This is a genomic window from Amycolatopsis keratiniphila subsp. keratiniphila (assembly GCF_001620365.2).
Taxonomy (GTDB): domain Bacteria; phylum Actinomycetota; class Actinomycetes; order Mycobacteriales; family Pseudonocardiaceae; genus Amycolatopsis; species Amycolatopsis keratiniphila.
Genome location: NZ_LQMT02000030.1, coordinates 1 through 46,258 on the forward strand (window position 1 = coordinate 1; position 46,258 = coordinate 46,258).

Genomic DNA, 46,258 nt, shown 5'->3' on the forward strand with positions numbered 1-46,258 from the left:
AGACACCCGCCCCGAACTACGGTTCATCAAACACCGCGACGGCACCCTCGGCCTCAAAGCACGACTCGACCTGGAAACCTACGCCCGGTTGAAGTCCGACCTGGACCCGATGGCCAAACCCCACAAAGCCATCGACGGAGTCCGGGATGCCCGCACCCAGGACGAACGCTACGGGGACGCCTTCACCGACTACGTGCGGTTGAAGACCACCAGCCGCAACCTCCCCGGCCAAGCCGGCGAAGCCACCCACATCCTCATCACCATGTCCTACGACGACCTGATCCGCGACATCGGCGAAGCCCACCTCGACCTAGTCGGCCCCATCAGCGCCACCGACGCCCGCATCCTCGCCTGCGACGCCCGCGTCCGCCCCGGCGTCCTCGGCACCGCAGGCGAACCGTTGGACATCGGCCGATCGAAACGCACTGTGTCGCTGGCCCAGAAATACGCGCTCACCCTCCGCGACGGCGGCTGCGCCTTCCCCGGCTGCGACATGCCCGTACCGCGCTGTACGGCCCACCACATTGTTTTCTGGCGGCATCACGGCGAAACGAAGATCGACAACCTTGTTCTGCTCTGCACGAAGCACCACCGGTTGATCCACCGCAGCGAATGGAAAGTCCAGATCGCCCAAGACGGCCTGCCGGAATTCACGCCGCCCGCCTACCTCGACTCCACCGAGACCCCGAGGCGCAACACCATGCACCTACGGACATAAGCCGACCCCGAGCAGCCTCCAGAACCGGACCGGCCGCGAGAACCCCCGGCCGCGATCGCCCCTGCCCACCGATGGATCCCGGCATCCCCAAACCAACGCGGCCGGCTCCCACCCAACCAGCCAGACGCGCCGAGCAGCCGGATACCCATTGAGCCGCGCAGAAAAGTTACCGGCTCCGGATCTCGGCCCCACGCCGCAAGTTCGTCACCAGCGCCGTCGACTTGCCGGTGACGGCGGCCGCGAGCGGTCGTTCGAGTCCCGGAAGCCGGGCCACGTGAAGGAAAGCGCGGCGCGCCAGGAGCAGGAATCGGTTGGCGGGCAGGAACCATCGCGCGCCCCGGCGGGCGACCTGCTGCTTCTCGGTCACCACCGGACGGACCAGGCTCTCGTAGTCCGCGAGCGCGGTCTCGATCGAAGGCGCCCGGGTGAGTTGCTCGGCCAGCACGAACGCGCCCGCGATACCCAGTGAAGCGCCCTGACCGGCGAGAAGGGAGACGGCATAACAAGAATCGCCGACGAGCACGACCCGCCCTCGGCTCCAGGAAGGCATCTCGATCTGCGCGACCTGGTCGTAGTACACCTCACCGGGAGGCGGGCACAGCTCGAGTGCTTTCGGCACCGCCCAGCCGAGCGAACCGTAGGTCGAGCGCAGCGCCGCTCGCGTATCGGCCGGCAAGTCCGGGTTCGTCGTGCGGTGCACGGCGAACGCCGCGAGTTTGCCGTCGCGGAGCCCGTAGAAGCCCATCTGCATCCCGATGGTGTCGGTCAGGCAGAACCGCTCCCCCACCCGCGCACGAATGTCCTCGTCCTCGAAAACGAAGGCCGCCGTATGAAACCCGAGATGACGCAAGAACCGGCTCTCTTCACCGTAGACCAGCCGCCGCACGGTCGAATGGATCCCGTCGGCCCCGACCAGCAGATCGGCTTCGACGGTCTCGCCGTCCACCAAGGTGACCCGCACGCGGTCGCCGAGGTCCTCGACGCCGGTGACCCCGGCACCGAACTTGACGTCCACTGTGGACGGAAGTCCGGTACGCAGGACACGCTCCAGATCCGGCCGCATGATGCTGCAGAGCCGTCCCCGCACCGACTTGGCGAACTGGACGTAGTCGATCGCCGCGCGGCGGCGGCCGTGCTCGTCCAGCAAGGTCGCCTCGTCCACCCGATACGCCGATTCTTCGACCTGGGGCAGCAGCCCCATCTCCTCGACGGCGTCGAAGCCGGGGCCGAAGAAGTCGATCATGTAGCCCTGTTCCCGCGGCCCCGCGGCCCGTTCCAGCACCACGACCTCGACGTCCAGCGTCGCGAGCCGGTGCGCCAGCGCCAGACCGGTGATGCCGGCACCGCAGATCGCCACCTTCATGGGGTCCCTCCCTTTCGTTCAGCCGACCAGCCTGCGCAGGACGGCCGGAGAGACGATCCGGCCGGACCCCGGTCCGAGCGCCCGATGCAACAGAAGCCCGTCCACCGCGGCGAGGAGCGCCGCCGCCGTGTCCTCGGCGTCGGCCACTCCCCGCTGCGCCAGCCACCCGCCGAACCTGGTGCGCAGGCCGGCGAGCAGCTCACGGATGCCTTGGCGCAAGGTGTCGTCGCGGGTCGCGGCGAGGTAGGCCTCGGCGAACAGCAACGACATCGGGTCGGTGCCGGAGTATTCGCCGACCGACGCCAGCAGCGCGTCCACCGCGTCCGCGGGCGTCTCGAGGGCCTCCAGCGCCGGCTCGAAGGCGACCGCGACTTCGCGCATCGCGCCGAGCACGGCCTCGATCATCAAGGCCTGCAGCGACGGGAAGTGGTAGTGCACGACGCTCGGCGTGACACCCGCGCGCTCGGCCAGGATCCGGGTGCTGACCGCGGACCACCCGAGTTCGGGCACGAGCGCGACAGCCGCTTCGAGCAATCGTTGCCGAACGAGCCTGCCACGCGCCGCGGCCGGGGATCCTGCCACCGTCATCTCCTAGGGCGTTCGTCCTGTACGACTGCCCTGATCGTATGCCCGGATCCGGCCGCGGCGCAAACTCACGCCGTCTTCAGCCGCGCCACGACGTGCTCCGCGGTGGCGACACTGGACTGCGGGTTCTGGCCGGTGACAAGGTTTCCGTCGACGACGACGTCGCTCGACCAGGCGGGCGCCGGAGTGACGATCGCGCCCTGTTCCCGAAGCCGTGCCTCGACGAAGAAGGGGGTCTTCTCGCCCAGCCCGCCCTGCAGTTCCTCCTCGTCGCTGAACGACGTCATCGAGCGGCCGGCGAAGGTGAACGAGCCGTCCTCCCTGCGCGCGCTGAGCAAGGCGGCGAGCCCGTGGCAGAGGGCGGCGATGGTCTTGCCCCGTGCGTCGGCGTCGTTCAGCAGCGCGCCGAGGTCGGCGTCGGCCACCAGGTCGGTCATCGGGCCGTGTCCGCCGGGCAGGTAGAAGGCGTCGTAGCCGTCGGCCGAGACGTCGGAGAGCTTGAGCGGCGCCGAAAGATCGAGCCCTTTGAGGTACTCGGCGAACTTCGCGCCCGCGGCCGGGTCGACGCCGCCGCGTTCGTCGAGGCTGATCGGGTCGACGGTCGGCCGGAGCCCCGACGGCGTCGCGATCTCCACCCGGTGGCCCGCCGCGGCGAGCACCCGGTGCGACTCGGCGACCTCTTCGGCCCAGAACCCGGTCGGGTGGTCGACGCCGTCCGTCAGCCGCACGTGGTCCGCGGCCGAGACGATCATGAGGATGCGCGCCATGACTGGTCCTTTCGTTGTCCGGGGGCGTTGTGCCCCACTGCCCCCTTCAACCAGGTCTGTGCCGCGGGCACTCCGCGCCGACGGCTACGATCCATAAGATTTCTTATGGAAGGTGGCTTGCATGACCAATCTGGACCGGCTAGCGACCTTCCTGTCGATCTACCGCCTCGGCTCGCTTTCCGCGGCCGCCGCGGAGCTCGGCCTGACCCAGCCCGCTGTCACCGGGCAGCTGCTCAAGCTCGAGGAGGAACTCGGCGAGCAGCTCTTCGTCCGGTCACGGCTGGGTGCGGCGCCGACCGCTCGCGCGGCCGAACTCGCCGCCAGGATCGGTACCCGGATCGACGAACTACGGGGTGCTTTGGCGCCGGGCGACGACGAGGTCCACTACCGCGAACAGGTGGCACTGGGCGGCGCGAGCGACGGCATGGCGACGCGGTTCCTGCCCGCGCTCGCCCCGCTGACCGAACGCGGGCTACGGCTCACCGTCACCCTCGGCCTCGCCGACGAACTCTTGGCCGCCCTCGAAGCGGCGCGCCTGGACCTCGTCATCTCGTCGGTCCGGCCGCGACAGCGCGGCATCGCCGCGATTCCGTTGATCGACGAGGAATTCGTGCTCGTCGCCGCCCCGGCGCTCGCCCGGAGCGTCGATCCCGCGCTGCTCGCCGCCGACCCGGTGCCGGCGATGGCCCACTTGCCGCTGATCGCCTACGCCGGTGATCTGCCGATCATCCGCCGCTACTGGCGCAGCGAATTCGGGAAGCGGCCGCCGAACCGCGTCGCGATGGTCGTGCCCGATCTCCGTGCGATCCTCGCCGTGGTCGTCGCGGGCGCCGGGGCGAGCGTGCTGCCGCGCTACATCGCCGCGGCCGCGCTCGAAGCGGGTTCGGTCTCGATCGTGCACACCCCGGAAGTGCCGCCGCTGAACACCATCTACCTCGCGCACCGGCCGGGAACGATGCGGCCGGTCGTGACCCTCATTCGCGACCGGCTGCTGGAACGCGCCCGCGCCTGGGGCTCACTCTGAAACCCCGGGCGGGGCAAAAATGACCTCTTTCTCCTTCGGAACCGTCGCGAAGCTTGCTCTTCCGAACCCGTTTCCTGGAGGACACATGGTCTCGAAACCCCGCCTCGCACTGGGAATGCTCGTCTTGGCCGCCTTGGCGGCAGGGCTGCTCGCGTTGCTCATCTCGCTCGACGTCGGCGCTTTCTGGGCCAAGACGCTGCCACTCGTCTTCCTGGCGGGCGGCGCTGCGTTCGCGCAATCCCTCGGCCTGTTCAACAAGGCGCCGAAGGACTGAGGGCGAGCGTCAAACGCGCTGCGGCGCGAAGGTTCGCCGGTAGTCCTGCGGGGAAACGCCGACGACCTTGTGGAAATGGTGACGCAGCAAGGCTCCTGAGCCGAAGCCGCAGCGGCGCGCGACCTCGTCGATGTTCATCGTCGTCTCTTCGAGCAGTGACCTCGCGTGCAGAACTCGTTGTGTCGAAAGCCATCGGTGCGGTGTCGTACCCGTCTCCGCGACAAACTTGCGGGCGAAGGTGCGCTCGGACATCCGGGCCCGGCGGGCCAGATCGGCGACGGGATGTTCGCGGTCGATGGTGTCGAGCATCCAGGCGAGCACCGGCTGAAGGCCGTCCCCGGTGCACTCCGGGATCGGCACCTCGACGAACTGGCGTTGCCCGCCTTCCCGTTGCGGGGGCACCACCATCCGCCGGGCGATGACGGTGGCGGCGGCGGAGCCGAGTTCGCGCCGGACCAGGTGCAGGCACGCGTCGATGCCGGCGGCCGTCCCGGCGCTGGTGATGATGTCGCCGTCGTCGACGAAGAGGACGTCCGGATCCAGCCGCGCCTCGGGAAAACGCTCCTGGAACCGCGTGCTGTGCCGCCAGTGGTTCGTGCAGCGCCGCCCGTCGAGCAGCCCCGCGGCGCCCAGCACGAACGCGCCGGTGCAGACCGAAAGCAGCGTGGCGCCCCGCGCCGAAGCCGCACGGAGCGCCTCGATCACCGCGGGTGGGTACTCGTCGCGCACGTCACAGGCGGGGACGACGACGAGGTCCGCGTCTTCGGTCGCCTCGAGACCGTGTTCCGGGGTGACCGTCACGCCGTGCCCGAGGGTGAGCGGCTCTCCGGCGCGCTCCCCGCACACGCGGAAGTCGAGCAGGGGCACTCCGTCATCGGTGCGGTCGCACCCGAAAACCTCGCACACGACACCGAACTCGAAGGCGGCGAAGTCGTCCAGCAGCACCACGGCGACGCTTTTCAGCATGCCCTGAGCATAGCTGGCAGGATTTTGACGCACAACGACAGAACTGCCACTTTTGGCAGGATGTCGAGCAGCGCAAACTTACTGCCATGACCGCAATCATCGTCACTCTCGCCCTGATCGCCCTCGTCACCTACCTGCTGGAGCGCAATCACGCGCGGCAGGGCCGCCCGGACGCCGCCGGCGGCGATCCGCTCGGCCGGCCCTTCTGGCGAGGGGGCGCCACGGCCTGAAAACCCTTACGAGGACACCGCGCCGGTGTCACGAGCGACACGTTCCCCGCCGTGATCGTCGCCGAAGCTCGCATCCGCCGAGGTCAAACCCGCAATCACCGGTTTAAACCTCTTCGCCCGCATTTTCTGCCGGTTACCAGTTTTCTGGTTAGGGTGCAGTGGTGCAAACGGGTTAACTCGGGCGGAAGGAGATCGCGCCGTCATCGGCGCGTGTCTGAACATGAGTTCGCAGGACGGTAAACAAGCGGAAGAAGAGGTCGTCGCGGAGACCGCGGCGGACCTCGCCCACGCGCCGGACACGACAGGTCCGGGGCACCCGCCCGATGAGCACGTCCCGCTCGACCTCGCCGCCGAACGCCCCGCCGAGACCGACCGGACCGTTTTCGGTGTGGCGGCGGTGCTCGCGCTCGCGATCATCGTCTGGGGTGTCCTGTCCCCGGAGAGTCTCGCGAGTGTCGCGTCGACCCTCCTCAACGACGCCGTGATCCCGTACGGCGGCTGGGCCTTCGTGTTGACCGCGAGCGGTTTCGTGCTCTTCGCGGTCTGTCTGGCCATAAGCCGCTACGGCCGGATCCCGCTGGGCGGGGACAAGGAGCTCCCCGAATTCCGGACGTCGTCGTGGATCGCGATGATGTTCAGCGCAGGTATGGGCATCGGCCTGATGTTCTTCGGTGTGTACGAACCGGTCTCCCATCTCGCGAGCCCGCCCCCGGGCACCGCGGCCCCGAACTCCGACGAAGCCGTCCACACCGCGATGGCGACGACGCTGTTCCACTGGACCGTGCACCCGTGGGCGATCTACGCCGTCGTCGGCCTCGCGATCGCGTACAGCACCTTCCGGAAGGGCCGCAGCCAGCTGATCAGTTCGGTGTTCGCGCCGCTGATCGGCAAGCGGCGCACCGAAGGCCCGCTGGGCAAGGCGATCGACATCATGGCGATCTTCGCGACCCTGTTCGGCTCGGCCGCTTCGCTCGGTCTCGGCGCGCTCCAGGTGGGTGGCGGTATGGGCGCCGTCGGCTGGATCGACGACCCCGGCAAGGGCCTCCTGGTCGCGATCATCGCGATCCTCACCATCGCGTTCATCGCTTCGGCGGTGTCCGGCGTGGCCAAGGGAATCCAGTGGCTGTCCAACATCAACATGGTGCTCGCCGCGGTACTCGCGGTGTTCGTGCTGGTGGTCGGGCCGACCGTGCTGATCCTCAACATCGTGCCCGGCGCGATCGGCGACTACTTCCGCGAACTGGCGGAGATGTCCGGCCGTACCGGGATGACCGGTGGCGAGGAGATGCAGACGTGGCTCGGCGGCTGGACGGTCTTCTACTGGGCGTGGTGGATCTCGTGGACGCCCTTCGTCGGCATGTTCATCGCGCGGATCTCGCGCGGCCGCACCATCCGGCAGTTCATCTTCGGTGTCATCGCGATCCCGAGCGTCGTGAGCCTGATCTGGTTCGCGATCTTCGGCGGCGCGGCGATCAGCAGGCAGCGGGCGGGCACGGACATCGCGGGCGCGGGCAGTGCCCAGTCGGCCACGTTCGAACTGCTCGAAACGCTGCCGTGGTTCGTCCCGATCGCGATCCTGGTGATGATCCTGGTGTCCATCTTCTTCGTCTCCGGCGCGGACGCGGCATCGGTGGTGATGGGCACCTTGTCCCAGCGCGGGAGCGTGCACCCGAAGAAGGGTGTCGTCATCTTCTGGGGCGTGCTGATGGGTGCCGTCGCGGCGGTGATGCTGCTGGTCGGCGGGGACAAGGCGCTGACCGGGTTGCAGAACCTCACCATCCTGATCGCGGTGCCGTTCGTGTTCGTGATGGTCGGGTTGTGCGTGTCGGTCTGGAAGGACCTGCGCAACGACCCGCTGATGAAGCAGGAAGACGCGATGATGTTGTCGCTGAAGGAACTGCACGAGGAACGCACCAACGGCCACGGCCGCCGTCGCATCCTCGGCCGGTCGAAACAGCGCACCTGAGCTGATCCCGCGTGAAGGCCCCCTTTCCTCGGCTCAGCCGAGGGAAGGGGGCCTTCACGTACTTCAGGCGCGTCCGATGGCGACGAAAGCGCACAGCGCGAGGTAACCCAGGTCCAGCAACGCGATCAGGGGCTCGCGGCGACGCAGCCGCACGACCACCGCGCCCGCCATGACCAGCGCCAGGCCGAGGGCCGCCAGCGGCACCAGCACCGGGGCGATGTCGAGCAGCGCGGGAACGACCAGGCCGGCCGCGCCCAGGATTTCGGCCACCCCGATGAACTTCACCGTGCCGGGGCCGACATCCAGCACCCAGCCCGCGGCCGAGCCCACCCCGGCGATCGTTTCCCTTCGCAGGAACAGTTTCCCGACGCCGGAGACGAGATACATCACGGCCAGCAGACCGGCGACGATCCACAGCGCGGCCTCCATCAGTGCGCCGCGAACTGGCCGGGCGTGTAGTCACCGGCGGGCTGCCGGGTGATGACGTTCAGCCGGTTGAAGGCGTTGATGAGCGCGATCTGGGTCACCAGCGCCACGAGCTGTTCGTCGTCGTAGTGCTTGGCGGCGGCCTGCCACGCTTCGTCGGTGACACCGCTGCCGTCGGCGAGACGGCTGCCCTGCTCGGTCAGTTCCAGCGCGGCGCGTTCGGCCTCGGTGAAGAGCGTCGCCTCGCGCCAGCACGCGACCAGGTTCAGCCGGGTCGTGGTCTCCCCCGCGTGCGCCGCGTCCTTGGTGTGCATGTCGAGGCAGCCCGAGCAGCCGTTGATCTGGCTGGCCCGGATGTTCACCAGTTCCCTTGTCGCTAAAGGAAGTTCACCATCGTCGAGGACTTTCGCGGCCGAGACGAGGTGCTTCACCAGCTTCGGCGCGAGAGCGGTCTTGAGGTAATCGATCCTTGCCTGCATGGGATTTCTCCTTCTCGTCGGTCTTCACTTACTTCGACGAGGAGGGCTTCCGAGAGGTAACACCCATGGAGGCGAGGCGACGTGGATCACTGACGGAGTCGATTTCGACGATGCGGCCGTCGACGATGGTGCAAGCCATGACACCCAGCAGCTTGCCGGTCCGGCTCCACGAAACGATGCCCGGTTTGCCGTTGACCAGTGCGGGCCTGGTGGTGCCGGCGGCGCGCGCTCCGCGCTGGACCCGCGTGGCCACCTCCGCCGCACCGAGCCGCACGACCTCGCCGTGACGGCTCCGCGAGCGCCAGGTGACGTCGGGGTCGAGCATCTCCAGCAGCCCCTCGAAGTCCCCTTCGCGCGCGGCCGCGAGAAACGCTTCGACGACGGCGCGTTGCCGTGGCTCGTCGGCCGGACGCTGTCCCCGCACCTTCCGGCGGGCCCGGCTGGCGAGCATCTTGGCCGCGTCCGCCGACTTTCCGAGGATCTCGCCGATTTCGGCGAACGAGACCGCGAACAGGTCGTGCAGCACGAACGCCAGCCGCTCGGCCGGGCCGAGGGTGTCGAGCACCACGACCAGCGCCACCCCGACCGATTCGGCGAGCAGCGCGTCTTCTTCCGGTGAGTCGTCGAGCACCAGCAGCTCGGGCGGCTCGTCGTAGGAATCCTCGGGACGGGTCTTGCGGGAGCGCAGGACGTCGATGCAGACGCGGCCGACGACGGTGGTCAGCCAGCCGGACAGGTTGTCGATCGTGTCGGCGTCCTGGCGGGCGAGCCGCAGCCAGGCCTCCTGGACCGCGTCCTCGGCGTCCGTGCGGGAGCCGAGCATCCGCTGGGCCACGGCCACCAGACGCCCGCGCTGTTCCTCGAACGCGCTGGCCAGGGCTTCGCCGGTCATGTCGATACCTTTCTCGCGCCGAACCCGTCATGGACATGACGAGCGCGACGCGAGAAAGGTAACCGACTTCGCTCAGACGTCCCGGATCGGCGTCTTCACGGTCTTCTTCATGCCGGGGTTCTTCGTCTCCGGCTTCTTCTTGCCGGGCTCCGGCTCCGGCTCGGTGGTCGTGCCGCCGATGCCGGAGTCGATCGCCGCCGTGACGATCAGGTTCCGCTCGTCGGACGAGATGATCCCGCCGTCGAGGAGTTCCTGGGTCACGGCCCGCACGTAGGTCACGAACTGCTCGTTCGACGAGTAGTCCGACTCGTCGTCGATCACGTCGTTGATCGTGCAGCCGTCACCGGTGTCGCGGTTCTCGACCTGGCTGTCCGCCGTGCCGAGGATCACGGTGTCCCGGAGGTCGGAGTCCGGGCAGGCGTCCGGGCCCGGCGGCGCGGCGACGATGGTGAACGAGCCGCCCTGTTCCGCCGACACGTTGCCGGCCTTGTCCGACGCGCGGTAGGTCAGCGTGTGCGTGCCGAGCGCGGTCACCTTCACCGGCGCGGTGTAGACCGTCCAGGCCCCACCGTCCAATTGGTACTCGATCTTGTCCACCCCGGACCCGGTGTCCGTCGCGGTCAGGTTGATGGTCGCGTCCTCGATGTACGACCAGCTTCCGTCCAGATCACCGCTCACCACCACCGAAACCACCGGTGCGGTGCTGTCGTCGCCCTCGACGATGGTGAACGTCGCCGTGCCTTCGGCCGAGACGTTGCCCGCCTTGTCGGTGGCGCGGTACTTCACCGTGTGCGCGCCGACGACGGTCAGCGCGAGCGGCGCCGAGTACGTCAGCCACGGGCCGCCGTTCAGGTTGTACTCGACCTTGCCGACACCGGAGCCGGCATCGGTGGCCGTGAGGGTCACGGTCGCCTTGCCGACGTAGTTCCCGGCGGTGTCCTTGGTCCCGGTCACCTCGGACGTCACCGTCGGCGCGGTGGTGTCACTGCTGACGATCGTGAAGTGCGCCATGCCTTCCGGCGAGACGTTGCCCGCCTTGTCCGAAGCGCGGTAGTGGACCATGTGCATCCCGGGCGCGGTGACCGCGACAGGAGCGGTGTACGCGGTCCACGCGCCTTCGTCCACTTTGTACTCGACCTTGTCGACACCGGAGCCGGCATCGGTGGCGGTGAGCTTCACCGTGGCGGTGTCGAGGTAGTTGCCCGCGCCGTCCTTGGTCCCCGTGACCTCGGACGTCACTGTCGGCGGTGTCGTGTCGCCGGGCTGCCCGGTGACGACGGTGAACGACGACATCCCTTCCGGCGAAACGTTGCCCGCCTTGTCGGTGGCGCGGTAGTGGACCATGTGCGCACCGGCCGCGGTGACCGCCACAGGCGCGGTGTACGCGGTCCACGCGCCGCCGTCGAGCTGGTACTCGACCTTGTCCACACCGGACTGGCTGTCCGAAGCGGACAGGTTCACCGTCGCGGAACCGACGTAGTTCCCGGCGGTGTCCTTGGTGCCGGTCACGTTCGCGGTCACGGTCGGCGGGGTGGTGTCGGCGCCGCCGCCGTCGGTGACGACGAACTCGCCCATCATCTTGGTGTGGCCCTGGATCGTGCAGTAGTACCGGTACTTGCCCGGGGTCAGCGTCACCGTGGCCTGGTGGACGCCGTTCTTGTCGTCGTAAGGATTGGCGAGGATGTTGAGGTTGACGTCGTGGTTGTAGCCCGGCGTCGAGGTGTCGAACGTCAGCGTGTGCGACATCGTCGACCCGAGCTCTTCGGTGTTCTTGAAGACGATCGTGGTCTCACCGGCCACCGCGGTCGACGGCGCGCTGAGGTAGTGGTCGGTGCTGTCGCCCGCGGTCCATTCCAGGGTCTGGACGGGTGCGGCGGAGGCGGGAGCGGACGAGCCCGGTAACACCAGGCCCGCCAGTGCGAGTGTCGCGGCCACCAGGGCCACGACGAGGGTTCTTGGGGACATCGCAGGGAAACCTTCCGTACAAGGGACACCGGCCGGGCACGCGGAACCCGCGCGCCCGGCCGGTTTTCGCGCTACAGCTGCCGCACCCGGATGTTGCGGAACTCCATCAGGTCGTTGTCACCGTGGTTCTGCAGACCGATGAACCCGCTGACGAACTGCCGGAAGTCGGTGGACGGATCGCCCGCCCGCGACGACTGGATCCCCGGCGCGTTCTCGAACTCGTTGATCACCACGCCGTTGCGGATGATCGTGTACTTCTGCCCGACGACCTTGACCTCGTACTCGTTCCAGGTCCCCTTCGGCTTCACGCCCGCCTGGTCCAGCGGCCGCGGGTCGAAGTTGTAGATCGACCCGGTCTTCTGCGGCTCACCGGTGGCCCCGTCGTACAGCTGCACCTCGTGACCGCAGTAGATCGCGACCCAGGCCTGCGACGTCCTCGCCGAGCCGACCGTGCCGCAGCTGCCCGGCGGACGCTGCTCCAGCGGGGTGCGCGGATCCGGGAACCGGACGAACACACCGCTGTTGGCGCTGCCGTTCGGCGCGATGTCCTTGAACTGCAGCTTCACCGAGAAGTTGCCGAACTGCCGTGCCGAGTACCACAGCATGCCCAGCCCGCCCGACGGACGCAGCGATCCGTCCGGCTGGATGGCGAACTGCCCGGACGGGGCTTGCGACCAGTTGCGGAACGAGTCGGCCGTGCCGTCGTAGATCGCGTCGTAGCCGGTGACGCCCTTGTTGCCGATGGGCGACGCGGCGGCCGCGGCGTTGATCTTGTCCGACTCGGCCGCGTTCAGCACCCCGAGGTCACCGAGCCGGTCCACGGCCTGCGTGACGTGGTTGACGAAACCGGCGTGGGAGGTCCACGTGCTCTCGTCGTCGATCATGTCGTCGACCGTGCAGCCGCCTCCGGCGTTGCGGTTGGTCACCCCGGTGTCGGTGTCTCCGATGGTCACCGTGGCGGACGGATCCGCCACGAGACAACCGACGTTCACCGAGTTCCGCGTGGTCACCGTCTCGCCGTTCGCGTAGGTCACGGTCAGCTTGGCGGTGTACAGCCCGGTGCGGGGGTAGGTGTGCCGCGGGTCGGGCTGGGTCGAGATCGTGCCGTCGCCGAACTCCCACTTGTAGGAGACGCCGCCGGACTTCGATCCGGTGAAGGCCGCGGTGAGCGGCTTGTTCTGCACCATCGTCGAGGACGCCGCCGCGGCCGGGGTGGCCTCGCCGCCGATGTAGCTGATCTTCAGCAGCTTCTGGTTGTTGGTCAGGGTGAAGAAGCCGCCGCCGTAGTCGAGCGCGTACAGCGCGCCGTCCGGCCCGAACTTGGCGTCCATCCACTGGTTCAGCTTGGTGTCGCCACCACCGGTCGGGATGATCTGCCGCACGGTCTCGGCGAACACCGGCGGATCCTGCTTCGCGACACCGTTCGGGTCGAGGGTGACCGCGATCCGGTTCTGCCCGTTGCTCTGGTCACCGATGAACCACTTGTCGTTCCAGTAGGCCGGCCACGCGACGCCGCTGTTGGTGTTGACGAGGTCGCGGTGGTACGTCGGCCCGGTCATGACCGCCTGGCCGCCGCCCTTGAGGTAGGGCTGCGTGTAGGTGGCCTCGGCCGCGTTGTACGTCGGCACGGAGCTGTTAGGACGGTTGGGGAACACCGGCCCGCCGCCGTCCGGCGCGTACCAGATCATGTTCTTCTTGATCGGCGGCAGGTTCACCAGGCCGGTGTTACGCGGCGAGGTGTTGACCGGGTTGTCGCAGTCGTACCAGCCGGTGAGCACCGCGGCGTCGGTGCTGCTGCGGTCGCGGTACGGCTGCTTGTTGCCCATGCAGTACGGCCAGCCGTGGTTGCCCGCCTCGGTGATCACCGTGGCGGTCTCGTACTTGGCCGGGCCGAGTTCCGGGCTGGGCGAGGACGCGTCCGGCCCGACCCAAGCGGCGGTCAGCCAGTTGGTCTTCTTGTCGACTTGCAGACGCGAGATGTTCCGCACGCCCATCACGTAGATCTCGGGCCTGGTCTTGTTCCCGGGGTCGTTGGCCTCGGGGAACAGGTTGCCCGCCGGGTTGGTGTAGGTACCGTCGGCCTCGGGGTGGATCCGCAGGATCTTGCCGTTGAGGTCGTTGGTGTTACCGGCGGTGCGGCGCGCGTCCTGGAACGAGACGCCCTTGTAGTCCTGGGTCCAGTTGTTGCCGGAGTACCCGTTGGAACCCTGCGACGAGTTGCTGTCACCGGAACCGATGTAGAGGTTCCCGTCCTTGTCGAAGTCCATGCCGCCGCCGGCGTGGCAGCAGCTGTGGACCTGGACGTCCCACGACAGCAGGTCCTTGCGGGTCGCCTGGTCCAGCGTCTGGTTCTTCAGGTCGTAGGTGAACCGAGAGACCGTGCGCTTGCCGATCCGCTTGTCGATGTCGACCGACTCGTGCGGCATCCAGTAGGCGTACATCCAGCCGTTCTCGCTGAACTTCGGGTCCAGCACGAGACCGAGGAGGCCTTCCTCGTTCTTGACCAGTTCGTCGCCGCTACCGCGGTTGCCCATCACCTTCAGCGTGGTGAGCAGCTTCGGCTTCTTGGTGACCGGGTCCCACTGGTGGATCGTGCCGCAGCCGGCGCCGATCTGGGGGTTGGTCCAGTCGTTCGGCGCGGGCACCGTGTTGCCGGCGCAGGCGGCGCGGCCGATGTAGAAGACCCGGCCGTTCGGCGCGATGGTGAGCCCGTGCGGCTCGCCCATCTGGTCCAGCTGGCCGGGCTGGTTGATCCCGGTCAGGCGTTCGACCTTGTAGTTGGCCGCGATACCCGCCTTGCAGTCACCGCGCACCATGCCGGTGGTCCACTTGAGCGCACCGAGGATGTGGCTGCGGAACTGGGCTTCGCCGTAGCTGGCCTCGGTCCGGCCCATGCCGCTGTAGAAGGAGCGGCCGCCGTCGTAGTCGCGGCACCACGAGATCGGGTGGAAGGCGCCGTTCGCGCCGACACCCGGCTTGTAGGTCGACTCCTCGACCTGCGCGACCGTGTGCACGGTGCCGACCGGGTTGACCTCCCAGTTGAGCCACCGGTCGGTGCGCACCCACTTCTGCGGCAGGCCCGCGGTAGCCGGGTTCGCCTTGTCGAGGACGTCGACCGTGGCCTGCGCCGGGTCGGGCTCCGGCGGCGGCGGAGTGGTCGAGTTGTCCTTGTACAGCTTCCAATCCGCCAGCTGGATGAGCGGGTCACCGGCGTTGGCGGTGATGTTCAGCCGGTAGTTCGCGTACGCCGTGGTGTTGGCGAAGGTGAACTTGCGGCTCACGAAGCGGTCGGCGAACGTCTCGTTGGTGCGAGTGTCCAGATCGGTCCACGTGGTCCCGTCGTTGGAGCCCTGCAGGGTCCAGCTCTTGGGGTCACGGCCGGGGAAGTCGTTCGCCGAAACGAGGTCGTAGCTGCTGACGGCGACCGGGGCGGCCATCTTGTAGGCGACCCAGCCGGTCGGCTGGAAGGCCAGCCATTTGGTGTTCTCGTTGTTGTCGGCGAGCTTTTCCTTGCTCTCGTTGGGCGCGTTCTCCGCGCTCGCGGTGACCGAGGCGACCGCCTCCGGCGTGGGACGCGCCCCCACCGGACGGGCGCCGATCAGCCCGGAGAACCACTGCGAGCCGTCCTGCGCCCGCGCGGCGTCGGACAGGCCGAGGAAGCCGCCGCCCGCCTTCATGTAGTTCTGCAGCGAGGTTTCCTGGTCGCGGTTCAGCGTGATGCCTTGCGCGGACAGGAAGACGACGCCGCGGTATTTTGCGAGGTTCGCCTGCGTGAACACCGCGGGGTCCGAAGAGGACGAAACGGAGATGCCGTTCGCCTGCCCCAGGCTCGCGATCGCGTCCGTGGCACGCAGGACGGGGTCCTTCTGGTCCGCGGCGGCACCGTGGAAGACCAGGACGTTCACCGGGACGTTCGTCGCGGCTTCGGCCGTCACCGGTGCGATGGCCAGCGGCAGCCCGGAGGTGACGACGGCGCCGACCGCGAGCGCGGCCAGTGACCGTCTGCGGAGCCGACGTTGCGAAAATACTCGTCTCAAGTTCTCGCTCCTTTCAAGACTAGTGGTGGTGGGCCGAGGCGCCGGTGGCGTTCGGCGTGGACGTGGTGGTGTGCTGGTGCCCCTTGAAGCGGTCGATCGCCTCTTGGGCGCCCGCGGGCATCCCGCCGTCGGCGTTGCGGACCAGGAACACCCCGGACATGCCGTCGTCCGAGTGCTGCTGGACGTGGCAGTGGTACATCCACGCGCCCGGCCCGACGCCGTCACCGGCGATCACCTGGAATCCGAAGGAGTTGCCGGGGTCCAGGGTCTTGTTGTCGAGGATCGGGGCGTTGTCGGTCGCGCTGGTGAGCATGCCGGTGCGGGTGTCCGCCCAGCGGTGCGCGTGCAGGTGGAAGGTGTGCATCAGGTTGCCGTGCCCGATGCAGATGAACTCGACGCGTTCACCGAGGTTCGCCTCGAAGATCGGCGTGTTCGGGGCGACCTGGTGGTTGATCCACATCTCGGTGAACACCACGGTGAACTGCTTGCTGGGCAACAGATCCCCACGTTTGCGCACGATCAGGCCGCCGTAGAGACCCTTCATCAGGCCCGCCGTGCCGTGGTCGCCGCCGAACGCGTGGTCGTGGTAGTGCCAGTAACCCGCGCTGCCGGGCATCCAGAAACCGTTGGCCGCCTGATACGCCGTCCGGGTCTTCCAGGTGTAGGTCTTGGTCTCGTACGGCTTGTTGAAGGAATCGTTGAACGGCGAACCGTCGGATTTGGTGTCGTAGTTGACGCCGTGCGGATGGATCGAGAGCCGCTGGTCGGTGTTGTTGACCAGCTCGATCACCAGCGTGTCACCCTCGTAGCACTCCAGGAGCGGCCCGGGGATCGTCGGCTTGCCGGGCTCGAGCCCGTAACCGACCCGGGTCGAGCCGGGAACGTAGTCGGCGTAGACGGTGATGTTGCGGGTCATCCCGGCCGCGGCGGCCGGTGCCGAACCGGCGCTGGCCGACACCACGACCGGGGCGATCACCCCGGCCGCGGTGCCCGCGAGCATCGATCTGCGGGACAGCCCGCGTTTCTTGTTGTCCATTGTGGATTCCCCAGTTAGAAGCGGACGTTACGGAGATAGGTGAATCCGGTCTGGGCGGTGCTCAGGGGATCCGTGGGGTTGTCGTGCTCGACGATGTATTCGGCGAGGTGGGGACGGGTGTGGCGGAAGATGCGCGGGAAGTCGATGACGCCCTTGCCGGGGTCGACCATCTCGCCCGCCGCGGTCCGGTCCTTGACGTGGTACTGCACCACGCGCGGGCAGTGCCGCCGGTACAGCGAGACCGGGTCCATCCCGCCTTCCACCGCCCAGAACAGGTCGATCTCCAGGTGCACGTACCGCGGGTTCGTGTTCCTGGTGAGCACGTCGTACGGGCGCACGCCGTCGATGGGCGCGAACTCGTGCGCGTGGTTGTGGTAGCCGAGCGGGATACCGGCCTGGCGGAACTTCCGCGCCGCCGTGTCCATCCGGCCGGCGAACTGCTTCCAGCCGTCGATGGTGTCGAAATTCGCCCACGGCACGTTGGCGCGGGTGTTGCCGAGGATCTTCGCGTCCGCGATGGTCTTGTCGAGGTCGCCGTCGATGCCGACGTGGGTGGACGTCGCCTTGATGTGGTTCTTGTCCAGCAGACCGCGGAACTCCTCGGCCGAACGGCCGTAGGTGCCCGCCAGTTCGACCTTCCGGTAGCCGATGTCCGCCAGCGCGGACAGGGTTCCCGGCAGATCGGCCTGCAGCGCGGTGCGCAGGGAGTAGAGCTGGATGCTGATCTTCTCCACCGGGACCCGGCCCCGTCCGTGGTGGCCGGATCCCTGGGTCTCCGCCTCGGTGGCCGCACCGGCCACACCCGGCAGGGCTACCGCCGCGCCGACCGCGACCGCCGCCGTCGCCGCGCCGCGCAGGAGCGCCCGTCGAGAGTGGAACTGCTCAGCTTCTTCACCGCACATGAAACCGCCCTCACTTCTGGTTGCTGAAAGCCGCGTCGAAGGCCGCCGACGGCTTGTCGAACAGGAGCCCCCGCAGAAAGGTCACGGCCTCCGCCGCGCCCCGGAGCCGGTCCATACCGGCGTCCTCCCACTCCACCGAGATCGGACCGGCGTAGCCGATCGAATTCAGTGCGCGGAAACAGTCCTCCCAGGGCACGTCGCCGTGCCCGGTCGAAACGAAGTCCCAGCCGCGTCGGGGATCTCCCCAGGGGAGATGCGAGCCGAGCCGTCCGTTCCGCCCGTCGAACCGCTTCCTGGTGTCCTTGCAGTCCACGTGGTAGATCCGGTCGGCGAAGTCGAGGATGAAGCCGACCGGGTCGAGGTCCTGCCAGATGAAATGCGAAGGATCCCAATTCAGCCCGAATGCCGGACGGTCGCCGACAGCTTCGAGCGCACGTTTCGTGGTCCAGTAGTCGTAAGCGATCTCCGACGGGTGGACCTCGTGGGCGAACCGCACGCCCACCTCGTCGAAGACGTCGAGGATCGGGTTCCACCGGTCGGCGAAGTCGGAGTAGCCGTCGTCGATGACCGCCTGCGAGACGGGCGGGAACATCGCGACGTACTTCCAGGTCTTCGAGCCGGTGAAGCCGATCACCGTGTCCACACCGAGTTTCGCCGCCGCGCGGGCGGTGTCGGCCATCTCCTTCGCCGCCCGCTGCCGGACGCCTTCGGGCTCACCATCGCCCCACACCCGGGCGGGGATGATGGCCTGGTGGCGTTCGTCGATCGGGTCGTCACAGATGGCCTGCCCGACGAGGTGGTTGGAGATCGCCCACACCTTGAGGCCGTGCTCGGCGAGCAGCTTGAGACGGCCGGGCACATAGTCCTCTTCGGACAGTGCGCGGTCGACCTCGAAGTGGTCGCCGGAACACGCGATCTCGAGGCCGTCGTAGCCCCATTCACTGGCCAGCCTGCACACCTCGGTGAACGGGAGATCCGCCCACTGGCCGGTGAACAGGGTGATCGGACGGCTCATGCTTGCTCCTCGAAAGTGATCGCGTCGACGTCGAACAAGCCGCCGGAACCGCCCTTGAACACGAGGAACAACGGGCCGGTGCCGCCGGGGTCGGTGATGGCGGAAGCCGGGATGTCGGCATAGGTGTCCCAGCCGCCGGTGTTGGCGACGGTGACCGTCTGGACCAGCGGTCCGTCCACCGCGCCCGAGCGCACCTCGATCGTGCCGCCCGCGCCACCGGACGAGACCCGGTAGCCGATGCCGCTGACGCCGACGAGGTTCACCGGGTCGAATTTGATCCAGTCACCGGATTCGATGTGGCCGACGCGTTTGCCGCCACTGGCGCCGGCGTGCGCGACGACCTCGATGCCGCTGGACTGGGTGTAGAACTCGGCCTGCTTCAGCTTCGGCTGCAGGATGGATTCCGCCTCGCCGGTGAGCGCGGGCACGCCGTTTCCACCGTTGTCGGTGTAGCTGGCGTTGATGACGCCGAAGACGTTGGCGTCCGCGCCGTGTCCTTCGTCGGCGGGCGTGGCGATGGTGCCTTCACAACCGGTCGCGCGGCTCAGCGGATGTCCGTGACCCTCGTGGCCGAGGATGTATTCGACGGTCACCTTCGAGCAGTCGATCGGGTTGTCCTCGGCGTCGGTCACCTCGACCTTGAACGGGACCATGTCGCCGAAGCTGAACACGCTGCCGTTGACCGGTGTCTTCAGCGTGACCACCGGCGCGGTGTTGCCGACGGTGACCACCACGCTCGCCGAACCGGTCAGCCCGGTGGAGTCGGTGACCGACAGCTTCGCGGTGTACTGGCCGTTCGCGGCGTAGGTGTGGGAAACCGGGGTGGCCTCGGTGGAATCGGTCGTGCCGTTCCCGTCGAAGTCCCAGGCGTAGGTGAGCGCGCCGCCGTCGGGGTCGTTCGTCCCGGCCGGGTCGAACTTGACGGTCAGCGGCGCCTGGCCGGACGTCTTGTCCGCGGCCACCTTGGCGACCGGTGTGCGGCGGCCCTTGGTGTAGTCGATGCGGTAGACGGCGGATTCCTTGGAGCCGCCGAAGTAGCCGGTGCCGTAGTCGAGGACGTAGAGCGCGCCGTCGGGGCCGAACTCGAGGTTCATCGGGCGGACGAGGTCCATCGAGTCGAAGAACGGATTGATGGCACCGCGTTCGCCGTTCGCGCCGACGGTGATCTCCTTGATCCAGCCGCGTTCCCATTCGTAGGCGAACGTCTTGCCGTTGAAGTACTCCGGGAACTTCGTCTGCGACGGGTTCTTCGCGTCGAACTGGTAGACCGGGCCGCCCATCGGCGACTCGGGGCCGGTGCCGAACTCGGGCAGCGAACCGCCGTCGTAAGGGATCCAGGCCTTCTCCACCGGCGGCAGATCGGTCAGGCCGGTGTTGCGCGGGCTGGTGTTCTTCGGTTTGGCGCAGTCGAAGGCGGCGCCGGACTCCTTGGTGGCGAAGTCGTAGTCGATGAACGGCAGGTTGTCTCCGACGCAGTACGGCCAGCCGAAGTTGCCGGGCTTCTTGATCAGGTTGAACTCGACCGTGCCGCCGGGTCCGCGCTTCGGGTCGGCCGCGCCGGCGTCGGGACCGTAATCGGCCAAGTGGATCCAGCCGGTCTTGCGGTCGACGGCGAAGCGGAACGGGTTGCGGAAGCCCATCGCGTAGATCTCGGGCTTGGTCTTGGCCGTGCCCTTGGGGAACAGGTTGCCCTTGGGGATCGTGTACTTGCCGTTGGCGCCGACCTTGATCCGCAGCACCTTGCCGCGCAGGTCGTTGGTGTTGGCCGAGGTGCGCTGCGCGTCGTACACCGGGTTGCGGTCGGCACGCTCGTCGATCGGGGTGAAACCGTCGGAGGCGAACGGGTTGGAATCGTCCCCTGTGGACAGATACAGATTGCCCTTGGCGTCGAAGTCGATCTCGCCGCCGGCGTGGCAGCAGATCCCGCGTTCGGCCGGGACCTGGAGGATCTTCTGCTCGCTCGCGAGGTCGAGCTTGTTGTCGGTGCCCAGCTTGAACCGCGAGAGCTGGTTGTAACCCTTGAACGGCTCGAAGTCGGCCGGGGTGCCATTCTCCGGCGCGTCACCCGCGGGGGTGTTCAGCTTGGGCGCGTAGTACAGGTAGACCCAGCGGTTCTTGGCGAAGTCCGGGTCGATGGCGACGCCCTGGAGGCCGTCCTCGTCGTGGTTGTAGACGGGGATCTGCCCGGCCAGCGACGTCGTCGCCGACGAGCTGGTGTACCAGACGCGGCCATCGCGCGAGGTGTGCAGGACGTCGCGGTTGGGCAGCACGGAAAGCGCGATCGGCTCGCCGGTCTTCTCCTCGCCCTTGGCCAGGGTGATCTGGTCGAAGTCCGCGTCGACCGGGTCTTCCTGGGTCTTGGCACAGCCCGCCTCGCTCAGCTTGGTGGCGTACTTGATGCCGCCCGCCAGATGCTTGAGGAAGGCCGGTTCGGCGTAGGAGGCCTTGGTGTGCCCGCCGCCGGTGTACCAGGAGCGGCCGCCGGAGTTCTCGTGGCACCAGGCGATCGGGTGATCGCCCATGGCGCCGTCGCCCGGCTGGTAGCTCTTCTCGTCCAGGCTCGCGAGCACGTGGACGTTGCTCCGCGGGTTCTCGCGGTAGTTGTACCACTCGTCGGTGCGCGGCCAGGTCTCCGGAAGATCCACAGTGGACACGTGCTCGTGGTCTTCGACCTTGACGTTCGCCTGCTGGATCTGCGGGTGGGACTTGAAGTACGCCCCGACCAGCTCGCCGTACCAGGGCCAGTCGTACTCGGTGTCGGAGGCGGCGTGCACGCCGACGTACCCGCCGCCTCCCTTCACGTACCGCTCGAACGCGGCCTGCTGGTCCGCGTTGAGCACGTCACCGGTGGTGGAAAGCCAGACCACCGCGTCGAACCGCTTGAGGTTCGCGTCGGTGAAGGCCGCCGCGTCCTCGGTGGCCTCCACCGCGAAGTGGTTCTGCGCCCCCAAATCCTTGATCGCCTTGATCCCGTCGGGGATCGAATCGTGCCGGAAGCCCGCGGTCTTGGAGAACACGAGCACCGTGGCCGCTTCGTGCGCCGATGCGGACTGCATCGGTAGCGCGACGCCTGTCAGAGCCGTGACCATCGACGTGACGAGCACGCCTAGTCGTCGTTTCAAGGACATAGCAGTAGCGATCCTTTCGATGAGCGGCGGCGATCAAGGAAGGACTTGCGTTGGTCGTGAGTGGCGTTTCGGGTTCTAACCCGAAACGCCACTCACGACCCACTGGACCGAGGACCTCCTCTACTTCAGTCCCTGCAGCGACAAGAGCAGCGGATGTACGTCGGTGGCCCCCACCCGACCGGACGGTTCGAACGCCGGATCCGAACAGAGCAGCACGGGACCGTCCTCGCCTGTATCCGGCAGCCGTCCGTGCGAGCCGCGCACCCAGCGCGGATCGGTCGGGACGACGTCCATCGCGTACCGGAGCCCGGCGAACTTCTTCGCCAGGTTGAGCCCGGCCCGCGCCTTGGCGAACTTGTCCTCCGGATCGAAGAACAGCTCGGCGGGGTCGTAACCCGGTTTGCGGTGGATCTCGACGCCGCGCGCGAAGTCGGGCTTCCGCGCGTCGTCGAGCCAGTAGTAGTAGGTGAACCACGAGTCCGGATCGGCGACCGCGACGAGTTCGCCCGCGCGTTCGTGGTCGATCCCGTAGCGAGCCTGCGCCTCACGGTCGAGGACCTCGTCGACACCGGTCAGTTCGCCGACGATCGAGCGCACCCGTTCGAGGTCGGCCGAGTCGCGGACGTAGACGTGCGCGACCTGGTGGTCGGCGACGGCGAACGCACGCGATGCCCACGGGTCGAGGTACTCCATGCCCGCCTGGGTGTAGACCTCCAGCAGACCCTCGCGCCGCAGCGCCCGGTTGATGTCGACCGGGCGGTGCACGTTGGTGATCCCGTACTCGCTGAGCGCGACCACGGTCGCCCCGGCGTTGCGGGCGTCGTCCAGCAGCGGCGCCAGCGCGTTGTCCAGTTCCCGCGCGGCTTTCCGGGCCTGCGGCGCGTCGGGGCCGAAGCGCTGCAGGTCGTAATCCAGGTGGGGCACGTAGGTCAGCAGCAGATCCGGCCGCTTCTCCCGCAGGATCTGCCGCGACGCCCCGATCACCCACTTGCTCGATTTGAGCGACGCCGTCGGGCCCCAGTACTGGAAGAGCGGGAACTCCCCCAGTGCGCCGGTCAGCTGATCGTGCAGTTCCGGCGGGCGCACGTAGGCGTCCGGCGACTTGCGGCCGTCGGCGTGGTAGATCGGCCGCGGGGTCACCGTGACGTCGGTGCTCATCCCCATCGCGTACCACCAGCACACGTTCGCCGACGTGTAGCCGGGGTGCGCCGCCCTCGCGGTCTCCCACAGCTTCTCGCCGCCGACGAGCCGGTTGTGCTGGCGCCACAGGAAGATCTCGCCGAGTTCCCGGAAGTACCAGCCGTTGCCGACGATCCCGTGCTGCGCGGGCATGAGCCCGGTGAGGAACGTCGACTGCGCGCTGCAGGTGACGGCGGGCAGCACCGTGCCCAGTTCGGCCTGCCAGCCGTCGCGGGCGACGGCGGACAGTTTCGGCATGTCCCGCAACGCCTTCGGGGTCAGCCCGACGACGTCGATGACGACCAACGGTTTCACGCGGACGCCCCTTCCTTGACGAGGTTCGCCTGTGCCCATTCGAGTTCCGCGGCGATCCCGCCGACGAGGTCGCCCGCGTCCGGGAGCACGCTCCAGGTGTAGGTCTCGACCTCGATATGCGGTTCGCCGGGCAGCCCGGCGGCGACGGTGCGCAGGACGTCGGTCGTGGTGGACAGCGGCGCGGCCAGCGCCTGGTGCAGCGGCATGTGGAAATGCACGCGCCACGGCCCCTCACCCGGCAGATCGGTCCACGCCTCGGGCAGGTCGTCGGCCTTGCGCACGACACCGCCCGAAAACTCGCGGACCTGGTGCAGGTACCGCGGTTCGGCGAAGGCCGCGAGCGCGTCACGGGCTTCGGCGGGATCTTCGACGTGCAACGCGGCGGAAGCCTGCACCTTCACGATGTCCACATCGGACTCCGCGATCGCCTTGAGCGTCTCCTCCGGGTCGGCGAACGACACCGCGAGATGACAGGTGTCCAGGCACAGCCCGACGTGCTCCGGGTCGACGCGGCCGGAAAGCCAGCCCAGCGCGTCGGCCACGGTGTCCAGCACACAGCCGGGTTCGGGTTCGACGGCCAGTTTGATCGGCCGGTCACCGATCGCGCGGACGACCTCACCGAAGGCTTCGGCCGCCCGGCGGTCGTCCTGTTCGTTCCACGGTTCACGCCAAGCCAACGGCAACGTGGATATGCTGCCGTAAGAAGCATCTTCGGCGAGGAGATCGGAGAGCACGTTCACGCAGTCGATCGTGTACGCGGCCCGGCCCGGGTGTGTCCACTCAGGACGGTAGACCGCGTGTTTGACGACGTCGTCGTGAAAACCGCCGTACGGGAAGGCGTTGAGCGTGTACACCGACAGCCCGCGGGCGTCGAGTTCGGCGCGGAAACGCTTGCGTGCCCCGGTGTCTTCGGCGAGCCCGCGCGCGACCGGCGCGGAAAGCCAGAGACCGACGCCGAGCCGATCGGCGCCCAGCCGCTCACGCACCGGGAGCGCGTACCGCTCCAGCTGCGCGACGATGCCGTCGACGTCTTCGGCCGGGTGGACGTTCGTACAGTAGGAGATCATTTGCGCGCACCTCGCAGCACCGAGTTGCCCTCGAACGTCACGGCCTCACCGGTGAACCCGGGCAGCGGGTCGAGCGTGAGCCTGCCGCTGAGCCCGTAGAAGTCGACCGGGTTCTGCCACAGCACCTTGTCGACGTCGGCCTCGGTGAACCCGCCGTCGAGCATCGCCTGCCCGGTCTTGGCGGTCTTCAACGGATCGGACCGGCCCCAGTCGGCGGCCGAGTTCACGATCATTTGGTCCAGCCCGTACTGGCGCAGGATCTCGACCATCCGGTGTTCGTCCATCTTGGTGTCCGGGTAGATGGAGAAACCCATCCAGGCGCCGGAATCCTTGACCAGTTCGACGGTGACCTCGTTGAGGTGGTCGACGACCACGCGCTCCGGCGCGACGCCGGCCTCACGCACGACGTCGAGCGTGCGCTTGGTGCCTTCCAGCTTGTCGCGGTGCGGGGTGTGCACCAGAACCGGAAGGTCGTGTTCCAGCGCCATCGCCAGCTGCTGGGAGAAGACCTCGTCCTCTTCCTTGGTCATCGAGTCGTAGCCGACCTCGCCGACCGCGACCACGCCGTCCTTCGCCAGGTATCGCGGGAGCACGTCGAGCACCTCGCGGCAGCGGGGGTCGTTGGCTTCCTTGGGGTTCAGCGCGATCGTGCAGTGGTGCCGGATGCCGAACTGCGCGGCGCGGAACCGTTCCCAGCCGATGAGCGCGTCGAAGTAGTCGGTGTACGAGCCGACGCTGGTACGCGGCTGCCCCAGCCAGAACGCGGGCTCGACCAGCGCGCGGACACCGGCCGCGTACATGGCTTCGTAGTCGTCGGTGGTCCGGGAGGACATGTGGATGTGGGGATCGAAGATACGCACTGGCTCAGTTCTCCTTGAGCAATGAGAGGGCGTCGGCGGGTACGTCACGCCCGGCCGCCCTGCGTTCGTCGGCGAAATCGGCGAGCATTCTCCGGAGCTCGTCGTCCGCGCGGGAAGTGAGGTCCGCGACGGCGGCCAGCGGCACACCGACGAAGACGCATTTGAGGACGCCGTGGCGCCACGTGTGGTCGTCCAGGAACCGGGCGAAGGCGCCCATGGCGGCGGCGACCAGCCTGATGTCGTTGGCGCGCAAGGCGTCCTCGACCAGTTTGATCCCGGCATCGGTGACTTCGGCGCCCGGCGACTCCAGCGCGGAGAGCGCCCGCAGGACCCCGCGCCGCTCGGCGTCGTCGCCGTAGCGGTAGAGATCGCGCAGTTCCGCGGCCAGCGCCGCGTCGTCGAGGACTTCGGCGAGCACCGACACGAGCCGGACCCGTGCCCGGTCGTCAACGGTGCCGTGGACCAGCCCCTGCGGATCGGTGTCCGGGCGCAGCGCCTCCCGGCCGACCTCGCGGCCGACGGCCGGGAAGATCGAGCCGATCACCGACGGCTTCTCCCGGATCCGGCGTTCCGCCTTGGTCTGCCATGTCTGCGGCATCGCCGCGGTGAGCGCCTCGAAGGCCCGGCGCGCGGTGTCCGGCGCGGCGTGGCTGTGCCGGGGCAGTTCGACCGCGGCCAGCCCGGTGTAGCCGATCTCCGCCAGCGCGGCGAGCGTCCCCGGCAGATCCAGATGCCCGTCGCCGAACTCCAGATGCTCGTGGACCCTCGGCAGCATGTCGTCCAGCTGCACGTTCCACAGCAGCGGACCGGCGAGGCGGACGCATTCGGCCGCGTTCACCGGCTCGACGGCGACGCAGTGCCCGACGTCGAGCGTGACCCCGAAGAGGTCCGGCTCGCCGAGTTCCTTGCGCAGGTCCAGGACCTGGCCCAGATGCTGCACGAGGTGCCCGGGCTCGGGTTCCATCGCCAGCCGCACGTTCAGCCGCGCGGCGTGCTCCAGGACCGCCGCGACTCCCTCACGCAACCGGGACCAGGCGAGGTCGTTGTCCACAGTGGACACGCCGGACCAGAAAGACACACAATCCGCGCCCAGGTCACCGGCGATCCGCAAAGCCCTTGCCAAGAAGTCGATCCGCAACGCGGGATCGTCCGAAAGCAGCGTCGGCGAATGCTTGCGCCACGGGTCGAGCAGGTACCGCGCGCCGGTCTCGATGACGACGCGGTTCAGGCCGAGCGACGAAAGCCGCGAGGCCACGTGGTCGACCTGCCGCGCCAGATCGTCGGCGAACGGGTCGAGGTGGTCGTGGTCCAGGGTCAGCGCCACCCCGGTGTACCCGAGGTCGGCGATCACCGCGAGCGCGTCGTCGAGGCGGTGGTTGGAGAAGCCGTTGGTGCCGTATCCGAGGGAAAACGTCATGTGGGGCTCACCTTCCTCGACAGCTTGCGGGCGATCGGCAGCGCGGCCGCGACCAGCGCCGCCCCCAGTACCGAGCCCTTCGCCGTGACCGCCGCCTGCAGCGGGACCATGCCGTGGATGCCGTTCTTGGTCGCCGACCGCACGGATTTCGCCGACGGGTCGCGGACGGCGTCCGCCTGCGCCCGGCCGACCAGGCCCGCGTAGCCCGAACCGGCGGCCATCGAGGCGGCGCGATGCCAGCCCCCACGTGCCGGTCCGGTCAATGCCAACGTTGTCGCCGCGCAGCTGGTGGCCAGCGCCGCCCGGGCGGTCGCCGGATTCGCGCCGTGGACCTCCCCGGTGGAGAGCGCGGTGACGCCGAGCGTGTGGACACCCACCGCCGCCGCGGCGGTGGCGGCCTTCTTCGGAGAATCACCGGCGCCCAGCAGGACGTCGAGCGTGCGGCACGCCGCCATCGCCACCGGCCCGGCCGGAGTCGGTTTGAGCACGGTGTCGTAGGCCCACACCGACGCCGCGAGCGGGACTGCGACCCGCATCGCCCGGCGGCCGCCACCGAGCGCCGCCAGGCCAAGTCCGGCGGCGGTCAGCGCGGCCCCGGTGGTGAGCGCCGCGCCGGCACTCACCCGCCCGGACGGGATCGGCCGCTCGGGACGCTCCACCGCGTCGAGCTTCCGGTCCGCCCAGTCGTTGAGGGCCATCCCGGCCCAGTAGAAGGCGACCGAGGACAGCGGCAGCAGCAGCCGTCGGCCGGTCATCCTGAGCCCCGCCGCGGCGGATCCGGCGACCGTGTCGCCGAGCACCGTCAGCGCCGCGGGCGCCCGGACGAGTTCCACGTAAGCCTTCACAGGGCTCCCGCCCAGCTGATCAGGCGAGCGGTCTGCTCGGCGAAGCGGTGTTCGTCGCTGCCCAGCGGATCCTTGAAGAAGAAGCCGAGCTCGGTCAGCGCGCCGCTCTGGCCGTCGGCGTGCGCCGCGGTGACGAAGCGGGCCAGGTCCAGGATCAGCGGCGCCGCGAGCGCGGAGTCGTAGCCGGTCCAGGTGAACTGCAGGCTCATGCGCGCGCCGAGGAAACCCTCGAACGACACGTGGTCCCACGCGGTCTTGATCTCGCCGAGGTCGGGCACGTTGTCGATGTGCAGCGGCGCGGTGACGTCCTCGCCGAGCAGCGCCGCGAGCCCGCGTGCCTTGGATTCGAGCTTGCTGTTCGCGGTCACCGGGTCGGCGAGGGTCTCGCCGTCGCCGCCGCCCAGCAGGTTGGTGCCCGCCCAGGAGCGGACCTTCAGCGCCCGCGCGCTGAACATCGGCGCGAGGACGGTGCGCAGCAGCGTCTCACCGGTCTTGCCGTCGCAGCCCGCGTACGGCAGGCCTTCCCGCTCGGCGAGCTTCCGCAGCGCAGGCAGGGTGATCCCGGCGGACGGCGTGAACTCGACGTACGGGCTTCCCGCCTTCAAGGCCGCGTAGGCCGACAGGGAACTCGACGGGAGCACCGCCCGCGCCGGATCCGTGAGCGCCGCTTCGAGCGCGTCGAGGTCGTCGTGTTCGGGCAGGTGGGGGCACGGGGCCTCGGTGGAGGACACGTTGACCACCACGACCCGCGCGAGGTCGTGCCGGTCGGCGAAAGACCGGATGTCCGCCGTGAGCCGCGCGGCCGCGTCGGCCTGGGCACCGGTATGCGTCGCCGGGTGGTAGCCATCGCGGATCTCGGCGTCCACCTCGGCCAGCCCGGACCGCACCGCGGAGAACACCGAGTGCCCGAAGACGCCGGCGTGCGCCAGCTGCTCGGCACGCTTCTCGAGCGGGGTGTGCACGATGTCGTGGCCACCGAGGACCAGATCGTCCCAGCCCGGCAACGGAACCCCGGCGAACGCGGGCAGCTCGCTGACACAGCCGCCACCGCCGGCCACCCCCGCGCGCAGCGCGAGGAGCCCCACCGCGGCGGTAGTCGCGACAGACCCCCTCGCCCCGATCAACCAGATGCCCGTACGCTCGTGAGCAGGCATTTCTCCACCTTTCCAGAACCCGACAACCCCGACCTCCGATGGTCGGATGTTTCGGATCGAACCAAGTCGCAGTGATAGCCGTCATGCGACTTTCGGCTGGATCTACTCCTCAGTTACTCCCCTTCGCGGTGACACCGGGCACAGTGGTCCATCGCGCCTCGTCGGACGCGCTGCGCTCGACCGCGTCCAGTACCTGCTGAACCCTCAACCCGTCCTCGAAGGACGGTTCGGGATCCTTGCCTTCGCCGATCGCGGTGAGCAGATCGGCGACCTCGTTGGTGAAGGTGTGCTCGTAGCCGAGCAGGTGGCCCGGCGGCCACCACACCCCGACGTACGGGTGCTCGGGTTCGGTGACCAGGATCCGGCGGAACCCGGCCTCGGTGGCGGGCTGGCCACCGTCGAAGAAGGACAGTTCGTTCATCGACTCGAAGTCGAACGCGAGGCTCGCCTTCGACCCGTTGACCTCCAGCCGCATCGCGTTCTTGCGGCCGAGCGCGAACCGGGTCGCCTCGAAACTCGCCACCGCCCCGCCGCTGAACCGGCCGAGGAACAGCGCGGTGTCGTCGACCGTGACCTGCCCGGTGCCGCCGTCGCCGTCCGGCCGCTCCTTGACGAAGGTGTTCGTCAGCGCGGAGACCCCGGTGATCGTGTCGCCGGTGACGAACTGGGCGGCGTCGACGATGTGCGCGCCGAGGTCGCCCAGCGCGCCGGAGCCCGCCTTGTCCTTGTGCAGCCGCCAGGTCATCGGTGCCTGGGCGTCGGACAGCCAGTCCTGCAGGTAGACCGACCGCACGTGCCGGATCTCGCCGAGCGCCCCGCTCGCGACCAGTTTCCTGGCGTGCGCGAGCGCGGGCACCCGGCGGTAGTTGAACGCCACCATGGACCGGACGCCGTTGGCCCGAGCCTTCGCCGCCGCCTCGGCCATCGCTTCGGCCTCGGCGAGGGTGTTGGCCAGCGGCTTCTCGCACAGCACGTGCTTGCCCGCTTCGAGCGCGGCGATCGCGATCTCGGCGTGGCTGTCGCCCGGCGTGCAGATGTCGACCAGGTCGACGTCGTCGCGGGCGATCAGCGCGCGCCAGTCCGTCTCGACGTCTTCCCAGCCGAACCGTTCCGCCGCGGCCTTCGCCCGCACCTCGTCACGGCCGCCGAGCACGGCGAGTCGCGGGATCAGCGGTGGCGTGAAGAACCGGTGCACGCTGCGCCACGCGTGCGAATGCACCGCACCCATGAACGCGTGGCCCACCATGCCGATCCCGATCGTTTCCGTTGCCGTGCTCAATACCCCTCCTAGATGCGTGCGTGTGTCGGGTACGCGGGTTTACGAGTCGAAGCCGACGTCCATGTACTTGTCGACGTTCTCCTTGGTGACCACCGCGGAGTACGTGGTGATCTCGGCGGGGATCTCGTGCTCGGCGAAGTCGCCGGCGCCCTTGCCCTGGCCGAGCAGGCGGGCGAGCGAGATCGCCGAGGACGCCATCGACGGGCTGTAGAGCACCGTCGCCTTCAGCGGTTCGGCGTCGGACTTGATCAGGTTCATCGCGTTCTTCGATCCCGCGCCGCCGACCATCAGGAAGTTCTTGCGGTTGGCGTTGTTGATCGCCGCGATGACGCCGACGCCCTGGTCGTCGTCGTGGTTCCACAGAGCGTCCAATTTGGACGCCGACTGCAGCAGGTTCGACGTCTGCTTCTCACCGGACTCCGGCGTGAACTCCGCGGCGACGCGCGGGCCGACCGTGAAACCCTGACGGGTCAAGGCGTCCTTGAAGCCCTTGCTGCGTTCCTGGGTCAGCGGCAGCGAGTCGATGCCCGCGACCTCGCCGATCACCGGGCTGGCGATGTTCTTCGCCTTCATCTGCTGGGCGATGTAGTTGCCGGCGTTGACACCCATGCGGTAGTTGTCGCCGCCGATCCAGGTGCGGTACGCGAGCGGGGTGTCGAAGACGCGGTCCAGGTTGATCACCTGGATACCGGCGTCCATCGCCTGCTGGCCGACCGCGGTCAGCGCCTTGCCGTCGAACGGCAGGATCACCAGGACGTTGACCTTGGCGTTGATCAAGGTCTCCACCTGGGAGATCTGCTGGTTGACGTCGTTGGTGCCCTCGGTCGCGTTGAGCGTGACCTCACTGAACTTCTGCGCCTGCGCGCGGGCGTTCTTGGTGATGGCCGCCATCCAGCCGTGGTCCGCGGCAGGCGCCGAGAACCCGATGGTGACGGGGGTCCCGGGCTGCGAGTTCGCCCCGGCGTTGGCCACGTTGGCCGCGTTGTTCTGCGCCGGTGCCTCGTTCGAGGTGCACGCGGTCAGCAGCGCACCCGCTCCGACGGCCGCGCCTCCCAGCAGGAAACGGCGGCGGTGCAGGGATTGTTCGGTCATGACGACTCTCCATCCACGGTGATCAAGTACTCGTCTTTGTCTTTTTCACGGAGCGGAACTGCAGCAGCGCGGCCAGGACGATGATCACGCCCTTGGCGATGTTCTGGATGTCGGTGTCCAGGTTGTTGAGCGTGAAGATGTTGGACAGCACGGTGAAGATCAGCACGCCGATCAGGGTGCCGATGAGCGAGCCGCGGCCACCGGTGAGCAGGGTGCCGCCGATGACGACCGCCGCGATGGCGTCGAGTTCGTAGAGCATGCCGTTGGTCGAGGCACCCGCGGTGGTGCGGGCGACGACCATCAGCGCGGCGATACCGCAGCACAGCCCGGCGACGCCGTAGACGAGCGCGGTGTGCCGCTTGACGTTGATCCCCGCCAGCCGCGACGCCTCGGCGTTGCCGCCGACGGCGAAGGTGCGGCGGCCGAACGTGGTGCGGTTCAGCACCACCCAGCCGATCGCGAACACCAGCGCGAACATCCAGATCAGCACCGGGATGCCGAGCAGGTCACCGCGGAAGAAGTCGAGGAAACCCGCTTCCGACACCACCTGCGTGCGGCGGCCGCTGATGCGTTCCGCGAGACCGCGGGCCGAGACGTACATCGCCAGTGTGGCGATGAACGGCACGATCTTCCCGTAGGAGACCAGGATCCCGTTGATCAGCCCGCAGCCGAGGCCGACCAGGAGTCCACAAAGGATCATCACCCACGGGCCGTAGGACTGGGTGGCCAAGGTGGTCAGCCAGACACTGGACAGCGCCACGATCGAACCGACCGAGAGGTCGATGCCGCCGGCGATGATCACGAACGTCATCCCGACGCTGACCACCCCGATGGCCGCGGCGAGCCGCAGGATCGTGGAGATGTTGCCGTCGGTGAAGAACTGGTCGGGCCTGGTCACCTGGCCGACGATGCACAGGATCACCAGCACCCCGGCAAGGCCGAGCAGCCGGGTGTCGAGCGAGAAGTTTCGCTTTTGCTTGGGTGGCAAGGGTTCCACGGCGCTCTCCGTACGCACCGATTCGGCTTGGTCGGTCACGCCGCACTCCCTTCGAGAATCACGTCGAGCACTTCCGCCTCTGTCAGCTCCGCGGACGGCTTTTCAGCCAGGACACGTCCTTCACGCAGCACCAGCACCCGGTCGGACAGGCCGAGTACTTCGGGGATCTCGCTGCTGACGAGCACGATCGCGACCCCGGTCGCGGCCAGTTCCTCGATCAGCCGGTACAGCTCCGCCCGCGCGCCGACGTCGACCCCGCGCGTCGGCTCGTCCAGCAGCAGGACCCGGCAGCCGCGGACCAGCCAGCGCGCCAGCACCGCCTTCTGCTGGTTGCCGCCGGACAGCGTGCGGATGATCCGGTGCGGGTCGGCGGGCCGGAGATCGAGGCGCCGCAGGCTTTCCCCGGCGTCGTCGAGTTCCCTGCCCCGCTCGGTGAACCCGAACGTCGCGTACTTGCTCAGGCTCGCCAGGGTCACGTTGTGCACGACCGGCAGGTCCAGTAGCAGTCCCTGGCTCTTGCGTTCCTCGGGCGCCAGGCCGATGCCGGCTTTGACCGCCGCGGATACGCTGCCCGGCCGGACCGGCTCGCCATCCACCGACACCGAACCCGTGTCCTGCTTGCGCGCGCCGAAGATCGTCTCCAGCAGCTCGCTGCGGCCCGAACCGACGAGACCCGCGATCCCGACGACCTCCCCGGCGTGCACGGTGAAGTTCACGTTCTCGAACTCGCCGACGGTGGTCAGGTTCTCCACCTTGAGGACCTCGTTGTCCGGGTCGACGTGTTCCTGGTGGCGCGGGCCGAAGACGGTTTCGACCTTGCGGCCCGCCATCAGCGCGACGAGGTCGGAGGTCGGCGTCTCCTTGGCGTCGAGACCGGTGGAGACGGTCTTGCCGTCCTTCAGCACGGTGACGCGGTGGCCGATCCGGCGCAGTTCTTCGAGCCGGTGGGAGATGTAGACGATCGCGACACCTTCGGCGGTCAGTTCGCCGACGATGCGGAACAGGTTGTCGACCTCTTCGCCCGCCAGCGCCGCGGTGGGCTCGTCCATCACCAGCAGCTTCGCGTCGTAGGCGAGCGCCCGCGCCATCGAGACCAGCTGCTGACCGGCGGCGGACAGCTTGCCGACCTCGGTCGACGGCGCGATCTCGGGGTGCCCGAGCCGCGCCATCAGTTTCGCGGCCTTGTTCCGGGACTCGCTGATCCGCGTGAACCCGAACGTCGCGCGCTCACGGCCGAGGAAGATGTTGTCCGCCACGGAAAGCCCGGGTACCAGGTCGAGTTCCTGGTACATGGTCGCGATGCCGATCTTCAGCGCGGCGACCGGCGAGGGCAGCGTGACCGGCTCGCCCTGCCAGAAGATCTCGCCACCGTCGGGCCGGTGGGCTCCGGCGAGCGTCTTGATCAGCGTGGACTTGCCCGCGCCGTTCTGGCCGAGCAGGCAGTGCACCTCGCCGGGTTCGACGTCGAAGTCGACCCCGTCCAGCGCACGCACCCCGGGGAACGTCTTCACGATCCCCCGGACGGATAGCAGGGTCATGCCGGAGCCTCCTCGGCCGCGTTGGGAACTAGCGTCGGATCGGCGAAAAGCCGTTCGGTGGCGAGATGCGCGGCGCCGCGCAGCGGGGCGGTGGTGCCCAGCGGCGACGGCTCGACGCGGCAGGCGGGCTCGTGCCCGAGCGGACGCGCGGACAGTTCGCGGCGCACCGGCTCGACCAGCCACTCGCCCAGTTCGGCGAAGTAGCCGCCGAGTACGACGAGGTCCGGGTCGAGTACGTCGACCACGGTGGACACCGCGATGCCGAGCGCGACCCCGAGTTCCGAGACGGCCGCGACCGCGCGCTGGTCACCGCGCTGGACGCGGTGCTTGAGCAGCCCGACCCGGCCGTCGACGCCGAGCGCGGGATCGTGCAGCGGGTCGCCGGGAGAGGCGGCACCGCGCAGGACGGCGTTGAGCCCGGCCTTGGTCTCCAGGCAGCCGACCCGGCCGCAGTGGCACTGCTCGCCCGACGGGTCGACGGTGATGTGCCCGACCTCGCCCGCGAAACCCCTGGCACCGCGCAGGATCGCGCCGCCTGCCACGAGCCCGCCGCCGACGCCCGTCCCGCCGCTGAGGTAGAAGAGCTCCCGCACGCCTTGGCCGACTCCGGCGACCGATTCGCCGACCGCGCCGAGGTTCGCCTCGTTGTCGACCGTGATGGCCTCGGCAGGCAGGCCGAGCCGGGCGGCGAGGAGGTCGGCGATCTCGGCGTCGCGCCAGCGCAGGGTCGGCGCGAACCGGAGGACGGCGGCGGCCGAATCGACCAGGCCGGGCACCGAGACGGTGACCCCGACCGGCTGGTCGTCCAGCAGCACGGTCCGGGCGAGGAAGGCGAGTTCGTCCATGCTCCGGTGCAGCCCGAGCGCGGCGACGTCGGCGGTCTCGGTGCGTTCGGCGACCACGCGGCCGTCGAGATTCGTGACGACGGCGGCGAAGCGATCGGCCTCGACGCTGAGCGCGAGCCCGCACGCGCTGGCGCCGTTCAGCTCGACCAGCTGGCTGGGCCTGCCGTTGCCGCCGCCCTGGAGTCCGGCGGAGCGGACGAGACCGCGTTCGGACAGCTCGGTGACCAACCCGGAGACGGCCGCCTTGGTGAGCCCGCAGCGTGCCGCGAGCTGGGTGCGCGAGAGCGGCCCCGCGCGCAACGCCCGCAGGAGCGCGGCGAGGTTCGAGGTGCGCTTCCCCGCCGAGAACCCATCGGCACCGTTCGCGGTGCGTGGGCTGACCGGGTCGAGCCCGGGTTCAGTCGCGGCCACACTGCCTCATCAGACGAGTCCCCACTTACGAATCGGCCGTAACAAACTTTGTTACTTAGCCAGCGAAAGTAGGGTGGCACCCGTCACCCGTCAAGGTGACAACAGGACAGAAATGTCGACTAAAGCCCTCCGTCACCCGATTAGCCGTCTCAATCCGCGCAGACTTTCGTACGTTTCGAGCGAAAGTCTGTACGATCTTGACGTTACTAATCGGAATCAGGTGAGTGCCCAACGTGCCGCCGGATGCTCTCCACGGCCGACGTCGGCCGGTCAAGGCACCGCACTCACGTGATCGAAGCCGAAACTCGCGTGATCAGCGGCGGAACACCCGAGTGCGGCCTCCAATCACACGAGTCACGTCCCTGATCACGCAAGTCACGCCTTCGCTCACGCCGCACCTTGTGTGCCCAGTCCGTGAAGGCCTCCTTGAGGGACCCAGAGTCCCTCAAGGAGGCCTTCACGGACTTCGGACCAGGAGGTACAGGGGGCACGATTGGCCCTAGCGGCGGTCAGCTACTCAGCGTGAAGGCCCGGTCCGTAGCGGACCAAGCGGCCCCGATGACCCCGGCGGTGTCCCCCAGCTCCGACAGCACGATCGGCAGGTTCCCGGTCGCGAGCGGCAGCGACCGCCGGTACACCGAGCTGCGGATCTCGGCGAGCAGCTGATGCCCGAGCTGCGCCACGCCGCCACCGATCACGACCATGCCCGGGTTCACGAAACTCACCAGCGAGGCGACCACCTGCCCGAGCCGCCGCCCGCCGTCGCGGATCAGGTTGACCGCGCCGAAGTCGCCCGACGCCGCCGCGCGGCCGACGTCCTGCGCGGTGATCGCGCCGCGAGCGGCGACGACGTCGGCGAGGTACGTCGACCTGCCGCTGCGCGCGAGCGTCAGCCCGTCACGGGCCAGCGCGGCGCCGCCGAAGTAAGCCTCGAGACAGCCCGTCTCGCCGCAGGCGCAGGTCGGCCCGTAGTCGTCGAGCCGGATGTGCCCGATGTCGCCCGCGGTGCCGGCGACGCCGCGGTACACCTTGCCGCCCAGCACGATCCCGCAGCCGATACCGGTACCGATCTTGACGAACACCAGGTCGTCGATGGAGCGCGCGACCCCGGCGTGCCGTTCCCCGAGCGCCATCGAGTTCACGTCGTTGTCGACCGTGACCGGGCAGCGCAGCAGCCCGCCGAGATGGTCGCGCACGGAGAACCGGTCCCAGCCGGGCATTATCGGCGGCGCGACCGCCATGCCCTCGGCGAAACTCACCGGGCCCGGGAGACCGATCCCGGCGGCGATCAGCTTGCCCGGCACCTCTTCGCGGATCTTCTCCGCCAGCGCGACGACGCGTTTGAGCACCGCGTGCGGCCCCTGCCGGACGTCGCAGTCCTCGACGGTGTGCACCAGCACCTCGCACGAAGCGTCGGTGAGCGCGACCCCGACCGACGTCGCGCCGACGTCGACCGACAGCACCCGCAGGTCTCCCGCGAGCCGCACCAACGTGGACCGCCTGCCGCCGCGGCTCGCCGACGGACCCGCCGTCTCGACGAGGCCGACCTCGGCCAGCCGCGCGACCTCGGCCCCCACCCGGGCACGCGGCAGCTCCAGCCGCTCCCCCAGTTCGACGCGGGACATCGGTCCCTCGTCGCGCAACAGGGTGAGCAACTGGGTCTGGTGCCGGGTTTCGACCGTCGGATGCTCCGACGTGGGTGCCGTGCTCATTCACCTGAGCCTACGGCGTTGTCCACCCGCTGTCCCGGAGGACACTGGAAACCTTCACGCCCTCCGGACGGGAACAAACCCACCGTCGCCACTCAGTCCTTTGTGGACATTTCGGCGCGGACGAGGAGCCACGCCGGGATCAGCACGATCGCCGTGATCCCGGCGATCCACCCATGTGCACCCGCGACGGCCGCCGCGGACCCGGGAGCGGCGGCGAGCCGGGCGGCGACGACCACGGTCAGAACCGACGTCCCGAAGGAGCCGCCGATCCGTTGCAGCATGGCGAAGAGCGGCATGGCGTGGGAAATTCGCTCTTTGGGCACCGACACCAGTCCGGTGGCGAGCGCCGGGGTCGTGGTCAGCCCGATGCCGCAGCCGCGGACCACCTGGACGGCCGAGAGCCACCGGTAATCGTCGGAACCGGTGAGCAGCGCGAGCGGCACCGTCCCGATGATCGTGACGATCAGGCCGGCGAAGATCACCCGCGCACCGCCGATCCGGTCGGTCAGCCTGCCCGCGAGCGGAAGGGCCAGCACGGTGCCGAGTGCCAGCGGCGCGGTCAGGAACCCCGTGGCGACGAGGCTTTCGTGCCGGACGTCGAGGTAGTACAGCGGCAGGACGATCATCGCGCCGAACAGCGCGATCCCCATCCCGAAGACGACGGCGGCGGCCGAGGAGAACGTCCGGTCGCGGAACAGCCGCAGGTCGAGCAGTGGCGACGGCGACCTCAGCGCGGTGACCACGAAGACGGCGAGCAGCATCGCGCCCGCGGCCGCCGCGATCGGGGCGGTTTCGGCGAAGCCGTAGACGAGCAACGGCAGCCCGGTCACGGTGAGCACCAGGCCACGCCAATCCAGCGGGTGGTCGCCGACGGGCTTCTCCCTCGGCAACCGTTTCCGGCCCAGCAGCAGGCAGAGCACCGCGAGCGGCACGTTCACCAGGAACAGCCACGGCACGCCGAACCGCTCGGCGAGCACGCTGCCCGCCAGGGTGCCGAGCACGGGAGCGAGGTAGATCGGGATGCTCAGCACGGCCATCATCCGGCCGAGCCGCTTCGGTCCCGCCATCGTCGCGAACAGGATCTGTCCCGCCGGGACCAGCAGTCCGCCCGCGGCGCCTTGCAGGACACGGAACGCGATCAGCGCTTCGGCCGAGGGCGCCGCCGCGCACAGCGCGGAAAAGACCACGAACAGGCCGACGCACACCAGCCACAGCCGCGCCGTCCCGATGCGACGGCTCGCCCAGCCGCTCACCGGCACCATCGCGGCGAGCGTGAGCAGATAGCCGGTGACGATCCACTGGGCGGTACCGAGCGGTGCACGGAATCCGGCCGCGATCGTGCCGAGCGCGACGGTGACGACGGTCGACGTGAACATCGACAGGAATCCGCCGACGGTCAGGATGGCGGCCGTCCCCCACAACGCCGGGGTCGACCGGTCCTCATCGGGACTTCCGATCATCCTACCCGCCGATCTTATCGCCGTTAAGATCTTAACGATGATAAGATTCCGTCGAGTTGTCAACTCCGATACGGACCGGCGAAGGTGTGCGCATGGTCGTGAGACGGGATGGCTACGTTCGAGCCGCGCTGGAGCTCCTCGACGAGGTCGGGCTGGACGGATTGAGCCTGCGCAAGCTCGGGGAGAAGCTCGGCGTGCGCGGCCCCGCGCTCTACACGCATTTCGAGAGCAAGCAGGCGTTGCTCGACCAGATGGCCGAAACCATGCTCGACGACCGGCTCGCCCCGCTCGACGATCCCTCGGCGATGGACGACTGGGCCGAGTGGCTGACCCGGCGCGCCCGCACCATCCGCCGCACCCTGCTGTCCTACCGGGACGGCGCCCGCCTGCACGCCGGCTCCCGCCCGACCGGCCGGTCGGCGATGACACCGTTGATCAAACCGTTGCTGCGGGCGGGTTTCACCGAAGAGAACGCGACGCACGCGATCCTCGCGATCAGCCGCTACACCCTCGGCTGCGCGATCGACGAACAGCAGCACATCGAGGGCGACCACGACGAGGATCCGGCCGCCTCGTTCGAGTACGGTCTCGCACGCCTGATCGCCGGGCTCCGCGCCGACGTCGCGCATTCAGAGGACGAAATGCGGGTCAGGACCAGAGGTACCGTCGCTCCGGCCGTCCCGTCCCGCCGTACTTGAGGGTCACCTCGGCCTTCCCCGTCGCCACGAAATGCTCCAGGTACCGCCGCGCGCTCACCCGGGCGACGCCGGTCGCCTCGGCGCATTCGCTCGCCGACATCCCGCCGGCCGCGCCCCGCAGCGCGCTCTCCACCAGTCGCGCGGTCTCCGCCGTAAGTCCCTTGGGCAGTACGGGTTTCGCGCTCGGCCGCGCGCCGAAGACCTGGTCGACGTCGGCCTGCCCGGCCTCGGCGAGACGGTCCAGCCGTTGGTGCAGCGAAGCGAAATGGGTGAGCTGATCGCGCAGCGACGCGTATTCGAACGGCTTGATCAGATAGTGCAGCACCCCGCCCCGCATCGCCTGCCGCACGGTTTCGACGTCGGTCGCGGCGGTGATCAGGATGACGTCGACGTCCTCGGTCGTGCGCAGTTCCCGCAGCACCGAAAGCCCGTCGACGTCGGGAAGATAGACGTCCAGCAGCACCAGATCCGGTTTCAGTTCCCGCGCCAGGCGGATCGCGTCGGCGCCGGTGTGCGCGACCCCGACCACGGCGAACCCCTCCGTACGCGTGACGTATCCACTGTGGACCTTCGCGACCATGAAATCGTCGTCGACGACGAGCACCTTGATCATCGCGGCAGCCTCGCCGTGAACACCGCGCCGCCGGAGTTGTGCACCTCGACCGAGCCGCCTCGCCGCACACACGCCTGCCGGATCAGCGCGAGCCCGAGACCGCGCTGGCCGTGCGCGGCGGCCTTGGTGGTGAAGCCGTGCTCGAAGACCTCTTCCGCGATCTCCGGGGCGACTCCCGGCCCGGAATCACGGACCTCCACCCGCACTTCGTCCTCCTCCTGCCACACGCCGACCTCGATCCAGCCCTGCTCACCGCCCAGTGCATCCAAGGCGTTGTCGACGAGATTTCCCAGCACTGTCACCAAATCCGTGGAAAGGGCGTCCTCGACGCGGTCCAGTTCGCTGTCCGGGGCCATCCGCAGCCCGACCCCGCGTTCCGCCGCGAGCGACGCCTTCGCGATCAGCAACGCCGCCACCGCCGGGTCCCCGACGCGCGAGCCGACCTCCGCGCGCCACTCCCCCTGCGCCGAGCTGATCCGGCTGACGTAGCCGCGGACCTCTTCGTATTCCCCGAGTTCCAGCAGTCCGGAGATGGTGTGCAGCCGGTTGCTGAACTCGTGCGCCTGCGCCCGCAACGTGTCGGTGGCGTGCCTGCTGGCGTCGAGTTCGTCCCGCAGGGTCATCAGATCGGTGCGGTCCCGCAGGGTGACCACGGCTCCCCGCACGTCGATCGGCATCCGGTTCAGCGTGAGCACCTTCCCCTGCCGCAGCACGATCTGGTCCGCGCCGGTCGCACGGCCGGTGAGCAGGTCGCGGATCCGCTCGTTGAGGTCGAGGTCCTCGACCGACCGGCCGACCGCGTCGTCCGGCAGCGCCAGCAGTGCGCGCGCCTGATCGTTCACCAGGGTGATCCGGTGCTGCGGGTCCAGGCCGACGACGCCCTCCTTGATGCCGTGCAGGAGTGCCTCCCGGTTCTCGACCAGCGCGGTGATCTCGTGCGGTTCCAGGCCGAGCGTCTGGTTCTTCACCCGCCGCGCCAGCAGCAGCGAACCGCTCACCCCGATCACCAGCGCGACCCCCAGCACGCGCAGGGCGTTGTCCGGCGATTCGAGCACTCCGGCGAAGAACCCGGGCGACTTCGAGCCCGCCGCGACCATGCGGACCACCTTGCCGCCCTTCTCGTCGAGAACCGGGACGTGCGCCACGATCGAGCCGTCGAGTTCGCCGACCCACGACCGTCCAGAGAGGACGGTGCTGTCGCCGAGGTCGAGCAACGTGCGCACCTGCCCCGGATCAGGTGACGCGAGCACATAACGGTCCGCTCCCGCGATCACGACGAAATCGACCCCGGAGAGGCTTCGCGCGGTCTCCGCGGGCGCGTTCAGCTCCCACGGGCCGTTGTCGAGGTCGCCCACGATGCCCTGCGCGGCGACACTCTCCGCGACCGAAAGCGCCCGGCGTCCCTCGGTCGTGCGGAAGTTGTTCCCCGCCTGGACGACGGCCAGCACGCCCACCGCGCACAGTAGGCAGCTGACGACTACCAGTTGCCACACGAGGAGCTGGCGGGCCAAGGAACCCCGAGCACCCATCGCCACCTCCGCGTGACCACAAAGAACAAAAGAAACCTTAGGCGTCTAAGCGAGACATCTCTGTTTACACGAGTGCAACATGTCCAACCACGCGGCAGAGAGGCGGGGATCACAGTGAAGCCCAGTAGCTGGTTGGCCATCGCGGCGGCGCTTGTCGCCGTTTTGCTGGTGCCACCGTTGCTCACCCCGGGCAGCGAGGCCGACGAGGGCTCGCAGATCCGGTCGTTGCGGGTACTCGTGCCCAACGCGCCCGGCGGCGGTTACGACATCACGGCGCGCACCGCGACCAAGGCCATGGAGGACGCCGACCTGCTCGGCAACGCGGAGGTGTTCAACCTCCCCGGCGCCGGCGGCACGGTCGGTCTCGGCCGCACGGTGGCCGAACGCGGCAACGGCAAGCTCGTCATGTCGATGGGGCTCGGCGTCGTCGGCAGCGTGTTCACGAACAAGTCGCCGTCTTCGCTGCTCGACACCACACCGGTGGCGAAGCTGATCGAAGAGTCGGACATCGTCGTGGTCGGCAAGGATTCGCCGTACCAGAACATCGGCCAGCTGCTCGACGCCTGGAAGCGGGACCCTGGCGCGGTCCAGGTCGGCGGCGGTTCGTCTCCCGGCGGGCCGGACCATCTGGCGCCGATGCTCATGGCGAAGGCGATCGGGCTCCCGCCGAAGACGGTCAACTACGTCCAGTACGACGGCGGCGGCGAACTGCTCGCCTCGGTGCTCGGCGGCAAGGTCGCGTTCGGCGTCTCCGGTGTCGGCGAGTACCGCGACCAGATCGCGGCGGGCACGCTCCGGGTCCTGGCGGTGACGAGCGAGAAGCGGCTGCCCGGGATCGACGCGCCGACGCTGACGGAGTCCGGTGTGGACGTGAAGTTCACGAACTGGCGCGGCATCGTCGCGCCGCCCGGGATCACCGAATCGGACCGGGCGAAGCTGGTGAGCCTGTTCGAGCGGTTGCAAAAGACGCCGCAGTGGCAGGAAGCCTTGCAGCGCAACGGATGGACCGGCGCGTTCGCGCCAGGTGAGCAGTTCGGTTCGTTTCTCGAAGAGGAGAACACTCGAGTGGCAACGGTGCTGAAAGAGCTGGGTCTGGCATGACCACGTGGCTGAAAGGGCGCTCCGAACTCGGAGTGAGCGTGGTGCTCGTGGTGCTCGGCGTGCTGGTGCTGACCGACGCGCTGAGCATTCCCACCGACTTCGCCCAGCGCGGTCCCGTGGGTCCGAAGGCGGTACCGGTCCTGGTCGGTTCGTTGCTGCTGATCGTCGCGGTACTGCTGGCGCGCGACGTCCTGCGCGGCGGCAAGGGCGAGGCCGAGGGCGGCGAGGACATCGACCTCACCGCGCCCGCCGACCTGCGCACGGTCCTGTTGCTGTGCGGTGCCTTCCTCGCCAACGCGGCGCTGATCGGCCTCGTCGGGTTCCCGATCTCGGGCGCGATCCTGTTCTGGGGCGCGGCGTTCGCCCTCGGCAGCCGCAACCTGGTGCGTGACCCGCTGATCGCGGCGGGTATGTCGATCGTGACCTTCCTGATCTTCAACAACCTGCTCGGTGTCCCGCTGCCCGGTGGCCCGTTGATGGAGGTGTTCTGATGCTGCAGCAACTCATCGACGGGTTCGGCACCGCGCTGACCCCGACGCACCTCGCGCTCGCCGCGCTCGGTGTGCTGCTGGGCACCGCGATCGGGGTGCTGCCGGGGATCGGCCCCGCGATGGCGGTGGCCCTGCTGCTGCCGGTGACCTACGGCATGGAGCCGACGGCGGCGTTCATCATGTTCGCCGGCATCTACTACGGCGGCATGTTCGGCGGCTCGACGACGTCGATCCTGCTGAACACCCCGGGTGAGAGCTTCTCGGTGGTCGCCGCGATCGACGGAAACCCCATGGCGCGCAAGGGCCGGGGCGCGCAGGCGCTGGCGGCGGCCGCGATCGGGCATTTCGTCGGCGGCATCCTCGGCACGATGGCGCTGGTGCTGCTGGCGCCGATCATCGCGAAGTACGCGGTGGACATCGGCGCGCCCGACCTGTTCGCGATCATGGTGCTGGCGTTCATCGGGGTGACCTCGGTGCTCGGCAACTCGCGGATCCGCGGGGTCGCTTCGCTGCTGATCGGCCTCACCATCGGGCTCGTCGGCCTGGACGAGATGACCGGCCAGTCGCGGCTGACCTTCGGTTCGCTGCATCTGGCCGACGGGATCGACGTGGTGATCGTGGCGGTCGCGCTGTTCGCCGTCGGCGAGTCGCTGTGGGTCGCCGCGCATCTGCGGCGCAACACCTTCAAGCCGATCCCGGTCGGCAGGCCGTGGCTCTCGCGCGCCGATCTGAAGCGGACCTGGAAGCCGTGGCTGCGCGGCCCGGTGATCGGTTTCCCGTTCGGCGCCATCCCGGCCGGTGGCGCGGAGATCCCGACCTTCCTTTCGTACCTGACCGAAAAGCGGCTCTCGAAGCACAAGGACGAGTTCGGCAAGGGCGCCATCGAAGGGGTCGCGGGTCCGGAAGCGGCCGCGTCGTCCTCGGCGGCGGGCACGCTGGTCTCGATGCTGACGCTGGGCCTGCCGACCACCGCGGTCGCGGCCGTGATGCTGGCGGCGTTCCAGCAGTACGGCATCCAGCCGGGACCGCTGCTGTTCGAACGCGAGTCGAAGCTGGTGTGGGGCCTGATCGCCTCGCTGTTCGTCGGCCTGACGCTGCTGCTGGTGCTGAACCTGCCGCTGGCGCCGCTGTGGGCGAAGCTGCTGCGCATCCCGCGGCCGTACCTCTACGCGGGCATCCTGTTCTTCGCCAGCGTCGGCGCGTACGCGGTCAACGCGGACATCTTCGATCTGCTGGTGATGTTCGTGATCGGCCTGATCGGGTTCGCGATGCGCCGCTACGGGTTGCCGGTGCTGCCGGCGATCATCGGCGTCATCCTCGGCCCGGCCGCCGAACAGCAGATGCGGCGCGCGCTGCAGCTCAGTGACGGCTCGCTGACCGGACTGGTCGACACGCCGTTCGCGATCGTGGTCTACGTGATCATCCTGGTGATCCTGTTCTTCCCGTTGATCAAGCGTTTCCTGCCCTCCCGGCCCACCGCACCCGAGCCGGAGCCCAAGGACAAGGTCGACGCCTGAGAAGCGGGAACCGGCCCGGCCTCGACTGCCCCGAGGCCGGGCCTTCTCCCTCTTCGGAAGGAGGGAACTTGTCCGCGCGAGTGATCTTTCCGGCGCCTCACGGCGACAGGATCGGGCTCATGCAGATCCTCCACCGCCCTCCGGCCGTCAGCGACACCGAACGACCGGTTCCCCGCTGGGCGATGCGCCTGGCCTACGCGCTCCCCTGGCTCCTGCTGCCTTCGTGTCTGTGGCGGCTGCCCTTCGCCGTCCATTTCGAAATGGGCCAGGTCCACGATCGCCCGATGCCGGACTACTGGTTGAGCGTCCCGTACGTCCTCACGCTCAGCGTGCTTTCCGAGGTGATCGCGCTACTGGCCATCGGCCTGGTCCGCGGCTGGGGCGAAGTGGTGCCCCGCTGGATCCCGTTCCTCGGCGGCAAAGCCGTCCGGCCGATGGCGGCGGTCGTTCCCGCCGTGATCGGCGGCTTGATCCTCACCGCGCTCTTCAGCTCGATCCCCCTCGGTGACGACCGTCGGCTCACCGTGTTCGGCATCGCCGAAAACGCCCCTTACGTCAACGAAGGCTGGGAAACCCTGGCCGCGATCTGCATCGCCCCGCTCGCCTTGTGGGGACCCATCACCATCGTTCTGGGGCTCGCTTATCACCGCCGTCGCAAGGTAACGAAAGCATAACGGCGAGATCGCTTTTTGAACCGGCCGTCCCTCGGGGCCGTTTCAGCCAACGCGGAGTCAGTGACGCCGGCGCGGCCGGCGCCGCATCCCCCGGGCTTCGCGCAACGACACCGAACGAGGTGAACAAGTTCATGCCCCGTAACCAAAGAACCGCCGGCCGCCATCGCATGGCGCGCCGCACCAAGGTCGCCACGGGCGCCACCGCGCTCGCCCTCGCCGTCGGCGGGATCGTCGTGGTCAACACGACCGGAACCCCCGACGCCGCCAGGGCCGACGGCGCGGACAAATCGTTCTTCATCGACATCACGAAGGTCCCCCGCGGCAACAACGTCAACCTCGACCTCGCGAAACGAGGCGCCCGAGGGACGTTCACCGTGGACTGCGGCCGCAACGAGAACGGCCACTTCAACGGCGACAACTTCATCGCGCAGCCCGGCGTCCGCAATGGAGCCGAGCACCTGCACGACTACGTCGGGAACCTTTCGACCAACGCGGACTCGAACAACAAGAGCCTGCTGCGCGCGGGCACCACCTGCAAGAACGGGGACAAATCGGCCTACTTCTGGCCGGTCATCCGGATCAACACCGAGGAAGAGGAAGCCAACGAGGCCGCGAACGAGGAGAAACTCGCCGCCGACCGCGTCGACGCGGCCAAGGACGAGGCGGGTGCCCAGGTCGACTGCCCCGACGTCGCCAGCGAACTCGAAGAGGTTCCCGACCAGGCCATGCCCGCGGTCGACGAGAACCTCGACAAACTCGACCGGGAGTCCGAGAACGCGAACAACCAGCTGGCGCAAGGAAAACAGGCCGGCCAGGTGCTCGACGAGCTGAAGAACAAGCGGAAGCCGTCGATCCGGCAGATCGGCGACACCATGCGGCAGGCGGGCAAGCCGGTCGCGAAGAACGAAGACCAGCTCGCGAGCTGCGCGGTGAAGCAGAACGGCAAGGGCGGTCTCGACAACGGCGGCGACAACAGCAACGTCAACGCCGCCGGTGACGCCGAGAAGAAGAAGGCCGACGGCAACGCGGCCGATCTGCCCGGCGTCAATGACAACAACGAGATCGGCGACAACGAAGGCGAGATCCAGCGCGCCGAGAAGGTCGACCTGACCTTCACCAGTGGCGGAGCCCGCCGCGTCGTCGCGATGCCGAAGTTCCTGCGGGTGCTCTACGGCGACGCCAAACAGAGCACCAACGGCCCGGCCAACGCCCGGCCCAGCTGGACCTGCACCGGCTTCGAGGACCGGCTCACCGAGCTGTACCCGATCTGCCCGCGGGGCAGCAAGGTCACGCGGATCCACTCGTTCCCGAACTGCTGGGACGGGAAGAACACCGACAGCGCCAACCACCGCACGCATATCGTGTTCTCCGACCGCAACGGGAAATGCCCGCGCGGCTTCAAGAACGTGCCGCAGCTGCGGATCACGCTCGTCTACGACATCCCGGCGGACATCCAGGCCGCGGGGCAGTACGCGGTGGACGCGTTCGCGCAGGAGAAGCACAACCCGCGCTCCGACCACGACGACTTCGCGAACGTCATGTCGCAGCGGCTGATGAACCAGCTGGTGAAGTGCATCAACAGCGGCAAACGGTGTCGCCAGTAGGTGGGGTCCGCCGGATGTCATGAAAGGGTCGTTCAGGACGAACAGCGCTGATCAAAGCGTGTCCTGAACGACCCTTTCATGACGTTT

General features: G+C 68.6%; 39 protein-coding genes. 11 read left to right on the forward strand and 28 right to left on the reverse strand.

Features of this window, described 5'->3' with window-relative positions:
* A partial coding sequence (locus tag AVR91_RS28375) for an HNH endonuclease signature motif containing protein (protein ID WP_143254133.1) occupies nt 1–718 on the forward strand: 718 nt, incomplete at its 5' end.
* A gap of 166 nt (nt 719–884) precedes the next feature.
* On the opposite strand, the gene AVR91_RS28380 is transcribed toward AVR91_RS28375, so the two are convergent.
* The 3 genes from AVR91_RS28380 to AVR91_RS28390 form a co-directional block, all read right to left on the reverse strand.
* Entirely contained in the window at nt 885–2,081 is a 1,197-nt protein-coding gene (locus tag AVR91_RS28380; protein WP_063274010.1) for an FAD-dependent monooxygenase, read from the reverse strand.
* Between the two features lie 18 nt (nt 2,082–2,099).
* The gene (locus tag AVR91_RS28385; protein ID WP_063274009.1) at nt 2,100–2,669 is read right to left on the reverse strand and encodes a TetR/AcrR family transcriptional regulator; all 570 of its coding nucleotides are present in this window, start codon (nt 2,667–2,669) and stop codon (nt 2,100–2,102) included.
* A gap of 65 nt (nt 2,670–2,734) precedes the next feature.
* A complete protein-coding gene (locus AVR91_RS28390; RefSeq protein WP_063274008.1) occupies nt 2,735–3,433 on the reverse strand; it encodes a type 1 glutamine amidotransferase domain-containing protein in 699 nt (232 codons plus the stop codon).
* A 121-nt stretch (nt 3,434–3,554) separates the two neighbouring features.
* Here AVR91_RS28390 and AVR91_RS28395 point away from each other — a divergent pair, with 121 nt between their 5' ends.
* A complete protein-coding gene (locus AVR91_RS28395) occupies nt 3,555–4,457 on the forward strand; it encodes a LysR family transcriptional regulator (RefSeq protein WP_063274007.1) in 903 nt (300 codons plus the stop codon).
* A gap of 85 nt (nt 4,458–4,542) precedes the next feature.
* Nucleotides 4,543–4,731: a hypothetical protein gene (locus AVR91_RS28400; protein ID WP_016331799.1), complete on the forward strand. Its 189-nt coding sequence runs from the start codon at nt 4,543–4,545 to the stop codon at nt 4,729–4,731.
* 9 nt (nt 4,732–4,740) lie between these two features.
* Here AVR91_RS28400 and AVR91_RS28405 read toward each other — a convergent pair whose 3' ends face one another.
* The gene (locus AVR91_RS28405; protein WP_063274006.1) at nt 4,741–5,697 is read right to left on the reverse strand and encodes a GlxA family transcriptional regulator; all 957 of its coding nucleotides are present in this window, start codon (nt 5,695–5,697) and stop codon (nt 4,741–4,743) included.
* A gap of 86 nt (nt 5,698–5,783) precedes the next feature.
* Between AVR91_RS28405 and AVR91_RS43430 the strand changes: the two genes are divergently transcribed.
* Nucleotides 5,784–5,927: a hypothetical protein gene (locus tag AVR91_RS43430; protein WP_170064569.1), complete on the forward strand. Its 144-nt coding sequence runs from the start codon at nt 5,784–5,786 to the stop codon at nt 5,925–5,927.
* Between the two features lie 220 nt (nt 5,928–6,147).
* Entirely contained in the window at nt 6,148–7,893 is a 1,746-nt protein-coding gene (locus AVR91_RS28410) for a BCCT family transporter (RefSeq protein WP_172843522.1), read from the forward strand.
* 63 nt (nt 7,894–7,956) lie between these two features.
* On the opposite strand, the gene AVR91_RS28415 is transcribed toward AVR91_RS28410, so the two are convergent.
* From AVR91_RS28415 to AVR91_RS28520, 22 genes are all read right to left on the reverse strand, one after another.
* Entirely contained in the window at nt 7,957–8,322 is a 366-nt protein-coding gene (locus AVR91_RS28415) for a DoxX family protein (RefSeq protein WP_063274005.1), read from the reverse strand.
* Nucleotides 8,322–8,798: a carboxymuconolactone decarboxylase family protein gene (locus tag AVR91_RS28420; RefSeq protein WP_063274004.1), complete on the reverse strand. Its 477-nt coding sequence runs from the start codon at nt 8,796–8,798 to the stop codon at nt 8,322–8,324. Before AVR91_RS28420 ends, AVR91_RS28415 begins: the two co-directional genes overlap by 1 nt.
* Nucleotides 8,799–8,826: 28 nt before the next feature.
* Nucleotides 8,827–9,690 (reverse strand): sigma-70 family RNA polymerase sigma factor, encoded by an 864-nt coding sequence (locus AVR91_RS28425; RefSeq protein ID WP_063274003.1) that lies wholly within the window; start codon nt 9,688–9,690, stop codon nt 8,827–8,829.
* 72 nt (nt 9,691–9,762) lie between these two features.
* On the reverse strand, nt 9,763–11,655 hold the full coding sequence (locus AVR91_RS28430) for an OmpL47-type beta-barrel domain-containing protein (protein WP_063274002.1): 1,893 nt from the start codon (nt 11,653–11,655) through the stop codon (nt 9,763–9,765).
* Nucleotides 11,656–11,726: 71 nt separating this feature from the next.
* On the reverse strand, nt 11,727–15,692 hold the full coding sequence (locus AVR91_RS28435; protein WP_063274001.1) for a ThuA domain-containing protein: 3,966 nt from the start codon (nt 15,690–15,692) through the stop codon (nt 11,727–11,729).
* 19 nt (nt 15,693–15,711) lie between these two features.
* Nucleotides 15,712–16,728 carry a multicopper oxidase domain-containing protein gene (locus AVR91_RS28440; RefSeq protein ID WP_063274000.1) on the reverse strand — a complete coding sequence of 339 codons (1,017 nt, stop codon included), beginning with the start codon at nt 16,726–16,728 and terminating at the stop codon, nt 15,712–15,714.
* A 14-nt stretch (nt 16,729–16,742) separates the two neighbouring features.
* Entirely contained in the window at nt 16,743–17,630 is an 888-nt protein-coding gene (locus AVR91_RS28445; protein ID WP_063273999.1) for a sugar phosphate isomerase/epimerase family protein, read from the reverse strand.
* 10 nt (nt 17,631–17,640) lie between these two features.
* A complete protein-coding gene (locus AVR91_RS28450; RefSeq protein WP_016331789.1) occupies nt 17,641–18,645 on the reverse strand; it encodes a sugar phosphate isomerase/epimerase family protein in 1,005 nt (334 codons plus the stop codon).
* Nucleotides 18,642–21,734: a ThuA domain-containing protein gene (locus AVR91_RS28455; protein ID WP_063274052.1), complete on the reverse strand. Its 3,093-nt coding sequence runs from the start codon at nt 21,732–21,734 to the stop codon at nt 18,642–18,644. The genes AVR91_RS28450 and AVR91_RS28455 overlap by 4 nt, the downstream gene beginning before the upstream one ends.
* Nucleotides 21,735–21,893: 159 nt before the next feature.
* Entirely contained in the window at nt 21,894–23,267 is a 1,374-nt protein-coding gene (locus tag AVR91_RS28460) for an alkaline phosphatase family protein (protein ID WP_063273998.1), read from the reverse strand.
* A complete protein-coding gene (gene eboE / locus AVR91_RS28465; RefSeq protein WP_063273997.1) occupies nt 23,264–24,334 on the reverse strand; it encodes a metabolite traffic protein EboE in 1,071 nt (356 codons plus the stop codon). Before eboE ends, AVR91_RS28460 begins: the two co-directional genes overlap by 4 nt.
* The gene (locus AVR91_RS28470) at nt 24,331–25,194 is read right to left on the reverse strand and encodes a TatD family hydrolase (RefSeq protein ID WP_063273996.1); all 864 of its coding nucleotides are present in this window, start codon (nt 25,192–25,194) and stop codon (nt 24,331–24,333) included. The genes eboE and AVR91_RS28470 overlap by 4 nt, the downstream gene beginning before the upstream one ends.
* A 4-nt stretch (nt 25,195–25,198) precedes the next feature.
* Complete coding sequence (locus AVR91_RS28475) at nt 25,199–26,611, reverse strand: EboA domain-containing protein (protein ID WP_063273995.1); 1,413 nt, start codon at nt 26,609–26,611, stop codon at nt 25,199–25,201.
* Complete coding sequence (locus AVR91_RS28480) at nt 26,608–27,456, reverse strand: SCO3242 family prenyltransferase (protein ID WP_037346214.1); 849 nt, start codon at nt 27,454–27,456, stop codon at nt 26,608–26,610. The genes AVR91_RS28475 and AVR91_RS28480 overlap by 4 nt, the downstream gene beginning before the upstream one ends.
* Nucleotides 27,453–28,610 (reverse strand): inositol-3-phosphate synthase, encoded by a 1,158-nt coding sequence (locus tag AVR91_RS28485; protein ID WP_063273994.1) that lies wholly within the window; start codon nt 28,608–28,610, stop codon nt 27,453–27,455. Before AVR91_RS28485 ends, AVR91_RS28480 begins: the two co-directional genes overlap by 4 nt.
* 109 nt (nt 28,611–28,719) lie before the next feature.
* Complete coding sequence (locus AVR91_RS28490) at nt 28,720–29,889, reverse strand: Gfo/Idh/MocA family protein (RefSeq protein WP_063273993.1); 1,170 nt, start codon at nt 29,887–29,889, stop codon at nt 28,720–28,722.
* Between the two features lie 39 nt (nt 29,890–29,928).
* Nucleotides 29,929–30,981 (reverse strand): substrate-binding domain-containing protein, encoded by a 1,053-nt coding sequence (locus tag AVR91_RS28495; RefSeq protein ID WP_038518486.1) that lies wholly within the window; start codon nt 30,979–30,981, stop codon nt 29,929–29,931.
* 22 nt (nt 30,982–31,003) lie between these two features.
* Nucleotides 31,004–32,017, reverse strand: coding sequence for an ABC transporter permease (locus AVR91_RS28500; protein WP_083715557.1), 1,014 nt, complete (start codon nt 32,015–32,017; stop codon nt 31,004–31,006).
* A complete protein-coding gene (locus tag AVR91_RS28505; protein WP_063273992.1) occupies nt 32,014–33,516 on the reverse strand; it encodes a sugar ABC transporter ATP-binding protein in 1,503 nt (500 codons plus the stop codon). The genes AVR91_RS28500 and AVR91_RS28505 overlap by 4 nt, the downstream gene beginning before the upstream one ends.
* Nucleotides 33,513–34,772, reverse strand: coding sequence for an ROK family transcriptional regulator (locus AVR91_RS28510; protein WP_063273991.1), 1,260 nt, complete (start codon nt 34,770–34,772; stop codon nt 33,513–33,515). The genes AVR91_RS28505 and AVR91_RS28510 overlap by 4 nt, the downstream gene beginning before the upstream one ends.
* A gap of 509 nt (nt 34,773–35,281) precedes the next feature.
* Complete coding sequence (locus tag AVR91_RS28515; protein WP_037346199.1) at nt 35,282–36,484, reverse strand: ROK family transcriptional regulator; 1,203 nt, start codon at nt 36,482–36,484, stop codon at nt 35,282–35,284.
* A 92-nt stretch (nt 36,485–36,576) separates the two neighbouring features.
* Nucleotides 36,577–37,944, reverse strand: coding sequence for a DHA2 family efflux MFS transporter permease subunit (locus AVR91_RS28520; RefSeq protein WP_063273990.1), 1,368 nt, complete (start codon nt 37,942–37,944; stop codon nt 36,577–36,579).
* A 92-nt stretch (nt 37,945–38,036) separates the two neighbouring features.
* Here AVR91_RS28520 and AVR91_RS28525 point away from each other — a divergent pair, with 92 nt between their 5' ends.
* Nucleotides 38,037–38,642, forward strand: a complete 606-nt coding sequence (locus AVR91_RS28525; protein WP_063273989.1) for a TetR/AcrR family transcriptional regulator C-terminal domain-containing protein — start codon at nt 38,037–38,039, stop codon at nt 38,640–38,642.
* Here the strand turns inward: AVR91_RS28525 and AVR91_RS28530 are convergent.
* Nucleotides 38,593–39,255 carry a response regulator gene (locus AVR91_RS28530; RefSeq protein WP_063273988.1) on the reverse strand — a complete coding sequence of 221 codons (663 nt, stop codon included), beginning with the start codon at nt 39,253–39,255 and terminating at the stop codon, nt 38,593–38,595. The genes AVR91_RS28525 and AVR91_RS28530 overlap by 50 nt on opposite strands.
* Complete coding sequence (locus AVR91_RS28535) at nt 39,252–40,784, reverse strand: sensor histidine kinase (RefSeq protein WP_063273987.1); 1,533 nt, start codon at nt 40,782–40,784, stop codon at nt 39,252–39,254. Before AVR91_RS28535 ends, AVR91_RS28530 begins: the two co-directional genes overlap by 4 nt.
* A 132-nt stretch (nt 40,785–40,916) precedes the next feature.
* On the opposite strand from AVR91_RS28535, the gene AVR91_RS28540 reads away from it, so the two are divergent.
* The 5 genes from AVR91_RS28540 to AVR91_RS28560 all read left to right on the forward strand — a co-directional run bounded on the left by AVR91_RS28540 (nt 40,917) and on the right by AVR91_RS28560 (nt 46,171).
* The gene (locus AVR91_RS28540; protein WP_083715669.1) at nt 40,917–41,885 is read left to right on the forward strand and encodes a Bug family tripartite tricarboxylate transporter substrate binding protein; all 969 of its coding nucleotides are present in this window, start codon (nt 40,917–40,919) and stop codon (nt 41,883–41,885) included.
* Nucleotides 41,882–42,376, forward strand: a complete 495-nt coding sequence (locus tag AVR91_RS28545; RefSeq protein ID WP_016331770.1) for a tripartite tricarboxylate transporter TctB family protein — start codon at nt 41,882–41,884, stop codon at nt 42,374–42,376. Before AVR91_RS28540 ends, AVR91_RS28545 begins: the two co-directional genes overlap by 4 nt.
* On the forward strand, nt 42,376–43,893 hold the full coding sequence (locus AVR91_RS28550; protein ID WP_063273985.1) for a tripartite tricarboxylate transporter permease: 1,518 nt from the start codon (nt 42,376–42,378) through the stop codon (nt 43,891–43,893). Before AVR91_RS28545 ends, AVR91_RS28550 begins: the two co-directional genes overlap by 1 nt.
* A gap of 119 nt (nt 43,894–44,012) precedes the next feature.
* Nucleotides 44,013–44,567, forward strand: a complete 555-nt coding sequence (locus AVR91_RS28555; protein WP_063274050.1) for a hypothetical protein — start codon at nt 44,013–44,015, stop codon at nt 44,565–44,567.
* 167 nt (nt 44,568–44,734) lie between these two features.
* Nucleotides 44,735–46,171, forward strand: a complete 1,437-nt coding sequence (locus AVR91_RS28560; protein WP_143254142.1) for a DUF1996 domain-containing protein — start codon at nt 44,735–44,737, stop codon at nt 46,169–46,171.
* The last annotated feature ends 87 nt before the right edge of the window (nt 46,172–46,258 follow it).

Excerpts from the sequence above, each read along its gene's own strand:
- AVR91_RS28405 (WP_063274006.1), bottom strand. The coding sequence starts at position 5,697 with ATGCTGAAAAGCGTCGCCGTGGTGCTGCTGGACGACTTCGCCGCCTTC.
- AVR91_RS28555 (WP_063274050.1), top strand. The coding sequence starts at position 44,013 with ATGCAGATCCTCCACCGCCCTCCGGCCGTCAGCGACACCGAACGACCG.
- AVR91_RS28395 (WP_063274007.1), top strand. The coding sequence starts at position 3,555 with ATGACCAATCTGGACCGGCTAGCGACCTTCCTGTCGATCTACCGCCTC.
- AVR91_RS28450 (WP_016331789.1), bottom strand. The coding sequence starts at position 18,645 with ATGAGCCGTCCGATCACCCTGTTCACCGGCCAGTGGGCGGATCTCCCG.
- AVR91_RS28520 (WP_063273990.1), bottom strand. The coding sequence starts at position 37,944 with ATGATCGGAAGTCCCGATGAGGACCGGTCGACCCCGGCGTTGTGGGGG.
- AVR91_RS28430 (WP_063274002.1), bottom strand. The coding sequence starts at position 11,655 with ATGTCCCCAAGAACCCTCGTCGTGGCCCTGGTGGCCGCGACACTCGCA.
- AVR91_RS28545 (WP_016331770.1), top strand. The coding sequence starts at position 41,882 with ATGACCACGTGGCTGAAAGGGCGCTCCGAACTCGGAGTGAGCGTGGTG.
- AVR91_RS28505 (WP_063273992.1), bottom strand. The coding sequence starts at position 33,516 with ATGACCCTGCTATCCGTCCGGGGGATCGTGAAGACGTTCCCCGGGGTG.
- AVR91_RS28560 (WP_143254142.1), top strand. The coding sequence starts at position 44,735 with ATGGCGCGCCGCACCAAGGTCGCCACGGGCGCCACCGCGCTCGCCCTC.
- AVR91_RS28415 (WP_063274005.1), bottom strand. The coding sequence starts at position 8,322 with ATGGAGGCCGCGCTGTGGATCGTCGCCGGTCTGCTGGCCGTGATGTAT.
- AVR91_RS28525 (WP_063273989.1), top strand. The coding sequence starts at position 38,037 with ATGGTCGTGAGACGGGATGGCTACGTTCGAGCCGCGCTGGAGCTCCTC.
- AVR91_RS28410 (WP_172843522.1), top strand. The coding sequence starts at position 6,148 with ATGAGTTCGCAGGACGGTAAACAAGCGGAAGAAGAGGTCGTCGCGGAG.
- AVR91_RS28550 (WP_063273985.1), top strand. The coding sequence starts at position 42,376 with ATGCTGCAGCAACTCATCGACGGGTTCGGCACCGCGCTGACCCCGACG.
- AVR91_RS28380 (WP_063274010.1), bottom strand. The coding sequence starts at position 2,081 with ATGAAGGTGGCGATCTGCGGTGCCGGCATCACCGGTCTGGCGCTGGCG.
- AVR91_RS28400 (WP_016331799.1), top strand. The coding sequence starts at position 4,543 with ATGGTCTCGAAACCCCGCCTCGCACTGGGAATGCTCGTCTTGGCCGCC.
- AVR91_RS28420 (WP_063274004.1), bottom strand. The coding sequence starts at position 8,798 with ATGCAGGCAAGGATCGATTACCTCAAGACCGCTCTCGCGCCGAAGCTG.
- AVR91_RS28495 (WP_038518486.1), bottom strand. The coding sequence starts at position 30,981 with ATGACCGAACAATCCCTGCACCGCCGCCGTTTCCTGCTGGGAGGCGCG.
- AVR91_RS28425 (WP_063274003.1), bottom strand. The coding sequence starts at position 9,690 with ATGACCGGCGAAGCCCTGGCCAGCGCGTTCGAGGAACAGCGCGGGCGT.
- AVR91_RS28390 (WP_063274008.1), bottom strand. The coding sequence starts at position 3,433 with ATGGCGCGCATCCTCATGATCGTCTCGGCCGCGGACCACGTGCGGCTG.
- AVR91_RS28455 (WP_063274052.1), bottom strand. The coding sequence starts at position 21,734 with ATGGTCACGGCTCTGACAGGCGTCGCGCTACCGATGCAGTCCGCATCG.
- AVR91_RS28485 (WP_063273994.1), bottom strand. The coding sequence starts at position 28,610 with ATGCCTGCTCACGAGCGTACGGGCATCTGGTTGATCGGGGCGAGGGGG.
- AVR91_RS43430 (WP_170064569.1), top strand. The coding sequence starts at position 5,784 with ATGACCGCAATCATCGTCACTCTCGCCCTGATCGCCCTCGTCACCTAC.
- AVR91_RS28445 (WP_063273999.1), bottom strand. The coding sequence starts at position 17,630 with ATGTGCGGTGAAGAAGCTGAGCAGTTCCACTCTCGACGGGCGCTCCTG.
- AVR91_RS28440 (WP_063274000.1), bottom strand. The coding sequence starts at position 16,728 with ATGGACAACAAGAAACGCGGGCTGTCCCGCAGATCGATGCTCGCGGGC.
- AVR91_RS28515 (WP_037346199.1), bottom strand. The coding sequence starts at position 36,484 with ATGAGCACGGCACCCACGTCGGAGCATCCGACGGTCGAAACCCGGCAC.
- AVR91_RS28530 (WP_063273988.1), bottom strand. The coding sequence starts at position 39,255 with ATGATCAAGGTGCTCGTCGTCGACGACGATTTCATGGTCGCGAAGGTC.
- AVR91_RS28385 (WP_063274009.1), bottom strand. The coding sequence starts at position 2,669 with ATGACGGTGGCAGGATCCCCGGCCGCGGCGCGTGGCAGGCTCGTTCGG.
- eboE (WP_063273997.1), bottom strand. The coding sequence starts at position 24,334 with ATGATCTCCTACTGTACGAACGTCCACCCGGCCGAAGACGTCGACGGC.
- AVR91_RS28475 (WP_063273995.1), bottom strand. The coding sequence starts at position 26,611 with ATGACGTTTTCCCTCGGATACGGCACCAACGGCTTCTCCAACCACCGC.
- AVR91_RS28535 (WP_063273987.1), bottom strand. The coding sequence starts at position 40,784 with ATGGGTGCTCGGGGTTCCTTGGCCCGCCAGCTCCTCGTGTGGCAACTG.